The organism is Paenibacillus sp. FSL H8-0548 (assembly GCF_038630985.1).
GTDB lineage: Bacteria > Bacillota > Bacilli > Paenibacillales > Paenibacillaceae > Pristimantibacillus.
This window is the reverse complement of sequence record NZ_CP152049.1, coordinates 1,255,172-1,312,842: the sequence shown is the minus strand read 5'-3', so window position 1 is coordinate 1,312,842 and position 57,671 is coordinate 1,255,172. Positions and strand designations below refer to the sequence as shown.

Here is a 57,671-nt window from a genome sequence, read left to right as displayed (position 1 = left end):
GGCCCGTAAACGTTGCGTTGATTGCAATTCCGACCAGAATCAGCCTTAAGGGGCTGAGACCCGATTTCCATGAGAGCGCATATACAAGATAGCAGGCAAACGCCCCTCCAATAAAAGAAAATAACGGCATCCAGAAAAACAAGCCTGGAAAAATCGTAACGACCAGCAGCGACACAAGGCCTGCGCCAGAAGAAATACCGATAACACCAGCATCCGCGAGCGGATTTTTCATAACCGCCTGCAAAAGAACGCCAGACACAGCTAGCGCAGCACCAGTTAGCATAGAAACGATAATTCGTGGAAATCTTAAATCCTTAATGACCTCAACCTGATCATTTGTACCTGATAACAAGCCCTGAATGAGCTCCATGGCACCTACTTTAATGCTCCCTGTCATCGCAGACACAATAATAGCAGCAGCAAGTAGAATAACAACGATAATGAAACTTCCAATCTTTTTAATCATAACCAACTTCCTTTGTCTCTTGATCCAACGTCAATCATCTCTCTAGCCAATTAAGGGTACAGCATCCCCATCAATGCATCTATCGCATCAACCGCATACAAATTGCCCGTCGTTCCAAATAAAGCTTCCTCCAAATCATATACCCGGTCATTTTGAACCGCTTTGAAATGCTTCCATATATCGTTCGTTTGGAACTCTTTGTCGAACATTTTCACAACCTCTTCAGGCATACCGTGAGCTGCGCGCAAAATAACATCAGGATTTGATTGATGCAAATATTCTGTATTGGAAGCCAAGTACTCCACCGTCTCGCCTTCTGCGATATTGACTCCACCCGCAAGACGAACAAGATCGCCAATATAGGATTTCTCGGTTGCTACCAAATAACTGCCTGGCACTCCTAGCAAAATCAGCACTGTCGGCTTCTCCCTATTAGCGACGGTATGCTCAATTTCAGCCACCTTCGCATCAAACTTGCCTATGATGGCCTGCGCCTGCACTTGCTTATTATAGGTATCGCCGAGTTCCTTCAGCGCATTGTTCATGCTCTCAACACTCGTTAAATTCAGAAAGCTCGCTTGCATCCCTGCCGCTTCAAATACGGGCTTCAAATCATATTCCAGCGTTGTAACCGATAATACTTGCGTTGGTTTGAGTGACTTGACAAGCTCCATATCCGGGCTCATCGGATTCCCTATCTTCGTTACTGCATCATAGCGGGCAGGCAGCACCTTCGAACTTGTCGGCACTCCTACCAAATCCACCTCAAGCGCAGCCAACATCTCCGTAATCGCTACTGTCGTAGAAACAACTCGCTGCTCCGGTTCAGGAACAGGCTCCTTCGACTCCTCAGCAGTGGGGGAAGTTGCGGTGGAAACTCTATTATCCGTAGCCGCGCTTCCCACATTTGAACAGCCTGCAACAACAACAACAACAATAGCCATTAAAAGTATAAATCCATACCAATTCTTTCTAATCATAAACAGTTCTCTCCTTTCTTTCGAACGCTAATAACATGACAAGGACGCCGGGTTTCCGGCATCCTTGTTTGTCGTCATCCTGTGATGTAGAATTGCTTAATTTTCCTCAAGAAGCTTCATAATAAGTGTTAGTGCCTCTGCACGCGTTGCTTTTCCGTTTGGATCGAATGTATTGTTCCCTTTTCCTTCAATGAGTCCTGCCTCAACAGCAGCAGCGACCTCTTTCTGCGCCCATACCGGAATATCACTCGCATCCGCAAAGGTTGGAGCTGCTTCTTCATTTATTGGCAGCTTCGCCGCACGAGCAATAATAACCGCAAGCTCCGCACGTGTAATCTGATTTTTCCCACGGAAAGTTTGATCCTCATATCCGCCAATGAACCCAGCGCTTACTGCACTTGCCACATGTGCCTGAGCCCATGCAGGAATCGTGCCATCATCATTGAATGCTTGCGTTGTTGTGCTTTCTGTCAGCTTCAGCGCCCGACTAATGAGTACTGCAAATTCTGAACGAGTGATCTCACCGTTCGGACGGAAGCTTCCATCAGCGTAGCCTGCAACGACACCAAGTAATAACGCTTTGTCAATAGAAGCTTGCGCCCAGTGTCCCTGCACATCTTTAAAGGCTACTGGCGTCACTACCGGCTGCTCCTCTTCCTCTACATCTGTCTTAACATCATCCGGTATTAACACCGTATCAGAGCCTAACTTAGTGATACTGGATTCATTAAATTTAACTTGAATATCGTAATCGTGATCATAGTTAAATTCAGGCCATAAAATACTCACCCAGCCATTCATTACTTTGGACAAATCCGACACCGCAAAGGAAACAACTCTTGTGTTTTTAGACGTATCTCTGCTTTCAACGCTTACGTTCATGCCATTCATCTTAAACCCTGTTATTTCTTTATCTTGCGTCAAAGTCAAATGGATTCGTTTACTGCTTCCGGATACCACCAGCTTAGCTGTAGGAACGATATACCCCTGCATGACCGACTCTTCATTTGTACCATCCTTCAGAACAGTTACGTTAATACTGTATTGCCCATCTGCTAGGCCCGTATTTGGCGGTGTAACTCCACTTTCAACTACTTTAGATGCTTTAAACACAACTAATGCTTGCGCTAATATAGTCTTTGCTTCATCAATAGCTTGCTGTGAGGCAAGAGCAGCAGCTACAGCTTTAGCAGCAGCAATTGCATCTGACAAAATCACTTTTGAGCCTGCTTTGAAGTTGCCAACCGCACTGCCTTCAACAGCATCAGCATATGCAGCTTCAGCAGCGGCTATCTCCTCATTTAATACAGCAGCGTCAACCTGATCGGGTTCGTTTGGCTCTTCAATGTTATCGGTCGTTGCTACAATCGAGCTCAGATTAAGCTGCACTTGAACATCATGTTCACCTACATAGTTCTGAGCGGGTACTAAGACCCGCACCCAGCCAGCGATCTGCTCGGACAAGTTTGACACCTCGAAATAATATACTCTTGTTTTGCTGCTGTCGTCTTGACTTGCTACTTTTGCAGTCAAGCCGTTGAATTTCAGGCTGTCAATCGCAAAATTAGATTTTTCAGTAATGTACAATTTCTTGGAGTTGCCTGAAATCTTCAATAATGCTGGAGTTTTAAGATATCCTTCCATAGTCGATATCACTGTTGTACCATTCTTGAAAACATTAAAATCAATATAATAATTTCCGTTTGGAAGAAAGACTGCAGTCGCAGCTCGAAGTACACTTATTCCATTATCAATTTGCAATTGTGTGCTTCCCGTATCTGCATTAATCAGATTTGCTGCATCGATTGCTGCTTTATAGGCAGCCTTCGACTGCTCTGAATATTCACCTAGCAGTGAGCCTACTATAGCATTCTTATGTAGAGTCGTTGCTGCCGTAATAGCGGCAGAAAGCTCTCCCCTATTCACATTGTTAAATGTTAAACGAATAGCATGAGTCATATCATAGCCAGTCGCTAATGTCTGAACCGTCGCAGTAATCAGCGTATCGAAGCTATCTAACTTGAATTTCACAATTCTTTCGTTTGCACCGGTATTTGAACTTAAGATTATTGTATCAACCAGTGCGCCATCTTGAGTCACCTTGAATGCGCCAACGGATGCGCTTCTTGTAATTTTAAAAATAGCGTAGTTAACGCCATTATCCGTTATAACCGTAGCCGGCCTCTCAAAGTAATTCTCCATGGTGGAGAAAGCGTTATTCGTAGCATGCAGAGCAGAGAAATAGACTAAACGAGCAGCCGAGGCTGCAAATTGCTCAACCGCAAGATTAAGAGCTATCTTTGCATCCAATATCTCATCCGCGTCAGCATCCTCATCCTCAGAAACGGCTGTTGCATCAGCAATAGCTGCTAACAGCGCCGTTTTCGAGCTTTCCTCATATTCACCTGGCAGCCTTCCGACATCCGCATCATCGTGAAGCGCTTGTGCATTTGTGATCGAATCCTCTAGCGTGACCGCTGTGTCTGCTGACACTGCTCCTACATTTGCAATAGTCTCCCATGCCGCTGTACGGCACCACAAAGAATGAAAATGTTGTGAGGTTTTTGTCAAGACTAGGACTACGACTGGTGAGGAAGGTCGAGTTTCTATGGTGTCGCGAACCCATGCAATAGACTGATTCCAACGACCCGGTGCAGCACGGAATGTCACTCCTTCGGGAAGTACGTAGGGTAGATTAACCCTCTAATGGTTGTTGCGCCAGTCTCGCTTAGATAGAGTCGTAGAAAGGATCTTTTAGATCATGGATGTACTTCACGAACGTTGCTGTGGACTCGATGTGCACAAGAAGAACATTACAGCCTGCATCATTACCTCAGAAGGAAAGGAGATTCGTACGTTTCAAACACATACCGCTGAATTATTAACCTTGATTGATTGGGTCAAGGAAATGCGTTGTACTCACGTGGCAATGGAGAGTACCGGCGTGTATTGGAAACCCATTGTAAACTTATTGGAATCCGAAGAAATCACCGTCTTAGTTGTGAATGCACAACATATGAAAGCCGTACCTGGCCGGAAGACGGATGTGAAGGACTCGGAATGGATCGCTAGCTTAATGCGTCATGGTTTGTTAACCGCTAGTTACATCCCAGATCGTCCTCAGCGGGAATTACGAGAATTAGTTCGTTACCGACGCAGTATGATTGATGAACGAGCTCGTGAATACAATCGCATCCAAAAAGTGTTAGAGGGCGCAAACATTAAATTAGCTTCCGTGGTGAGCGACATTAAAGGGTTGTCTAGTCGAGATATGCTCGATTCCATCTTAGCAGGCGAAGAAGATGTTAAAGTCATCTCTTCCTTGGCTAGAGGCAAACTCAAAAAGAAAACAAGCCAGCTAGAGTTAGCCTTGCAAGGAACGATTCGGCCACATCAGCGCCTCATGCTGCGTGCCATGCTCACCCATATTGACTTTTTGGAAGAACGAATCCTCGCTTTAGATGAGGAGGTCTCTAGGCGGCTAGCCCCTTTTTCGTCAGAACTGGATCGTCTGGATGGTATACCGGGAGTCGGAACGAGAACGGCTGAACAGATTTTAGCAGAAGTCGGCCCCGATATGTCGAGGTTTCCTACCGCAGGACATTTATGTTCATGGGCTGGTTTGGTTCCAGGACACAACGAAAGCGCTGGAAAACGAAAGTCTGCGCGGACACGGAAAGGGAACAAGTATCTACGATCCTCATTAGCAGAGGCAGCCAATAGCCTGGCTCGGTCTGACAATTATTTAGGTGCACAGTTCCGGCGAATCGCAAGGCGCAGAGGCCATCAACGTGCGGTTATTGCGGTTGCTCATACGATTCTCACGATTGTATACCATGTGTTAAAAGACGGTCAGTCTTACAAAGAGCTAGGCGCGGATTATTTTGATTTACGACAACGAGAGTACATTATTAAACAAAGTATAAAGAGAATTGAAGGCTTAGGATTCCAAGTGACGATTACAGAAGCGTCCTAAAAGCAAGGAACAAGCTTATGACTATTTAAATCCTTAACCACATTAATTACTGGTGGTTTAATTTAGGTTTGCCTTTTTTAGAGTTACTACGAGTTATTTTCAGGGTAGAAAGAAATACGACCAACGTTAATAAAACCGCAAGCATTTTTTTAAACTGAATTTTCAACTCCATGACACTCCTCTATGATTGTTTTAAAAAATACAATATGCCACCTCAGGAAATGATTATCATTCTCAATATAGCGACAAAAAAAAGCTTTATTCCAATGCTTATCGTACAAATAAGGCGTAATCATTGGCTCCACTACCTGTTTCAGCGTGCTGGAACCCACCCAAATACCTGCTTTATTTGTCTTATAAACCCGCACCTCTTCCGGAAACGTTTAAATCTTTAAACTCGATTTAGATAATACTTCAAGACCCTCTCACCCGTCAACCACTATTAAATTTTTAAATAGTGCCCTTTTCTCACACTAAAGTGTGTTATTCTCAATGCAAAATATAATAACAAAAATCTCCATAAAAGTTATTGACAGATGTGTCTGCAATCTCTATCATAATGAATGATATTGATAATCACTATCAATCTTTAACTCGGCTTGGAGGCTCACATGAAAAAAACTTTGCTTATTTGCTGTGCTGCTGTTGTGCTTTCTTTGACAGCCTGCGGCATTGAAGCCGGCCAGACAGCCAACGGTTCAAACCAGCAGCAGGCCATGATTCAATTTAAAGATTTTGCTGATCGCAAGCTCTCATTTGATAAGGTTCCGCAAAACATTGTTGCGCTGAGCAACGGCGAAACCGACATTATTTATGCACTTGGCGGAACGTTAGTCGGTAGACCAGCCTCCACTACCCCGCTTGCAACCAAAGCGGCTGAGGACGTCCAGCAGATCGGCTCTGCCCATGAGGTTGATTTGGAGAAAATCGCATTGCTCCGTGCGGATGTTGTGCTCGGCAATAACCCGATGAACACGAAGGACGTTCCAATACTTGAAGGGGCCGGTACGAAGGTCATCCTAACCAGCGCAAATTCAATCAGTGAGATTGAGAAGCAAATCGAGCTGTTCGGCAAGCTTTTGCAAAAGGAAGAGCGTGCTTCTGAGCTCGTTCAAGAGATAGAAGAAAAGTTAAAGCAATTTGAAACGGCCGCAGACAGCGTTAAGCCGCGGGCATTACTCGTTTACGGCGCTCCCGGTACTTATATGGCTGCTCTGCCCAACTCGCTTAGCGGCAATATTTTGGAGATGGCTGGCGGTACGAATATCGCTTCCGATTATCCCAGTCTGCAAAGCTACCCTCAATATGCGCAGTTGAATTCTGAACGAATTGTAGAGGCAAATCCACAGCTCATTCTCATTATGACTCACGGTAATCCGGATGAAGTGAAGAAGGGCTTTCTCAAGGAAATGCAGACGAATCCCGCATGGAGCAGCTTAGAGGCCGTTCAGCAAAATAAAGTTGAAGTGCTGCCCGCGGACTTATTCGGCTCAAATCCAGGAACTCGGATTATAGAATCGCTCGAATATCTTCATGAGAAGCTAGAAGCGCTGCAGCAATGAGAGGATCGACATGAATAAACAACTGCGAGCAAGAAGAAGAAAAATCGCTCTAATCACTGCACCTATCCTGCTTCTGTTAACCGTTTTTTACGGCTTATCCTATGGCTCGGTATCGATATCCCTCAGTGAAATATGGACGATTTTCACGACAAAGGGCCATTCTGCACATGACACCATCATTATGAATTTAAGACTTCCACGAGTATTGGTGGGCTTGCTCACCGGTGCTTGTCTTGCAGCCGCCGGTGCCATATTGCAAGGAGTTATGCGCAATCCCCTTGCCGATCCCGGCATAATCGGAGTATCTGCCGGCGGCGGTCTAGCCGCTGTTATTACGATGGTTTTGCTGCCTCAGCTCAGCTATTTGCTGCCAGCGGCTGCATTTATCGGTGCATTTGCTACATCGATCATCATTTACTTGATCTCCTGGGATAAAGGTACCTCTCCCGTAAAAATCGTACTCGCCGGCGTTGCAATTAATGCTCTGCTTGGCGCCATCATGAACGGAATCATGGTCGTTTACAGCGACAGGATTCAAGCGGTTCTTCCTTGGCTATCCGGCGGATTAAATGGCCGAAGCTGGTATCATCTTTCTTTTATGGCCCCTTATGCACTTATTGGACTTGGTTTAACGATACTTGCTATCAAGCCAGCTAATCTAATGTTATTGGGAGATGATTCGGCTAAGCTGCTAGGACAGAAAGTAGAGCTGCAGCGCCTGCTGCTCATTCTGCTTTCTTCACTTCTTGCGGGAGCCGCGGTTAGCGCAGCCGGCTTGATCGGCTTTGTCGGGCTTGTTGTCCCACATGCTGTACGGCTGCTTATTGGAGAGGATTACCGCTACCTTCTCCCAGTGTCCATCATAGGCGGTGCAGCGCTTGTTGTTTTCGCGGATACGATAGCAAGAACATGGTTTGATCCGATTGAGCTTCCAGTTGGCATTCTGCTCGCGTGCGTCGGTGCGCCGTTCTTTTTAATTTTACTGAGGAAACGGAGTAATTGGAGATGACAACTAGCCATACAGCGATTGATTTAAAGGAAATTGAGCTAGAAATGGGTATGTTTCAGCTCTTTGACGTTACAACTGCTATTCCCGATGGGAAAATGACAGCGATTATCGGGCCAAATGGCTCAGGCAAGTCTACCCTGTTAAAAATCATTACGAAGCTGCTGGATGCAGATAAAGGCAAAATATCCGTTCAGGGCAAGGAAACCGGCGCTTACTCCAGAGCCGACTATGCCCGAACGATTTCGATGCTGCCGCAGGCTAAGGAAATGCTTCCCGAGCTTACGGTCCGCGAATTGGTTGCTTACGGACGATCACCGCATAAACGGATGTTCAAGCAGCGATTAACTGATGAGGATCAGAAGATCATAGATTGGGCGATGAGAACGATGAGCATCCGTCGTCATGACGATCGAATGTTCCATACTTTGTCGGGAGGTGAGCAGCAAAAAGCCCGGATTGCGATGGCGCTTGCTCAAAAAACGGATATCATTTTACTCGATGAGCCTACGACCTTCTTAGATATTTCCCATCAGCTTGAGGTTATGGGCATGCTGCGCAAAATTAATCAAGAGCATGGCATCACGATGGTTATGGTACTGCATGATCTGCAGCAGGCTGCTGCCTATTGCGATCATCTTATTGCGATGAAGGACGGTGAAATTATCGCAACAGGAACTCCGCAGGCCGTTATTACTTCTCGCTTTTTGAGGCAAGTGTACGAAATTGAAGCGAAGGTTAGCTTTGATGAAAATTATCCCGTCATTATACCTATACCTAAAAATTACGAGGAGGATGCAACGATGATTATTGTAACGAACCTGTCCCATATTACGAAGGGTAACGGTGAGAAGCTAATTGAACGCTTCGACCGAATTGGCAAAGTCGACAGCATGGAGGGTTTTCTAGGCCTGGAGGTGCTGCTGACGCAAAATACAGCGGATTATGATGAGGTATCCGTCGTTACACGCTGGAATTCCAAGGATGATTTCCAAGCCTGGACAAAAAGCGAAGCTTTCCGCGAATCCCATTCCCACCGAAAAACACCTGATTACATCATTTCTAATAAAATCATTTTCCAAGAGGTTAAAATCAAACGTAATCCACTGCCTCCCGTTGAAACGGATGCTATCGCTGAAGCACAAGCACAATAAGCAGCAGATTTTCTAAAAAGAGGCAGACGATGGAACCCCATCTTCTGCCTCTTCTTGTCTTATTTTAAAGCTGTATCAATGCCAAACGCTTGTCCCGACCACGCCTTCTTCGAGGTCCAATTGTCCGCTGCGCCGCTCCAAAACGGATGCTCAAGCGGCAAGCCAAGCGGCAAGAATACCTCCGAGCATAAATAAAGACTGCCGGTCGATATATAACGCTCGCCAATATCCTTCTGATGTCCACAAAAGCCGATCGTCAGCCAGCCGTCAGCTGTGAAATTTCCTGGTATTTCAAGTGTACGGCGTATAGCTGCTGTCAAGGCGCAGCGCACCTGTGCACCGCTTACCCCCTCTGGCAGCGCGTCAAGCCAAGCGCTCTGCGCCAAGCTTTGGAAGGCGCCGAACCGATAGGCAAGCGACCTGCCAATCGGTGGATAGGTGCCATCCGGTCCGATTAAACGCTCCAGCACCTCCGCATACCGCTGTGCGCGGCTTGCAACGGCAGGACGCATCGCCTTCCAATCCTCGTACTGCTCGCCTACTGCGGCAAGCACATCTACGAGCATTGGTTGGATGACGAAGCTATTATAATAGTCCCAGTGAAACTCGGGGCCGTCACCATAGGCTCCATCTCCTAAATACCATTGCTCATGCTGCTTCAGCGCATAATCGATTCGCATCGGGTCCCAATCGCGCTCGCCGAGCTTAAACAAGGCTGACTCAATCGTAGCTGCAAACAGCAGCCAGTTCGAGAACACCGGCTTCCGTGACCGCGTCTGCTTAAGCGCGGCAACAACGTTTGCTCGCACGCGCTGCTCCAGCTTTTCGCCAAGCTCTACAGGTGCACGCAAAATCGCCTGCGCTAGGAAAGCCGCATCGACAATTGGCTGGAAGCCATCGCTGAAATTCATATAATCCGGAGATTCCGGATCAGTCCCTGCATCGATAGCTTCCCTCGCAAGCGCGGCATAACGACTGCGCGTTTCTTCCTCAGCTTCAGCAGCTAATTGCTTATTTTCCAGCCATGGTGCCATGCCCGATAACAGGCGTCCAAGCGCCTCCAGATGGGTGTACTTCGCCCGATCTGCCAGCAGCACCGCGTTTTCTTCATCATTCGCTCCAGCAGTCTCCGCAATTTCAATCGGCATCCGCTCTTTGAGCTGTCGCTCTGAGAGTGCTGTAAGTACAGGAGTGCTTATGAATAGCATTTGCTCCAGCCAATACTCACGATCCGTGAGCTGGCTGCTGCTCTGTTGTATACTTTGCAAGGTAAACCCTCCATCCTACCAGAAGGTAGCGTCATTTCCTCTTAGTCTCGATAAGCCCTCTACGAAGAAATAATCCCCATAGATGAGCGGTACATCAATATTTCGTTGCTCTGGATAGTGGCTGGTTCCATGCAAGATCAAGCCCTCTTCTGCCTCATTGTCCCAAGCTCCGTAGTTCTCATACATCGAGCGCAGTATTCTCTCACCGGCAGCCCGGTAAAGCTCTGACTCCTCATTTGGCACCGATCTCGCGATTTCAAGCAGTCCGCAGGCTGCACATGCGCCTGCAGAAGTATCACGATAACGCTCTACGCCTGGCGGCAATCGGAAATCCCAATGCGGCACGGAGTCCTCAGGCAAATTGGCGAGAAAGAAATGTGCCACCCGCTTCGCAGCCTCCAAATATCTAGGCTCGCCAGTATAACGGTAGCAAAGCGCCATGCCATAAATCGCCCAAGATGCACCGCGCGACCAAGCTGAGTTCGGAGCAAAGCCTTGTCCACCGTTTACACTTTCACATTCTCCCGTCTGCGGGTCGAAAATGACGATGTGATTAACGGATCCATCCTCTCGAATGAAATGCTCCAGCACTGTATCCGCATGCTCCATCGCCAAATGCTTGAATCTTGGATCGCCTGTCGTCTCGCTCGCCCAGTACAACAGCGGCAGATTCATCATACAATCAATAATCGCCCAGCCTTCGTTGCGCTCCCCCTCGCTCCAAGGATTCCAAGCTCTGATGAAATTTCCTTTTACGTTAAAACGACCGCTCAGCACACTTGCAGCAAGCAGCCCGCGTTTGCGCGATTGCGCTTCTCCTAGCAGCTTATAACGAGCCACGCTCGTAAGCGACCACATAAAGCCAATGTCGTGATCAAGACGATCAAATCCAAGCAGCACCTCATCCAATTGCTGCTCACACGCTTCAGCGATTTCCTTATAGCGCTCATCCTTCGACCCTGAATCACGGTAAAGCAGCCACAGCAAGCCTGGCCAGAAGCCAGCAGTCCACCAATGAGGAGCTTCAAGCACGTAGCTTCCATCTACGCTCGCATGTGGAAATCTTGCGCCAATGCGATTGCTCGTTTTCGTTACTTTCTCATGTACCTTCTCCCAAGCCTCATTAACCCACTTATTCTGCTCCATCGCGCTTCCATCTCCCAACTATTTATTCATTAATTTCAGGATACAAATTGAAAAATAAATGACGCAATCAAAGGCACGCCTGCTGTCGCAGTGGAATGAAAATCAAGCGTGTACCAGAAGCGCTCGCCGCCGAAATGATCGATGTCACTCCGAGGAGTGGCTTCTGCCCTCCATACGATGTGATCGTAAGTTAGAACAAGCTTCCGCTTGCCTTCTATAACGATTCGGCCCTCCTCTTCCAGCACTGGAGCTAGAAATGTAATAAACCGCTCCGTAACCGTCCGTTTAGCGGACTCTTCGTTATTTGCAGCGAAGCAGATCGTATCCGTCAGCATAAGCCTTGGAAGCTCCTCTTTCTCCCAGCGGAAGGAGCGCACCAGCCGCTCGAGTGTAGACAGCTCGTAAGCCGAGCTAAGCTCAAGCACCAGCTGATCACTTTCCTTAGTCGCCTCCGCCTCAATGACCTCAGCGCGATAAGCAGTCCCATTTTGCTCATATAGACCGTCAATAATGGGAACTGAATGTCCTTGTGAGCCATTGCACCAAAGCGTATACCGCTCTGAGCCAAAGTATTGCGCCGTATACTTCCCGCTCCCCAAATCAGCTAAATACGCTTGTCCATCCGCATGCAAAATAAATTGACCGACGTCGTTATGATTATGAGGCTCCGCATTATGACCGCCCTTAGCCGCAAAGCTATAGCTTGTGCCTGCCTCGTTGACATGCCTGGACAAAAGCCACTGCACATCAGACATATAATATGATTCAGAAGGCCAGAGCGCCTTCCCTGCAGATGCCTCTAACCATGAATCCTTCACCCAAAGCAAATTACGAATGGCCGGTGACCAACGTCCACAATGATCTGCCGAATAATCCGCTCTAAGGCTAATATCAGGTACAGTCACCTCGTCGTACTCACCGTGCAAGCAGCAGCTAAGTCCCATAAAAATCCCGCTTGATGCAGGCGAATCCGAAAAATTGACAACCATACTTCCGCTTGTGAAGCATTTCTGTTGGAAGAGCGCAATTTCCTTCACCTTGCTGGAGGCAAATAAATTGATTGCTCCCGCTGTTGCCGACTTTAAGAGCTGGGCAAAATATACATAATAGCCGAAGCCGTATTGCCAGTATAAATAACCTTCCGCACATGCACCGTCGTCGCCAAACCCTTCCAAATAACAATCGAGCGCAGTAAGCACTCTCACAAGTACAGCAGACAATCTTGACGAATCATCCATGAGATGAAGCGCGGCGGCACCAAGCGAGCCGGCACATACCGCAGACCAATTGTGATCAGCCGTCTCCCAGCCATAAGGTCCCTGCTCCAGAAACGGCTGAAACAATCGCCGCTCAAGCTCAGCCTCGATGCGCCTGCGCAGCAAACTAGGCAGCCTGTCGCCCATTAGCACAACAATCTCACTAAGTGCAAAGCCTGTCTCCGCAGCAAACAAATCGATATCAAGCCGTTCTGCGCCTTCATTAAAGTGTGCAGGCAGACACCAAGTGAATTCATTGCAAATGGACCAAATGATATTGCATGCAGCTGCTTCATATTCGGTATGCTCCGGCTCCAGCAGCGACATGATTACGAAAGCGTTTAGCCGCTTACGTCTCTCGAAATATATATGCTCATAGGCAAGCCTCTCTCCCGTGTCGCTGTAAATGCGAAATAGAGCAAAGGTCAGCTCAGGATTTGGCGTCTGCAGCAAATCATCGGCAGCTGCCTTTATCTCCTGTATGAGCGATTGATTAGCTGCTGAACCACGAAGTCTGGCCGCCAGTCCTTCTACCGAACCTTCATCTGACAGCAGCTCTAGCCCTCGCAGCCTGTTTTGCTGCAATATTTTTTGAATCTGCTCTCGCTTCATATGGATACTCTCTCCTATTCTATCCGCGATTCTAAATTCGACAATTGTGATTTAGCTCCTAACGATTCATCCGGGCGGAAACGTTTTCAGTAGTACAGCTTGTTATAGAAAGTCACTACCAAATTGTACCGTTATTCCGAAAACTTTTAAAGATCCAAGTCAATTCTTCAGCAAATAACTTTACATTGCAATAGAAAAAAACCGTACACCTTTATCTCGTGTACGGTCATTAATCGATCTATTTATCCTTGTATTCCAAGGCATTCATAACAAAGGTAGTTAAATCCTCGATAACAGCTTCTAGTGATGGCTGCTCTTCCTCAAGCAATACCGCCCAATAGTCCGTATGTCTGTGAAACAGCAGGGTTCCTATAATTGACATTAGCGTTGTATCCAAAGACTGATAATGAAATAGCCCCTGCTCCTTGCCCTGCTTCAGCCATTCCCGCAGCATTTTCCACAATGGCATGACATGATGGCGTATCTTTTGAATACGGTCAGTATTCATAATAATTTCCTGCTGAATGATGCAGATCAGCTGCTTGTCGCTGTAACGAAACTTCGTCACCTCACGAATGATCAGCTTTACACCTTCCACAGCATCTAAAGAGCGTTCTATCCCCGTAATCTGTTCATTTGGAAAATAAGTTTCAAACAGCGCTCCAAACATATTTTCTTTGCCGCCAAAATGATACGACACGAGAGCGACGTTAGCGCAAGCCTCCTCGCATATTTGCCTTACGGTCGTTTTTTCATAGCCGTATTGGGCAAACAGCTTTTTGGCTGCCAACAATATTCTGTTCTTAATATCTGCGTCCCCTGTAGTCATGTCGGTCCTCCATTACAGCATATTTCTTCTATTTTGAAGCAAAAGAGGACATTCATCAAGTACCAGACCGCTTTATTATTTCTTGCTAGCTATCGCTACAACAGGCTGAGCCTGAGGTACGCCTTGTTTTTTCATTGCTACAGCAAGTGTACTAATAGCAATTGCTACTATGGCAATGATAAGGAGTATAAGGGCATCAGAGGAAACAGACGGTCCTCCGAACAAAATATTCATCGTGCCTTCTACCGCATAGGTTGCCGGCAGCACATCTCCTAGCTTGATGTAGAAGTCGGAGAGCAGCTCGCGCGGCACAATTGCTCCAGAGGTAACCAGTTGTGCCGACAATAAAATAATATTAAACAGCATGCCGCTGAGGCCAAACACATATAAAAACATTTGCGATACAAAAATAAAGGTTAGCATAAATAGTAATTGATACATCCAAATGTGTAGGAAGCCCTCAACCATTTGTCCCCCCATGGAGGCAAGCATAGTAGAACCAACAAGCGAGACAAGAACGGCTGCAACGACGTTGATCATGCTTCTTACTGCAAATCTCCTCCATCTGCTGACACTGCCGCTTAATGCCATAGAGGTTTGCTCAAAGTTCATTCCCATAATCATAGCACCGACGTAGGAAGCAAGCACCAGCATCATCGGAACCATTTGGTTATTCATACCCTTAATGACGTTGGAGGATTGGATCTCAGAGGTAACGCGCTGCGATAGCCCCTGCGCTGCTGCTGCAGCCTGCTCCGCTGGTACGCTCATATTGCCGAGCACCGTTTGGATGCCTCCTTTGATCGCTTGACTATTAATCTCTGCAGTTATTTGCGCTGCCGCTCCGCTCATTATACTTTTAATAAGTGCTGGATTTGATTCATTAATCGAATATTGGATAGAGGCTGTTCCGTCAGCTGCAGTCGCTTTCTGTGTGAAATCTGCTGGAATGACGACGACCATTTGCAGCTCACGTGCATTTAGCTGCTGTTTAGCCTCATCTACACTTGTTAGCTCTTGCATGTCAAAAGGCAAATTTTGAATCAACCCGCTTGCAATTTGTTGCCCCATTTGTTGATCTTCATTAACTACAGCAATCTTTAATTGATCTATCCGATCGGTAACACCACTATAACTCGTCATCCAAATGACAGAGAAAATAACCTGGAACATAATGGCGGTAATAAGACCAACGATAGTGCTTGGTCGTTTCATAAAAGCTTGTAATGCGTGTTTCATATTAATCACTCCCACTCTATATTTAAACACTTGTTTTAAACAACTGTTTAAATAATACTTAAATCCAAATTCTTTGTCAATAGAACAAAATCACCTACGGTGAATTTACGTACTAGCCGACGGTTACTTCTCCGCCGGCTCTTTCTTCCTCACCAAGTCTCCGTTACACTCCGGGCATACGAACACAGGACTCTCCTCAGGTCCTAATTCATAAGAACACTCTCCTACGATGAAATCAGGCACAGGATCTAAACATCCGCAATCTACGCAAACATAATCGATAAAGACTTCTTCCTCCTCATCATCAAAGGAAAATAGTTCAACAGCTTCTTCCTTTTCGCTATCCTGTTTCTTGCCTTTCCTTTCGTTCATTAGCCCGAACCCCCCATTTCTTCTTATACGCTCGTTCACTTTCCTCATCATAATAATAAATTCGCCCATAGTCTGCATGCCAAATAACCACAAGCAACATGGTTTGTTTGCAGCAGGGACAGGCGATCGGATCCCGTTCATAAGTCTCCAACATCCGCTGACGGTACGTCTTTCTTCTCTTTTCCTTCGGCGGGAACGTCATTTCAATCTGTTTATGGACCATGTACCGCCATAAGTTAACGATCTTTTGCGACTCCTTATTCTTACTTCTGCTGTACAGGCCATACCTGCCTACCATTCGAAAATGCTTCGGCGGGATATGTTGCACCAGGGCATAAATGAATTTCATGACAGGGGCTACGACATCGATCCTCTTTCCTGTCTGATGATCTTCGTACCAGTAATGTACCGTATGGTAGTCATACTTTATAATGCGATACTCTGCGATTGCCGGACGAGCCAGATAACGTCCAATATACTTGGCCGCTCCACGGGCATCCTTCATTCGTTGTTCTGCGTTGACATAAAATCCATGCTTGTACCGACTGTACAGTTGGTTTACCAACGTTTTTACCTTCGCATCGCCAGGATGCCACTTCAACATTAAATCCATAAGTAGCTTCTGCCATGACTTTCTCAAGTAGGTAAAAGAAATATACTCCACACTCTTCCACTGCTTATGGCAATCTAACGCACCTTCCGTAACCAGGGCATGAATATGCGGATTAAACTTTAGATCCCTTCCAAACGTATGAATGACCGTAATGACGCCCACGTCATACTGTTTGCTCTTATTTTTACGCCGATAGTAATATTGGATGACCTTCGCCACTTCTTTACTAAGCTCGTTCAAACGACTCCGATCCTCAAAGAAGTATTTCCTCAACTCTTTTGGTACCGTAAACACGGTATGACGATGGGGGACATTCAGGATTCGCTCCTGTTGCTTTTCTGCCCAGTCATCGGTGTATTTCTTTCCGCATCCATGACAAAACCGACTCTTACAAGTAAAACAGATAATGACCGGTTCCGGTTTTCCCTCCGTACAACCCATACATTCATATCTCGCGTAACCCATATCCTTCGTGCCGCATCGCGTTGCCTTGTTTACGGCTTCCGGTATCGCTTTCTGCAGTTCTTCCGGGAATAGATTCGCATGAAGTTCCCAAAACCCATGAAAATGATCCTTCAAGATCTGTTTCACGATCCCTCGTTTCTTCCATGTTTCTCGCTTCTCCATAACGATCCCCCCCTATTTATTTTTTCGACTCGATTATCCACATTTTTTAGCATCGCATAATTTCCTAAACAATAAAAAAAAGAAGAAGAGGAATTCCTCTTCTCCTTCTATGCCTTATTCAACGATTCACCGTATTCAGCTTCCCACTTCTCATCTGCTGCGAGTTGTTTTTTATGTACGGCACCGGATAGAAATACACTGAATTCATAAAGAATGATTAATGGGATAGCCACTAAAATATCCGATATGAAGTCTGGCGGTGTAATAAGAACACCGATAAACACCATAACGAAATAAGCAAAGCGCCGCATCTTCCGAAGCCGCTTCGGATTTACAAGCCGAATGGCAGTCAAAAACATAATAACAAGCGGAAGCTCGAAAAGAAGAGCTATCGGTATTAATAAATTGAACATAAACGTAAAGTATTGCGCAATACCGTACGTTTCCTCTAAATTCAAATGCTGTGAGACTGTTCTTGTAAAATTGAAGGCTAGTGGAAACACGACGAAATAAGAAAATGCCAGCCCCGTCAAAAACATAATAAGTGCGAACGGCACATATTTTAGCGTAGACCGCTGCTCATTTTTGCGAAGCGCAGGCTTCACGAACGCCCAAAGCTGATACGCAATAACAGGCATTGCTAAAATCAAGGCGATGACGAACGCAAATTTCATATACATGCCAATTCCGTCCCAAAGTGAAAACGTATGTAAAGAAATCGTATTCGCTGGCTTTTGACTCATCAAAAAATTATAAGCTGGCTGAGCGAAAATAATTCCAATCACTAAGCCTATGACTAATATAATTAACACGTAGAACACTCGCTTTCGCAGCTCCCCAAGATGCTCAAGAAGCGGCATAAGCCCCTCTTCGCGAAGAAGTCCCTTACGTGACATCTGCTCTGATTTGTTTTTTGCTTCCGTTCCCACCTGCATGCACCTCCTTCGCTTGCCATTTGAAGCCTTTTATTCAAGAAAAAAGCGGGCCCGATTAGTCCGGAAGCCGCTTATTGTCTTTATCACTATTTTCTGCACGATTCACTTCAACACGACTTGTTTCCTTATCCTTGCGATCGTCATCGTCCATCATATCTCTTGCTCCTGCTTTGAATTCACGAAGCGTCCGTCCAAAAGCACGTCCCAGCTCTGGCAGCTTGTTCGGTCCAAACAGCAGCAAAGCAACCAATACGAGCAATATAATTCCTGTTGCACCTATTCCTGACATCTCTTTACCTCCTCCATGCTTTACGAAATATGGATATCTCGCAAGCTTTATATCCTAACAGCTATTCAATCCACCGTATCCTAAGCTCACAATATCTTCACGAACAATCGTGTCCCCTGCCAAAATACGAGGCAATAGCACATCGAAAGACGTGTAAGGATCATGCATCACACAGCCCGGCAAGCCCATAATCGGCACGCCATTCAAATATCCAATGAGCAGCATTGAGCCTGGCAGCATTGGCGTACCATAGCTTACAATATTGGCTCCAGAATCTTTAATCGCGCCTGGTGTACGATCATCGGGATCAACCGACATTCCGCCAGTTACTAGTATCATATCATACCGTTGTTCTAGCAAATAGTATATTTCCTTGACAATTGTTTGTCTATCGTCTGGTGCAAATCTCTGCTCCCCTACCTCAGAGCCCAATGCCTCAAGCTTGCTTCTAACAGCCGGCCCGAATTTATCCGCGATTCTTCCGTTAAAAACCTCACCGCCAGTTGTTAACAGCCCCACCCGAAACTTTCGGAAGGGCCTTACGTGAAGCGGTGACGCACCGGCATGAGATTGACGGAATTCCGCAGCGAATCGTTCTACCGCTTCGACCTTAGCCTTTGGCACAACAAGTGGAATGGCTCTCGTTGCTGCAAGCTGTTGTCCTGGTATAACGACCGTATTGGTCTTGATGGTAGCTAGTGCAATTTCCCCAAGCTCATTGATTGCATCAACAAAGCTCTTATCGATCGCTGCTAAACCAAGCATGCCTGATTTAATACTCACTTTTCCCTCATGCGGCTCAGATAAGATGAGCTCATCATCATATAACGCTTTTGCCATACGAATGGCAGCATCATCCTCATGAAGCTCATTCTCGCCAAGCTCCATGACGTAGATATGCTCCTTGCCAATATCAAGCAGATTAGGAATATCCGCTTCCTGCACCACATGACCTCTTTTGAACAATCTGCCCTTAAACTCACCTGGGATAATACGCGTCAAATCATGCGCCAGCCGCAGTCCGATGGCTTCATACACGGATACTTCTCTTAGCACCGTAGTGCCGTGGTGCTCGATTCCGTCCGCTGCATGCTGTTCATTATGACTCATAAGTTATGCTCCCCCAGCTGTCCGGATAAAATGCCCAGTGCATGCGGCAATTGATCCATAATCGCCATCAAGCTCTCATGTACGCCCTTCGGGCTCCCTGGCAGGTTTACGATGAGCGAGCTCCCTCGAATGCCACAAACGCCACGGGACAGCATCGCTCGTCTTGTTTTCTGAAGTGCCCCCATCCGCATAGCCTCTGCAAGGCCTGGAACTGCTCGATCAATGACCTTCAGCGTTGCCTCCGGCGTTACATCCCGCAGGGCAAGTCCCGTTCCACCCGTTGTTAATACAAGATCCGCATGGAAATATTCCGTCATTTCGATAAGCGCAGCCATAATCTCATCCTTCTCATCCGGAACGATTCTGTAATCCACAATTTCTCCGCCGAGCTCTTCCTCAATAAGCTCGCGAATAACCTGAGCGCTCGTATCCTCACGCTCGCCGCGAGAGCCTTTATCGCTTGCCGTTAATATCGCTACCTTCCACCGCATTGACCATTCCTCCCATCCCAATTCCACTCATGGGCTTGACGAAATTTGATAATCTCCGCTCTTGCCGCCCGTTTTGGAAACCAACAGCGTTGGCCCAATAACCATATCCTTCTGCAATGCCTTGCACATGTCATAAACCGTTAGCGCAGCAGCTGATACAGCCGTAAGTGCCTCCATCTCCACGCCGGTTTTCCCAGTTGTCTTTACAGTGCCCTCTATGTAAAGCTCATCCGTCCCATTATCGCTGAAAATTATATTTATGCCTGTGAGCGGAAGAGGATGGCACATTGGAATCCAATCTGCCGTTTTCTTGGCCGCCATCACTGCAGCAACCTGAGCAACGGCGAGCACGTCGCCTTTCCCGACCTTTCCTGCCTTTATTTGTGCTAAAGTATCCGGGCTCATAATGACCTTGGTTTGAGCAACAGCCTTGCGTGAAGTGATTTCCTTATCAGAAATATCTACCATCCGTGCTCGGCCCTGCTCGTTAAAATGTGTCAGCTCCACCTGTATCTCTCCTCCTTTGCAAGTAAACGTCCTGCTCGGTAATAATGCCATCCATTACTATATCATGCGGCTCGCGAGGAGCTCCTGCAATAAGCTGTGCTTCAAACGACATTCCGAGCCATAAGGGTCTTACCGATTCAATTGTTATGCTATGGATAACCTCGGCAAATCGATCATAATAGCCCCCTCCATAGCCTAGTCGGCCGCCCTGCTGATCAAAGGCAAGCCCTGGAACTAGTACAACCTCAGGCACATAACCTGCCTCGATTGGTGGTGTTAACGCCGGATTTGGCTCCATAATGCCATATGCACCGGGCATTAGCTCCTCCCAGCTTCGCAAATAATGCAGCGTCATGGAACGATCGGCTGCTATGCATCTAGGCACAATGACATGACGACCGCTGCGCCATCCCCATTCTATTAGAGTCGATAAATCAAGCTCGCTGCGAAACGCAGCATACGCCATAAAACTATTTGAAGGCAGGCTCTCGAGCAACATTTGCGCTTTCGCGCACGCAGATGCAGACCATATTTCCCGCTGCTCTGAGGGCAGGCTGTTGCGACGAATAGCCATTTGTTTACGTATGTATGTTTTATCTTCAATTGGATTCATTTCAACCAAAAGCATTCACCTATTCTGCTTCTCAGCATTTTCTTTCATTAATAGTAGTTTACCACTGTTATGCAACTTTCGCCAATGCCAGCGCTCGTTTATGGTACACTATGGAGTAGTGAAAGCATTCGTTATTTACAATTATTTGTTGGAGGTTTCAAAATGCTGCTTCAGGTTTCCAATGTAACAAAGAGCTACGGCGTCAATGTCGTATTATCGAATATTTCCATGCAGGTTCAAGAACGAGAACGAATCGGCTTAGTCGGCGTAAATGGTGCTGGTAAATCTACACTGCTAAAAATAATCGCAGGTGAAATGTCTGCTGATTCAGGCGCAATCCATAAAGCAAAAGAAACAAAGATCGGCTATCTTGCACAGAATAGCGGATTGCAATCTAATCGAACGATCGAAGCTGAAATGCGCGCTGTATTTGCCCATTTAATTGAAGCTGAACAAGAGCTTCGCGAGCTTGAGATCAAGATCGCTGATCCTGTCCTTCATGAAGATGAGAAACGATATGCTGACACGCTCGATCGTTATGCTAAGCGTTCGGATTGGTTTCGCGAGCAGGGCGGTTTCGAAATGAATACCCGTATTAACAGCGTCCTGCATGGGATGGGCTTTGCAAGCTTCCCCCCTGACACCTTAATTTCAACCTTAAGCGGAGGTCAGAAAACACGGCTCGCTTTAGCTCGTATTTTACTGCAAGCGCCAGAATTGCTCATGCTCGATGAGCCTACCAACTATCTCGATATTGAGACATTAACCTGGTTGGAATCCTATTTGCGCGGTTATTCCGGTGCAATTCTTGTTGTTTCGCATGATCGGTATTTTCTTGATGCGCTTGCGCAAACGATTATTGAAATTGAACGTCATACCTCCAAGCGTTACACAGGCAACTATAGCCGCTATATGGAGCTTAAGTCTGCAGAATACGAGATCAATATGCGGCAATTTGAGAAGCAGCAGGACGAAATTTCAAAGATGGAGCAGTTCGTTCAGCGAAATTTGGTCCGCGCTTCAACAACTAAGCGTGCTCAAAGCAGGCGTAAGGCGCTCGACAAATTGGATCGTTTGGACAAGCCTCAAGGTGATCTAAAAAAAGCTCATTTCACATTCGAAATTGAACGCTCCACCGGTAAGGATGTCCTTGCAGTAAATGATGTTTCCGTTACCTTTGCAGGCAAGGATAGCCCCATCTTCCGCAATGTATCCTTTCAGCTTACTCGCGGGGAGACCGTAGCGTTAATTGGACCTAACGGAATCGGGAAATCAACCTTGCTTAAAGTTATTGTCGGTCAAAACGAGCCTACCTCAGGTACTGTGCGATTCGGCACGCATGTTAAGCTCGGCTACTACGATCAAGAACAAACTCGGCTTAATGGTCAAAACACGGTGCTTGAAGAAGTATGGGGCAGCTATTCCCATATGGAGGAAGCTCGCATCCGTACCGTGCTTGGCAACTTTTTATTCAGCGGCGAGGATGTATTAAAGCGTGTTTCATCGCTTAGCGGCGGCGAGAAAGCCCGTGTTTCCTTAGCCAAGCTTATGCTTGCTCAAGCGAATGTACTTATTTTGGATGAGCCTACCAACCATCTCGATCTATTTAGTAAAGAGGTACTTGAGTCTGCCTTGCTTGATTATGAAGGAACCTTGCTCTTCATTTCCCATGACCGTTACTTCCTAAACAAAATGGCAGAACGAATTGTCGAGCTGAAACCGTCAGGAACGGATCATTTCCTAGGAAATTATGACGAAATGATAGAGAAAAAAGCTGAAATCGAGGAAGCGCGGCTTGAAGCGCTGTCACAACAGACCTCCAGCTCGAAATCAGCTGCGATATCTGACAATGCATCCGTTACCTCCTATGAGGCTAGCAAGCAAGCGAAGCGTGATGAACGCACCCGGCAGCGCAAGCTTGAGCAATTGGAACAAGAAATCGCCTCTCTTGAGCAGCAAATAACGGAATGGGAAGAGCAGCTTGCCGACCCAGCCATTTTTAATGACTATATTCGCATTCAAGAAATTCAAGCTGCCATTGAGAAGCTAAAAGCTGCTTTAGCAGCATCTTATGAGGAATGGGAGCAATACATGTAATAGATGGCACTGTCGTCCTGCAGCCTCCTTGCTTGAACGAATTATAGCTTCAAATACGAAACGGCAGATTAAGGATCACTCCTTGATCTGCCGTTTATTCATCGTTTGAATCATTCATCCCTTATAAGCCTAATATTGCTCTAAACTGATTAAGCCTAAGCGCTGTGCCTCTTTAATCGCTTCTGAACGGGAGCGAACATTAAGCTTATCAAAAATACGCGTTAGCTGATATTCGACATTTCTTTGACTCACATGCAGCATAGCAGCCAGCTCCTTGTTACTCACGCCTGTAGCTACCTCATGTAATATCGTCTGCTCTTTTTCATTGATAGATACATCCTCTATAGCTACTTCAGTCCGTCCAATCGTCACTTCATGCCGTCTAAGCTGTTTTAATAGAGAAATAGGAATGACCGTATCGCCTCTCATAGCGGATCGAATCGCATTGTGCAATTGCTCTCTCGATACCGTCTTCGAAATAAACCCGGATACTCCAGATTCAATGAGCAAATTAAAATGCGAGCCAATTTCATAACCAGAATAAATAATAACTTTGCGCTCCGGATCCTGCTGAATAAGACGCTTAGTCAGTTCCAAACCACTAATGCCGGGCATATTTAAATCACATAAAATAAGATCAAATTGCTCGATTTGCACGATATCCAGCGCCTCGATTGCCGACAGAACGACAGATACCAGCATCTCGGAATCTTGTTCAATCATCGTTTTTGTCCCTTCTCCTACAGAAGGGTGATCATCAACTAATAAGATACGAATCACGCGGTATTCCCCTCTCCGATATGCCGGTTGTCATCTTCTCTGGCAGCAAAATAACAACCTCTAGGCCATTACCGTGCTGAGAATAAAATGAAATGTCTCCTTCAAGACCCGTCACCCGCTCTTTAATACCTGACAAGCCCATATGCTCAAAAGAAACATTCATTTGATTGACGTCCATACCAACACCGTCATCTTTATATCGGAAATATATAATTCCTTTGCGCAGCTCAAGCTCAAGAATAACTAATTTAGCCTGCGAATGCTTATCCGCATTACGAAGCAGCTCCTGGACGATTCGATAAATAGCGGTAATTTGCTCTTCATTAAGCGGATTAATAAACGATTTCGCACGGAATTCGACTGCAAAGTTCACTCGCATTTGAGTATGCTCGATGATCGATTCCACAGCTTCTACCACACCCATTTCTTTCAGCAGCGGCGGCCGAAGCTCATTGCAGGTTTCCCTAATTTGATGAATCACATCAAGCAGCCCTTCTTTGATTTCCTCTAGCTCATGCTCCAAGCTGGAAGAAATCGGATGGTCCATCATGATCGATTCGAGCTTTCTATACCAAAGAAGCTGATCCTGCAGCGCTGAATCATGCAGATCCGCGGCAAGCTTCCTTCTTTCGTTTTCTGATAAGCAGAAGAGAAGACGAAGCACCCAAGGAGAGGTCGTTTGCTCCTTGCGAACCTCTGACTCCAGATCCTCAATTAAACCTTCAATGAGATATAGATTTTCGAATACGATACTTGAATAATTCGACATTGTCTTAAGCCAGCGCAATTCATCCGAGTTGAAACGTGTATGGTTGGTCTTCAGTCCAATCCACAGAATATGATATCTTGAACGCTGGCGTCCAATCACTAGTCCTAATCCATATGGCAATTCCATCATTTCCCCAACCTGCAAAGAGTTTACTGTACCAAGCAAAAACTCTGCAGTAATGAGCTCTTCCGGATGGTCTCCAATTGGATATACAGTGTTCTCTGATTGCTCTACAAGCAAGAACGTAATTCGGCTTACGGGCAAAAGACTTTCTATTTCTTGTCTTAGAACCGATTCCAAATCTCCTTGCTTCATAATTTTCGCAATTTTTCGTGAGAAGCGATCAAGACTATCCTGATAACTATACATCGCCTTAAACAGCTTAGGCCTAAAGCGTTGATCGATTTGCTCCTTTGCATATAAAAACAACGTCATTCCGATGTAGATGACAAAAAACACGCCAAACCACGCCGTCCATGACGAATCTTTCTCCCCTAACAATACAAACGCCACAAGTGCCGCTACAATTACAGCGGGAATGAAAGCAAGCGCCGTATAGTATTTAAATCTCGTTAATATAAAATCAATATCAAATAATTGATTCGAAGTTGATAAGTAGAAATATACGATCGGAAGAACGAATAAGAAAAGAGCAGTAAATGCAGCGGGTACAATCTGGTTTTGCCCAAAAATTTGAGGAATCAAATTAAAGGCTGTGAATGGAGTAAATGCTACTAGATGCGAAATTAAAGTAATCGTAAATAATGAACTCAACTTAGTTTTACGATGTTTTAGAAACTTGCGAATGAGCATAATTACACATACTAAATTGCCTAAGAGCACAGTTCCGCTAAAGGCCATTTCGACGTAGCTATACATTTTAATAGAAAATAGATCAGTCCATATATAGAGCAAGCTCGCAATACCGACTAACCCGACCGCTCCAAATAGTGCTTGAAGCACTTGCTTGCTAATAAATTGGACATCAAATCTTTGCAAGTAAATATTCATGAAGCTCATGAATAGCAAGGGGATCGTTGGCAGTATAACATAAATAACTGTAATTCCTACTGGATCGCTTCGATAGGATGCAGCTGAGCTATAGTAGCTAATCCCGATAGAAATAAAAAATAAAATGAGGACAATCACTGCCTTGTCATTCCTGCGCTTTACATATAAAAACCCTGAGAACGCACAAAAAATAACTAGCGATATTCCCGGGATATACAATTGTATCAGCAGCTCCCAGAGGGAATGATCACCGGTCCAGCCTTTTGCAAAGGCTATTTCCTGTTGAACATTATTTCTATGTAATAAAAGAATATTATCTGCATTCTCAATTGAATTGTATTTGATAACATTTCTAAATTCATTGACAGGCTCACCGTTAATCGTAAGAATCTGGTCACCTACCCGAATTCCTTTTACTTCAGCCTGACCGGCTGGTTCAATTGATTTAACGATATAGCGATCATCCGATTCCTTAATTAATACTGCACCTATCGATGGAACTCTCACGATTACCGCGGTTAAATAGAAGAGAGAAGCCAAAAATACTGCTAGGAAGAGGATTGCGATGCTGCGGTTCAATAGCGTTGGTCTCATGCTGCCCTCTTCCCTCCACTCTTAATCAAAGCTTAGCTCCACATGTATGCGTAGCCGCTGTTTTTCTCGTTTTTGTTTTTCAGTTCGCCAAGAAGAGCTTTTTGTTCTGCCGCAGAAACACCTGCAACTTGCAATTGTCCACCCATAGCCATTGACATTTTCTCAGTGCTTTTTACCAATTGGCGAATCGTTTCTTTTAACATATTAACTCCTCCGCATCTCTTCTACTATTTTTTTGGAATCATGGTACTTCTCTACTATAACAGGAATGTATTCAACAGAAAACGCAAAAGTGATTCGTATTTACCGAAATGGCTTTTGCGTGGTTTGTTATTATGTAATTTCTTGATTTATTATAGATAAAAAAGTCGGTTTCCAGGGACTTATCTCATGGATAGAATTCAAGAGCTCCTCAAATCGATTATAGTGCATCCGACTCATGACTGATCCATACAATATCGTACCCGATCTCTCGCAGGTTTCGAGAAAAAGCTCTCGCTTTAATAGAATGTCTTCCATAGAAATATCGCCCTGAAAATAGGCTTTGATCCACTGATCCTCTTCTTCCTCCGACTCTATTAAATAGAGCGTCAGCATCGTACGCTTTTTCTTAAGAAGGTCGCTCTTGTCGTCCCATCTCAGTAAATCTCGGAGATCATTTTGTATTTGGGCGGCCATTCCGATCTCCATTGCATATTCGGCAACAATTGGATTCCATGGCTGGCCTGCCAGCAGCACACCAGTCATGCAAGCAAGCTGGAGCATTGTAGCTGATTTAAGTTTAACCATTTCTAAGTATGACTGCTCGTCCGTTATATCATTTGCCAAATCGAGCATTTGACCATTTGCCGCCAGCAGCAGCTGGGTATTCATCATTTCCAAAAGTGCGATTCGTATCTCATCATTCACTGTACTGCCTAGCATCGCTTGTTGAGACAGCGTCAGGAGCGCCGTAGCGACATGAATGGCAATAGGCTGAGGTATTTGCATCCAAAGCTTATCTGGAGCATCCTGGTCCTGCAGGTCATCCAATATATCTGATGCCAAAACAAACAGCTCAACCGCTGCCGCTGCCTCGTATGGCTCATCGCTCTTGCCGCCAAACATTTGATAATGGATCACTGTCAATTGTCCAAATCGAATCGTTTCTCTTAGCTTGTCTTCTATAAACAGCTCTGCATAACGTAAAAGAGGCTCAGCTGTAAAATAACGCTGAACTAGTCTTTGCATTTGCTGAGCAATGAGTGGAATACAATTATTCACTTTCAAGCCTCCGCCATTCAATATTCCACTATTATACTATGGAATCTGTAACGAATCACGTAATGACTTTATCGCTGTAATAAAAAGGGTTACTCTAAGGGCAGCTGCCTCTAGAATAACCCAAATGGGATTAGTTGCTTTGTTGTGCCAACATTTTTAATAGAAGCGTTACAGCCTCTGCACGCGTTGTAATGGCATTTGGATCGAATTTATTAGTGCCTTTACCTTCTATCAGACCAATCTTCTTAATTGCGGCTACCGCACTTTTCGCCCATGAAGGAATATCCTTGTCATCCGCGAAGTCAGTTACTGCATTTGTTTCGACAGACAAGCCCATAGCCTTCGAGATCATAGCTGCCATCTCAGCGCGCGTCATTTCTGCATTAGGACGGAAAGTACCATCACTGTATCCATTAATAATACCCGCTTGTACAGCTTGTGCTACAGCTCCCTGTGCCCATGCTCCGATCTTCGTTGTATCTGTGAAAGTCAGCTCAATTCCCGAAGTCTGAGGCTTCAGCGCATTCATCAGCATCACAGTAAATTCCGCACGCGTTACGGAATTACGCGGCTTGAATGAACCATCCGTATACCCCTTAACAATTCCCTTGCTTACCGCTTGTTTAATGCTGTCCTCTGCCCAATAACCGGAAATATCGTTGAAATCAACATCATTTGAAGTTTGGTCTACCAAAAGCACCGCAAATTTCGTGAAATGATTAACCTCCACTGTGATACGGTTTCCGTTTATCTTTCCGCCGGCAATTTCCACCCAAGTCTTCTTCACTTCATCAAAATAGAATACAGCCACTCTTTGGTTGCTATTTACATTTTTTGAATCGAAAGTAAATGTCAATGTTACCGGTTTTTTAAAGTCATCAGAAATATTTTTCAATAGTTCGAATACAGAAGAAACCAATATTTCGTTATTCGGAAGGAGAGTCTTCGTATCTGATACTCTCTCAATTGTTAATTTCAACTCATTGGATGCAGCATCACTTGGTATGAAGACTACAATTGCAGAATCCTCCAAACTAACCTCACCAGCACTGCCTTTGGGTATCGTTAATTGACCATTGGATGAGGTTACTTTAGTTTCGCTTGGTGTTGGTATCGTTGGTGTCGTTGGTGTCGACTTGATGTCCGACAGAACGACCGTTAACACTTGAACATCCGACGCTGGCTGTTGCATTGTTGCCGCGATTCGCACGTAGATTGAATCGCCTGCATTTACACTAATGTTATCAACTGAAGCTCCTGTTGTGATCAATGTGTAATCCTCACCGTCTAGCGAGTACTCCATTGTATCCGTAACACCGCTGAGCTTTGTTGTTCCACTGCTCGTACCTGGAGCCAAGCTTGCAGTTGTCGGCGCTGACGCAGCCTTTATATCTGCCAGAGCAACCGTCAATTCTTGAGCCTCTGACGCAGGCTGTTGCACCGTTGCCACGATCCGGACGTAAATCGAATCTTCTGCATTTACACTAATGTTATCAACTGAAGCTCCTGTTGTGATCAATGTGTAATCCTCACCGTCTAGCGAGTACTCCATTGTATCCGTAACACCGCTGAGCTTTGTTGTTCCACTGCTCGTTCCTGGAGCCAAGCTTACAGCTGTCGGCGCTGATGCAGCCTTTATATTCGCCAGAGCAACCGTCAATTCTTGAGCCTCTGACGCAGGCTGTTGCACCGTTGCCACGATCCGGACGTAAATCGAATCTTCTGCATTTACACTAATGTTATCAACTGAAGCTCCTGTTGTGATCAATGTGTATTCCTCACCGTCTAGCGAGTACTCCATTGTATCCGTAACACCGCTGAGCTTTGTTGTTCCACTGCTCGTTCCTGGAGCCAAGCTTGCAGTTGTCGGCGCTGTTGCTGGTTTAATAACCGCTAAACCGACCTGCAGCACTTGAACATCTGATGCAGGCTGTTGCACCGTTGCCGCGATTCGGACATAAATCGAATCTCCTGCATTTACAGCCATATTATCGATTGTGTTTCCTGTTGTGATCGATGTGTAATCCTCACCATCAAGCGAGTACTCCATTACATTTGTTACACCGCTGAGCTTTGCTGATCCACTGTTCGTCCCTTGGGCTAAGCTTGCAGATGTCGGAGCTGATGCTGGTTTAATATCAACTAGCCCAGCCGTCAGCACCTGTGCATACGATGCTAGAGCCAGCTCGGTTGCTGCTAATCGGACATAGATTTTATCTCCTGCATTGATGCTGATATCAGTAACAGCAGTATTGTCAATCTTTACATATTCGCCGCTATTGACCTTGTACTCCATTGCAGCTGTGACACCCTTCAATGTCGTTGTTCCACTGACGGTCCCCTTCTCCAAAGACCCAGTTACAGGTGCTTCCCCACGTATAATTGAATAACTATTGCTCATAACTTCACTGTCTATCTTTCCTGTATACATCGCAATCGCCTTAATCGTCAGATCGTCATCGATAATGACAGGAGAACTGGATTCATACAGCGTACTGCTCGTTGTCGGTTCATCGCCATTCGTCGTGTAATAGATCGCTGCACCTGCTGTTCCACTGCTAATTGTCACCGTTGATCCATTTACAATAGATCCGCCTGGCGGATTTGCAGCAGGGGTCTCTGCAATAACAAATATTCGTAATTGAGGATACTCATTAGCAGACATATACCAAACCCCAAAAAAGTCCCAGCCTTCGGCTTCAAAGGTGGATTTTGTTTGCATCTCAGTCGTTGTTTTAGCTATTCCTTTACCATTGTCCATCGCTATGGACTTTTTATCATAGAAGCTATGGTCGTATGTTCCCTGATTGCTCGCCCCTACTAAACCGCCCTCCATACTGTTCGTAATGAGACCTGCAGCGTAGCTATTGGATATCGAGCCCCAATCTTGATATCCTACTAAACCTCCTATGGAAGAGGCTCCACCAACTTCAGCTAAAGAATAGCTATTCATAATCGAGCTGTCACGCTGATACCCTACTAGTCCTCCTACATAGCTAATTCCTGAAACTTTCCCTGTAGTATAGCTATTCATGATTGCAGTTGAAGGATTGACTAAAGCACCTGCTAAGCCGCCTATAAACAAACCATTTCCGAATACATCCACATTTTCGAAACCAATGTTTTTTATCTCAGCACCAGAAGCTGGTTGACTGAAAAAACCGATGTAGTTACCGGTACGATTAATTTTCAAGCCGCTTACAATATAACCATTACCATCTAATTTCCCAGTAAATAAATAGATTGGGTCCCAAAAAGAGCCCCCATTGTAACCAGCGCCGCCTTCAGCAAGGAATTCCGTTAAATCAATATCATTTCCAAGCATATAATGAGCAGTAGGATAAAAACGAATTGCATTTAGCTCCTCAGGCGTGGAAATAATATAGGGATTACCTGCAATTCCCTCTCCCTTGCCAAACCCAAAAGCTGCATTAGCTACCTCGGAAGTACCTATTAATGCTCCAACTGATGTGAAAATGATTGTAAAACAAAGCATGATCATTAGACTAAACTTACCTATTCTACCGCCTAGAATTTCCCTCTTTACCATACGATTAACTCACTCCTGATTCCTATTTTAAAAATGTTACAACCGCAGCTGGTGAGATCCCGAATACCTAGTAATATCCCTACTTCTCCCCTGAATTTCTGACAATTATCGAGCGATTTTGCATTTTTTTAGATTAACCTACTATTATAAAAAAAAAAATCCCCCATTTGGGGGAGAAAAAGATTAATCCTCTTGTCAGCTATGCAAAAATATGCGCTGAAGCGCACCTACAAACTGTCCTAACCATCTAAGTGTCATTATGCCGTTACAGTCGTTTTTCCGTTTACGCTTTCCTTCTTGTTGACCTTCTTTATTACTATCCCCCTCATTTATTTGATTTAATAAATTAGCAACCATCTCCATTCTCTTTTCTAGTAATCTTCTGCGCTCGACTGACGGACTTTCGATGTGATCGCGATGATCCATTGACTTAAAAGCCCTCCTTGAGGTTTATGTATGCGATTTAAAAACCGCTATCTATCCGGTTCTTCTTATACACTCACTCTCCCCTTCATCTCTACTGCATGATGCATATAAACAGCTTCCATGGTCATCCCGCCGCCCGGCAATTGTGCAATAAGCGTCGTTGGGTTAGCGCAGGCCATTAATTCTCCCTTACGCATCACGCAAACACGACTGCAATAACGCTGTATTTCCTCCATATCATGGGAAGCAACTACAATCGTTTTTCCTTGCTGTTTAAGCAGTGCCAGCAGCGACCAATAGTCTCTTTTGGCCTGTGAGTCCAGTCCCGTCGTTGGTTCATCCAAAAATATAATTTTTGGATCATTGACTAATGCAATTGCTAATGCCGTACGCTGTCTCCAACCGCCTGACAAGCGTTTTACTAATTTATTCGAATATGGACTAAGACCGAATTGCTCAATAATTAGATCCAAGTCGTTTTTTCGTTTGTAGAAGCCTTGAAACAGCTCCATAGCTTCGCGCACATTCATCTTATCCACAAGAGATGTGCTTTGCAGATGAATTCCGATATCTTCCTTCAGACGTTCTGCATCAAGCACAACATCTTGACCATAGATCTGTATGCTCCCCTGTTCAGGCATGCGAATTCCCATTAACATTTCTAGTAGTGTTGTTTTTCCAGCACCATGCTGGCCGATAATACCAAAGATTTCTCCTTCATTCACTTTAAAGGATACTTTCTCTACTGCTCTATTCGCACCATAATACTTGCTGACCGAGCTTACCTGAATGATTGCTTCCTTATCCATTCTTTGGTTAACCTCCATTCACTCTCAACATTGCTTAATCTATACAATATAAGGTGAGATTTATGTTTTGGTATGCGTCATAGTTTCACGATAACCTATACCATTGACTTTTTCACCGAAAATCTGAGTAGTAATTCACGCAAATTTTTTGCGTGCCCGCAATACAAGCGCAATGCAAATGCAATACAAAGTGACACAAACGCCGCCCGTGCAGCCCTCCATTACTGCTCGCATATCGTCATCACTAACGTCAAGAAACGTACGCTGTACTTATTGCAATACGGCCTATATGCCAAAGGCAATCTCTAAAACATAAATAGTAAAACCGAGCAGCATCCATATTAGTCTCAAGTGTATTAAAGTACATATGGAGCCTCTAAAGACAAAAAAACAGTCTATCATCTGAGAATAAGATGCTCGACTGTTTTTGCAAATATAATGATTCATGCGGCAGCAGCGCTCTATTAAAGCCAATATCTGCTCCTTGATCTTGATTAGTCTATCCAAAAACCACCTTTTATAGTTATCCACAATGTTATCAACATCTCTGTATAAATTGTTAGTTAATTCAGTCGATAGTACATGAGTATTATAGTAGTATTTTCGCGGATTTCGTCGATTCTTAGGCACAAACTCATACTTTCCTGTTACTTTATCCACGTTATTCACATTATCCACAGCTTTATCCTCGAAAAACTATCCCCTATTCGTTCACAATGTTAAGCGAACGTAAATCCAGTGTTTTCGGGCATTTCATCATCTTATACACAATTTAACGTTGAAATGTGGATAACTTTGTGCACAACACTAAATTTGGTAAATTTATTGTATTATTTTCTTTTACCTATATAGAGTAAATGCGAGGAAGAACCGAGTAAATAATTATTTTCTGCAGTATCGTATATAAATTGCATGAATTTCGCGTAATGTTCCGCTCCAAGAGATTTCCAATAATCAAATTGTTCCTTAGTTAGAGAACCAGCTGCACTGGAGGAGCCGATGAGCTTAATCGTTTCGAAGCCATGGGTTTCCATAAACGGAGTGATGTCGTCTATATGATAATAATACGCCCCAGTAAATCTTCCCTCATCGCTATGATTAAACAGCCCTGTTTCCATAAAAGCTTGAATGTCTCCCATATTATCATTAGGACGCCAGCTTTGCGGATGAGCAAGCACTGTGAGCACATGTCTGATACGAGTCATAAATGAAACAAATACGTAACCATCCCTTCGTGTCACTCGATATAGTTCCTTAACAGCTTGTTCCCTTTCCTCCTGCAGCTGCAAATGATATAGCGGTCCCATCATTAATGAAGCATCAAAGCTATCATCCGAAAAAATGTTCAAGCTCCTTGCATCTGCGATATGAAAGCCTTTAAAGCGTTCTGTTAGCGCAAGCTCCTGCGCTTTCTCTCTAGCAATCTGCACAAGCCTTGGGGTTAAATCCGTTAATGTAACCTCATAACCGCAGCTAGCCAGCTCCATTGCATATTTTCCAGGCCCTGCACCGTTATCTAAAATATGCCCGTTCTTCGGAAGAAACCTCCTGATATAATGCCAATTAACGTTAAACTCAAGCGGTTCTCTCTCCAGACGCCCCCACTCATCAAATTGATTATAATAGCTAATGACTCGATTATTATTCATTTCAGCCACGCCTCCTTATACCATTCGAACGAGCACCTGCTGGCTTTCCCATAATAGAGAAGCTTACTTCCCTACTATGGGGAAAAACCAAAGCTTATTTCACAATCAGAGTCAGTTTACTGCTCGATTCGGAGAAGCTTCAACTATTCTGATGCCTGTCGTCATAACCGCTTGATTGCAAGCTGCCACGTAAGCCTGAGCAGCAGCGAGAACGATATCGTTATGAATAGAGGTTCCGCGGAAGCGCTGCTCCTGATGCACAATGCTGACAACCGCTTCGCCGTGCGCATCCTCGCCTGTGGATAAGGAATGAAGCTCAAGATCTTCAAATTCGGCTGCGACAGGAATCGCTTGCTTAATGGCATGGATTACAGCTTCAATCGGTCCAGCTCCCATCGCTACATAAGTTTTCTCTGCGCCAAACTCGTTCTCGCGAATCGTAACCGTTGCCGTGCGAGAGCGCTGCGTACCGGCATGAACCTGAAGGTCAACGAGCACATAAGGATCTGGCTGTGTCTGTGTCAGCTCGCCTGCTATACGAATCAGCTCATCATCGGAAACGATCTTTTGAGCATCAGCCGTCTCCTTGAATTTATCATACACACTTTGTAATTGAGCCTCTGTCATGTCTATACCATACTCGGAAAGACGATGTTTAATGGCATGACGACCAGAATGCTTGCCTAGAATAATCATATTGCGTGAAATCCCCATCGCTTCCGGGTCCATAATTTCATAGGTGCTGCGGTTTTTCAGCAGGCCATCCTGATGAATGCCTGATTCATGCTGGAAGGCATTGCGTCCAACGATCGGCTTGTTGTAAGCAATCGGGAAATTCATAGCGCGGCTCACCATCCGCGATGTTTCATAGATTTCGCCGATCTGAATGTTAGTCTCCGCCCCAATGGCATCCTTACGCGTTTCAATCGCCATAACCAGCTCTTCCAGTGAACAGTTGCCCGCCCGTTCGCCAATTCCGTTTACTGTAACTTCGATTTGCGTAGCGCCTCCATGAATGGCTGCAATACTATTGGCTACCGCCATGCCAAGATCGTTATGACAATGCGCACTATATCTTACCGTATCGCCGCCTCTTGCTTGTTTCCTGACCGCACGGAACAGCTCGCTCATTTCCTCCGGCATAGCATAGCCCAGCGTATCCGGCAGATTAATGATCGTCGCTCCTTCTGCTATAACAGCCTCTACCAGCTGAATGACAAAATCTCTTCCTGAGCGTGTAGAGTCCATCGCTGAAAACTCGATTTCATCGACGAGTTGTTTTCCGTATGCGACCATGTCGCGAGCAATTTTAACGACCTCATCACGTGATTTCCGCAGTTGATGGTTAAGATGAATGTCCGACGAGGAAATGAATATGTGCAGCCTTCTGCGAGCCGCATCCTGTGTAGCTTTGATCGCCGCATCAATATCGACCTTCACCGCTCTCGCAAATCCCGCAATCTCTACATGCTGAAGCTCACGAGAAATTTGCTGCACAGCTGCGAATTCGCCTGGACTTGAGACCGGAAAGCCCGGCTCAATGACATCGATGCCCAGCTTGCCAAGCTGCCGTGCAATAATTATTTTACGTTCGGGATCAAGAGAAGCACCAGGGGATTGCTCGCCATCGCGCAGTGTTGTATCAAAAATTTGAATTTTTTTCATTTCGTTTGTCATCGTTAATTCCTCCTAAGTTTTGGTTAGTTATCTTAGCCATTAGCGGCACCTCATTGAACAAGAAGCGATAGTACTTGCTAAAAATTTGCATAAAAAAAGCTCGCCGTCTCCTTGTAAGAGACGACGAGCTTACGCTGCCGTGGTACCACTCTAATTGACCGGAACCTGATGCAGAAGCATTGCTCAGCTGCCAATCGACAGCCTTACTGCTTGCTGCGGGATTCCATGCCCGCTTAAATGCCCGATGACGGCGGCTAACCGTAACGATGTAGGCGCATGTCAGATGACAAGCTGTTTTCCATCGTTCCGCTCCCAGGCGAGATTCAAACCTCAGCTTCGACTGCGTCGCACCACCCCGCAGCTCTCTGCACGATTTCAACGTTCCCATCTTATCGCAATGCGATAAGATAGACTGAAATTCGCTTTGCCAGCCTAATGTTCTACTACTCCTGTTCATAGCGTTTTTACTCTATGTTGTATACTTTAATTTGTTTGTATATTTGCTTTGATGGTCAGCTACTCCACTGCCTAGACAACAAGAAAAGCCTGTCGTCTCTTGAATCAAGAGACGACAGGCTATAAAAGACCCGCGCGGTACCACCCTTGTTGACTCCCATTCACTCACAAACGAGCAGGAAAGCCCAACTTAAGCATATGGCCAACTCCGGATGTTGACTCACATGCACCTGATCACGGTGGTTAACCGTAACAATGTACCTGCATGGCTTATTCGCATTTGTTCATGCCGCCATCGTTTCCATTGCTCCGCTCCCAGGTGAGCTTCAAGCATCCTTCGACTGCGTTGCACCATCCCGCAGCTCTCTGTGTCACAGCGATGTATAAATGAAGCTCATTCATATATGCGCTAATGACTTTCCCGGACAAGCTTTACTGTTCCTGTTCTTTGCGTTTGTAAGTTATGAGATTAAAGTGTGAAGTATTGTGGCTTATTATATGCCTTAAGAAATAGTCTGTCAATTCCATTTTCACAATTTCCACCAAATATTTTTTATCGGGGTTACTTTATCGTGCTCTGATTCGATCCGCCCACAGACCAGCTCTCTAGTGAAAAACCAGGATCTGCCTTCATGTCGAGGTCTGTAAATTCCGAGCGCTTCAGCTTAAGATACGCCGCTGCTCCAATCATAGCTGCATTATCCGTACAGAGAGAATTAGGCGGAATGAGCAGCGGTACCCGTTCTGATTCACAGCGAGCCGTTAAGGCAGCGCGCAAACCGCGATTGGCCGCAACACCACCGCATAGCAGCAGCTGCTTCGCACCGAACTGACGAACCGCGCGCAGCGCTTTCGTTACGAGCACCTCCGTAACCGATTCCTGAAAGCCGCGTGCTAATGCTCCCTCATTAAGCACCAGACCTTTCATTTTCGTCTGATTAATGACCGCAAGCACCGCCGATTTTAATCCGCTGAAGCTAAAGTCAAAGCTATCAGCTTCCAGCCATGCGCGAGGCAAGACGATGGATTCCTCTGCTTCTATCGCAAGCTTGTCGATATGCGGTCCACCTGGGTAGGGCAGATGCAGCGCCCTTGCCACTTTATCATAAGCCTCACCGACAGCATCGTCTCTAGTACGGCCGACCACTTGAAAGTCACCTTCACTTTCCATCAGCACAAGTTCCGTATGTCCGCCTGATACAACAAGCGCCATACATGGGTATACGATGTCATGAACAAGCTCATTGGCATAAATATGTCCTGCGATATGATGGGTACCGATCAACGGAATATCTAGCGCCATCGATAAGCTTTTGGCTGCAACGACGCCTACAAGCAGCGCGCCTACAAGACCAGGACCCTGCGTCACTGCAATCGCCGCCATATCCTTCAGCGTATAGCCTGATTCTTGAACGGCCTGCTCAATGATCAGCGTAATGGATTCTACATGCTTGCGCGAGGCAATCTCCGGCACGACGCCTCCGTAGCGCTCATGAATTTCAATTTGACTCGATACTACGTTAGATAATATATGCTTGCCGCCGCGAATAACAGCTGCCGATGTCTCGTCGCAGCTGGTTTCAATAGCCAAAATAAGGTCATTCGATAGCAGCGCATTTGCTGACTTCTGTGACTGACTCACGTTCATTGCTCCCCTGCTTTGGACTGCTCATGTTCAAGCACCGCCCACATAATAAGCGCATCTTCATTGTTGTCGGAGTAGTACCTTGGGCGAATGCCCGCCGGCTCAAAGCCGTATTTCCGATAGAGCCGCTGCGCAATTTCGTTGGAAGGCCGCACCTCGAGCGTCATTTTGACAGCACCAAAAAAAACCGCCGTTCGCTGCAGCTCACCCAGCAAGCAGTTGCCGAGCCCCTGTCCCCGGTAATCGACCTGTACTGCGATATTCGTCACATGTGCTTCGTCCATAATAATCCACATGCCGCCATAGCCGATCACTTGTCCCTCATATTCCATAATCATATAACGTGCAAATAAGTTGTTCGTCAACTCGTTCGTAAACGCCTCCGTGGTCCATGGACTCGAGAACGCTTCCTGCTCAATGGAAACAATATGAGGAATGTCGGCCATCGTCATCGAACGATAAACGAGCGTGTTTACGTCAACTTTCATACCTTAGCCCCACCCTCCTGCTTGGCCTTCCATACCACCTCAGCTTCGGTAAGCTGTGTATAGTTGGGAATTAATAGATGCGGGTCTTCTATCTGACCAGCTTCGAGCTTTATACGGCCTAGCCTTGCAATCCATTTTCCCTCTTGAACAAAAGGCTGTAGACGCACGATTACGCCTGCAGCTGCTCCAATCTGCTGCAGCTGCTCTGCTCCTTGCTCATGAAGCGATAGATCTCCCACAAGCGATATGCTCTTGACCGCACCTGACGGCTCAGCCGCCAAGCGCTGCTCCAGCTGTTCCACAAAATCCTTCATGAGCCTTACGCCATCCGGTGTCCAGCGACTCCAGCGCCCTTCGGCAGACATCGAGAAGCCAGCTGAATACACTTGTCCGCGTCTCGCATCCATAATGGGCAGCACCCAGTGCTCGCCAGCCGCAGCCTTCGCCCCCTCAGCCTGCTCTTCGAGTGCATGATGCCATGCGCCATAAGCAATGGCCTCCAGACTGGATACTGCGACAAGCGGCTTATTCCACACCCAAGCGAGTGTCTTCGCGACAGACACCGCGATACGCATCCCTGTATAGGAGCCTGGCCCGTTGCCAACGGCAATCGCATCGATGCTTTCTTCTGCAAGTCCGCTCTTGATGAGCATTTCTTTAATATGGGACACAACATGAACCGAGTGGTTTCTCTCTGCCCATGTTTGAATTTCAGCCCGCACATCTTCTCCGCTAACAATGGCAGCCGCCATCGCTGCTGTTGCTGTATCTAAAGCCAAAATCGTCACCGATTGATAGTTCTGCTCAATTCTCATTTTCCTGCTCCTATCTTATTAACGGCTTCGCACCAGCTCGCATAGATTTCGCCATAGCCAGTCAGCTGGATACGCCTCGATTCATCGCCAAGATGCTCAATATACAGCTCCAGCCGGCCTTCCGGCAGCAGCTCCTTGATCAAGCTTGCCCATTCAACAATCGTAACGCCCTCGCCATAAAAATAATCATCGAGTCCCAGCTCGTCAGCTTCCTCCAGCGAAAGTCGATATACATCCATATGATAAAAGGGGAGCTGCTCCCCTTCGTATTCCTTAATAATTGTAAAAGTCGGACTATTTACAATGCCCTTTACCCCAATTGCTGCGGCAAAGGCTTGCGAAAATCTTGTTTTGCCCGCGCCCAGGTCGCCGTCTAAAGCAAGCAGCATTCCTGGCTTTGCCCTTAACGCAAGCTCCTGAGCTAAAGCGACTGTATCCTGTTCTGTCTGTGCCAGCCATATGGCATGGCTTACCTTTTGTTCCATTCGATTCACCCGTTCATGACAAAAAATGATTGTATCCGCGTTTCTTTAGCTTCACTCGCTTCTCATCGTTTTGATCACTGCGAACAAGCTCTACTTCAGGCTCGCCAGCCTCGGTTTCCCCGATAATAAAAAAAGGAATGCCCTCTTGATGAAAAACGACTTTCATCGCTTCGGCATCCTCAGCAGCCATCGTTCCCAGCAAGACGTAATCCTCTCCGCCATATAGCATCCACTCCAGCGAATCTATGCCAACACTTGCTGCGTAAGCTGCCATGCTCCCGCTTCTAGGCATAAGCTTCTCACGAAGAACTAGGCGAAGCCCTGAAGCTTCCGCCAGCTCCCATGCCTCGCTGGCTAGGCCATCGCTTACATCATTGAGCGAGCGGCAGCTCCCCCGCTCAAGCAGCAGCCTGCCCGCTCTTACAGAGGGCGCAGGCCGCTGATGCGCCTGCACCAGCGGCGCAACCGCCTGAAGCGGTCCGGCTTCGCCCGCTTCCAAACCGCGCGCGCCTCCCCTCGTCTCCTCGGCGAGCAGCGCATGAAGACCGGCCGCCGACCTGCCTACGGCGCCGGTCACAAACACCGCATCGCCCGGCTTCGCCCCGGAGCGAAGCAGCTCACGCCCCGCCTCCACGGTTCCCGTCACCGTCACGGCAACAACCAAGTGCTGCGGCGACGACGTCGTATCGCCGCCTACAAGAGCAACCCCGTAGCGCTCGGCGCATTCGTACAGCCCGTCATACAGCCTCCGCATCCGCTCTGGCGTGTACGAGGGCGGTACGCTGACCGATACGAGCGCATGCAAGGGCACGCCCCCCATCGCGGCAATGTCGCTGATGTTGGCCGCAAGCGCCTTATAGCCGACATCCTCGTCCCGCATCGTCGACTCCTTGAAGTGGACGGTCTCCACCATCGTGTCGACCGCCAGCAGCAGCCGACTCGGCCCGGCTACGCCAACCGATGCCGAAGCAGGATCAACCACCGCAGTGTCATCACCGATACCGATGACAACCCCGCGCTTTCGCTGCCACTCATCAGCCTGTCTGCCAGCTGTCCAGTGCTGAATACTCGCAAACTCGTCCAAAGCCTGATCTCCTTCTTATCATCATTAGTGAATATCCCTTTTCTTAAACCGTCCGCCTTTCACATCATGAATATTTCCGACAGCAAGAAACGCTAGAGGGTCTAGCTCATGAACGATCGACTTCATCTTCGCTTCCTCCAGCCGCGTTATTACGCAGAAGATCACTCGTTTGCTGCCGCCGGTAAAGCCGCCTTCCCCGTGCAAATAAGTGACACCTCGGCCCAGCCGGCTCATGATGGCTGCTCCGATCTCCTTCGCTTCATCGCTAATAATCCAGACCGCCTTCGATTCGTCGAAGCCCTCTATCGTAATATCAATCAATTTGTACGCAATGTAATACGCAATAAGCGAATACATCGCACGATCCCAACCGAATACGAAACCCGCGCTGCCGAGAATAAACAGATTAAAGAACATCACCGTCTCGCCAACAGATAATGGCAGTCTTTTGTTGAATACAATCGCAATAATTTCGGTACCGTCGAGCGAGCCCCCAAATCGGATCACTATCCCTACGCCTATACCTAAAATAACACCGCCAAAAATAGCAGCTAAAAACGGTTCAACCGTGAGTGGCGGGACCGGATGAAGCAGCAACGTCCCAATCGACATCACCGTAACGCCGTACAGTGTTGAAACAGCAAAGGTCTTTCCAATTTGCTTATAGCCTAGAAACAAAAATGGAAGATTAAAAAGAAATAGAAAAATACCAAGAGGCAAGGCAGACAAATGGGAAACCATAATCGATATACCGACAATACCACCATCTACAATACGGTTGGGAACGAGGAAAATTTCCAGACCAACCGATACTAGCCCCGCACCTAGTGTAATAAAAAGCGCTCTTCGCAGCATTTCGAGCTTGGACAGTTTGTGGTGCTGTTTTGACCCCATTTGGAAACACATCCTCTATTAGCTCTATTTCTCATTATTTTACCTTAAACACTTCTAGATATAAAGCAAGACTGTCATTATTGCAAAAAAAGAAGCCGTCCCAAGTGTCGCAAAATATGCCGACAATCGAAAGGCTCCCTATAATGTGAAACTTATACTTTCTTATATTTCAAATAACGGCCTACAGCTCTTTAACAATCGTTATATGCAGCTGATCCTTTAACTCTATCTCATATGGTGATTCGGGCTGAGCACCGTTAGACTCCATAATAATGCGTACGCGAGGTCGATGAACGGCTAGCTCGTTGTTTTCCGATACGACGCCAATCTGACCAGTGCTAAGCAAAAGTGAGGTCGATACAGGATATATCGAGATGTGTCGACAAAAAAGCTTAATGAGCTCCAAATCGAAAAAGGTACCACCAGCAGCAAATAAAAACTCGATAGCCTCACTGGATGTATAACGCTTCCGATAAGGTCTTGGCGAGGTTAAAGCATCAAACGTATCTGCCAGCCCAACAATTTGGGCATACATGTGAATTTCGTTTTCCTTGAGTCCCCGAGGATAACCTGATCCATTAAACCGCTCATGATGCTGAAGCGCACAATGAGCAGAAACAATAGATATATCATGATATTTACGCAATATATCAAAGCCATCCTTTGGATGACCGTTTATAAGATTACGCTCCTCCGCTGAAAAACTGCCTGTGTGAGTGAGCAGCTTCGGGGGCAGCTTTGTCATCCCGATATCGAAGAGCAATGCGCCAATGCCAAGCTCCTCCAGTTGATTGCGATTAAAGCCCTTCGCCATTCCCATAATGCCGGCCAACACTGCCACGTTAAAGGAATGCTGAAATAAATAGGCATCCATCGCATGAATACTCGTTAAATTGACGAGCATATTAGGTCTTGATGATAAATCCTGCATAATTTGCCCGAATACGGCTCGAAAATTACGCCCCATATCTGGAGCTATTGTGCGTCCCTTTGATGAAGTTTGATCCTTAAAGGAGTTCATTGTTTTATAGATCGTATCTACAGCCTGCTTACGTGTTTCTTCTCGAATGGTATCCTCTGGCATTAGATCTATCGTCAATCCGTCTTCAATGAATAGAAAATCAATGCCTAAGTTGCGCAGCCGTTCGATATATCGATCGCTTAGCTCAACGCCTTCCCCTAAAAGCACGCTTCCATTTTCTTGAAATATGGATTTTGCCACCTTATCACCTGGCTTGACCATTCCAATTTGCACTTTTCTCATTAGATTAGTTCCCGCCTTTGATAGTTATAGCGCTTGTAAAGGGATAGCTCTATTTTATCAGATCAGAGTCTAACTGACTATGCAAAGAGTATTAAAAAGAACCTAATGCGCCTAGTATATCTTTCTATACTAGGCGAGTTTACGCTTGACGATTCGATTTCGCCCATTAAACTTGGCCTCATACAACGCAGCGTCTGCTTGTGCAAGCAGCTCGCGCATAAAGGCTTTTGGATCTGTGAGATCATACGGCTCAAAATGCTCGATCGTTATCACGCCCATACTTATCGTGACCGACACCGACTGATCTCCCTGCCCTGTGTTTACCCGATTGCATTCTACCGCCGTCATCAACCGCTCGGCAATGAGCTCCGCTTGCTCTCGGTTCGTATGTGGTAAATAAACGGTAAATTCTTCTCCTCCATAACGTGCCAATACATCTGTATAGCGAAGCGAGCTTCTTACCGCATCAACCGTACTGCACAGCACCTCGTCGCCAACTACATGGCCATACGTGTCATTGATCGATTTAAAATGATCGAGATCGAACAAAAAAATAGAAAAGGGAACGCCGAAGCGAATGTTGGTAACGACCTCTTGCTCAAGCTGATGCAGCAAATAACGTCGGTTGAAGCAGCCCGTCAATCCATCAGTAATCGCCATCTGTTCAAGCTTTTTATTCGCTTGAAACAGCTCGTCCTGCATAAGGAGGAGGTCGCGATTTCGATCCTGCAGCTGATCATTCTGATCCTTCGTTTCCTGAACCAGCAGCCTAAGCTCCGTCACATCCTGAAAGGTGAGCAGTCTGCCGACGAGCGTTTTCTTGTTGTCCAATATAGGCGCAGACTGAACGATGATATGCTGATACTTGTCAAATTGAACAGCAATTTCAGTTTCCAGCCGATCCTGCGGCCGCTTCCGATGCGCTTCTATCATTGCAGTAAACTCATCGACAGTGTCCTTCTTAAATTGGGAGACAAACAGCGAAGGATTAAACTTATCACCTATGCGAAGCCGAACAATGGACCTCATTATTTTGTTCACATCAAGAATGGTGTCATTCTCGTCAAGAACAATAATACCCATTGACATCGTATTCATAACATCCCGTTGAACGATTTGAATAATATCAAGCACTTTATTGCGTTTTATCGCATGCACTAAGTATATTGCAGTAACAGCCATCCCTACTGAAACTAAAGGAATAAATCTATTAAATTGATAAACGCTAATAACATTAACAATTAAATCTGTAAGAGCAAACACAACGAGTACAAACATGCCGTTGATTGCGGTTTTTATGAGTATGCGCTGCCGATCCGAGTTCTCTCCCCGAAGACTTTTAAACATAACAATAAAAGATGCGATTACATAAAGAACCAATTGCGAGATCATGATCCAATATAACGGACCGTGCTGCAGCTGCTTAAACGAAGGCATGCGATCGTTAATCCCAAGAAACAGCCCCTCGGGATTGATAATGACAACTGCAACCGAAATTAACGCTGGAATCGCAATCATAAATAATCTGCTCTTTCGAATCACATACGATTGGCCGGTAAGAAATATAATAAATATGAGCCAGCCTATTCCTAGCAGCGAGAGTCCAGTATACGAAATCGAAAGATAAAATAGTTTATAAAGGGTAGAATCCGTCGTCTGCGACACGAATTGAAAGAGTGTCCAAACCATAAAAACAGAATGTAAAAATAAATATATACGATGCAGCAATGTAACTGTGCTTGAGGTATACACGTAAAAAAATAAGCCGCACAGCACTAGAAACATAATAAAGTCTAGCCATATCATCCATTCCAATAGGGTTCACCCATCCATTTGTCATCCATCTTCTTCCATTGTAACAAATGTTAATATCATCGACAATTAATTAATGTTTATTGAACCTGGTCCTTGTTTATCGCCCTTATTCAGACTCGGCAGGCCATCGGTCGGCCAGCATGCGCTCCAAAGATGGAGTGATATTCAGAAACTGACGGAATTGCTTATATTGCTCCCATTTACTTGTGGAAACCACTGGTTGCTCTGTACGCACAGCCCTAATCAACAAATTTTTAGGTGTGTGCTCCGGATCAACAAATTCCAGCATCTGAACCTTATATCCAAGCACCTCCAGCAATGTGCCTCTTGCAGCATCGGTAGCCAGTGCCGAAAAACGCTCCTTTAATAGGCCTTGTGAAAGCAGTGGAGAGAGAACATCATTGCTGACCTGCTTGAACAGCTCATGCTGACAGCACGGCACAGACATAATGACCGATGCGCCCCAATTCACGGCTTTGGCCAGCGCCGCATCCGTTGCCGTATCGCATGCATGCAGCGTGACGACCATATCAGCTGCCTGCAGCTCCTCGTACTGTGCAATATCGCCAACAAGGAATGTAAGCTTATCATAACCAAGCTTCCCTGCAAGCTCCGAACAAAAGGCGATGACATCGGCTTTCAAATCAAGTCCAATGATTTTAATTTTCCGCTGCTGCTCCACCGCCAGCAAATGATACAGAGCAAACGTCAAATACGATTTTCCGCATCCAAAATCAACGATTGTAAGCTCGCGGTCCGTCGGCAAATAGGCAAGCACGTCAGTGACCATTTCTAAAAACCGATTAATTTGCCGATATTTATCCTGTTTCTTAGCATGAACGAGTCCCTCTGGCGTCATGATGCCAAGCTCCACTAGAAACGGAGCCGCCTTGCCCTCCGCCAGCACACGCTGCTTCTGCCTATTATGCAGCAAGCTTGCCGGACGTCCCCCTGCCGTAGGCGGCTTCTTAAGAACAGCCGCTTTGCCCTTCTTATTGAAGAGGAGCTGCACGTCTGCATCTGGAGTTTTCAGCAGCGCTTGGCGATAGTTTTCCTGAAGAAGCTCGATTAATCGCTCAGATGCTTGATTTTCAGTAATGTTATCATGAGTAACCTTATTGGCAAAATGATATTCAAACTGATAATGGAGTCCGTTTTTGAGCTCAATTGGACGAATAATTGTTTTTGGCGCGGCTGTGCCATCCTTGCGTCTAGGCTGGCTTAGCGTAGCCTGCGCCAGTTCACCCTTTCCGATCCAATTGATTATTTCTTGCTGCCATTGTTCCGTCATCCCTTATCTCTCACTCCTAAAAAAAATTGTGAAGCCATGATTGCCTTTTGCTTATGATTTCAGTAGTGACTCTAGTCCTTCTAAAACTTCCTCACGCGGCAAATCGCCTGCCTCTAGCCGTTCATCGCTTTGCAGCAGCAGCCGTCTATAAATCTCCTCAGCATCAGGCGAACCCAACGCACCTTCCGCAAGCAGCTCATGCATCATATTTTCCACTAAATCGAAATGCCCCTCTATCTCATGCCATTCAACCAGAAGCCGCTTCGTAGGCATAGGCAATTCATAGGGGAGGAGCTTCTCAAGCAGCTCGTTTACTTGCTCGCGCGGCTCCACAATTGTCGGTTCAGCGTCTGCCAGCGATAAACGAATAAATAAATGCAAAGCCTTCACATAGGCATGGAAGCTTTCATCTTCACGGCCTAGCTCTGCGTGCAGCTCAGCCTCCTGCTTCATCAATATTCCAATCGCCTGCATATGATCGCTTTCCAATATTCCGTTCGTTGTCATAACCTTCATTAAATCCTCGTCGGATAAGGAACGAATAAGCTTGCTGCTTAACCGAAACCGTTTATCCAGCAGCTCATCTATGAACAGAAGCGCCTCCTCCTGCTTGCGCTCACGCCTCAAATTCATAATTTGACCGACTGCCTCCGTCATCTGCTCAATCATTCTCATGAAATAATCACGCTGAAACATATGCTTCCTCCCCTCCCAGCAGCCTACTCTTTCGCCTTCATGAATTCCAAAATAGCTGCAGCCATTTCCTTCGGCTGCTCAATCATGCCCATGTGACCGGAATCTGCAAGCTCCACTTTAACCGTTACTGCATTGGTTGCAGCAAAAACATTCGCAACTGGAATCACCTTGTCATTTATCCCTGCAACAAGCAGCACAGGAAGCTCTGACTGTTCAATAACCTGCTTGCGATTGATTCTGGCTTTCATGCCCTTCGCTGTGCCGATCGCACCTTGCAGCGAGGTGCCGTATCCAATTTGTTTCCCGCGTTCAATCTCTTGCGATAAAGCCTCCGCGTTATCAGGTGCAAATAGCTTCGGCAATAGGCCGTCAACGAAGGGTGCGATTCCATTTTGCTCTAAAGCCGCAACCGCTTTGTCGCGATTCTCCTTCGCCGCATCGCTGTCCTCAAGCGCTGTAGAATGGATAAGGCCAAACCCCGACAGCTTCTTCGAATATTTCTCTGCAAATGCAAGTGTAATATATCCGCCTAGAGAATGACCAAGCAGCACAGCATTGTGAATTTGCAGCCCGATGAGCATTTGTGCAATATCATCAGCATACATTTCCATTGCATAGACTTCATCGCTTGGTGCGGAGCTTCTTCCATGCCCGCGCGCGTCCGGCGCAATAACGCGTACATAAGGCTCCAAGCCCTCGACTATATTTTCCCAATAAGCTGAACTCCCGCAATAACCGTGAAGCAGAACGACCACCTTGCTAATACCGTCCTCTGCCCCTCCATCAGGGTGCGAATCATAATAAGCCAGTTGGACACCATTATTTAAAAACAGCTTTCGCTGCGCAATTGAGTATGCTTGTTCAGTCATCATTTAAACGCTCCTTATATGAATGCGATTTGTGTTTCATGCTATCCTATCGCTGATTTGTTCACAGACCTGCTCCAAGCGGCGTCAATCGCATCGACAGCCTCTTTGGCCATCTTTATGACTTGATACAGAGAGGTCGTCTGAAGCATCCAATAGGCTTTCGGGCCATTCATGTTCACGACGCCTGCCACACTATATTGCCCAATTTCCGGCAATCTGCGTCCAATTGCTTTCCCAGGCTGAAGAGGACCCTCGGTTAAGATGAATCTGCCCACCGAAGCAGGCTTGCCAAGACACGCATCAATGGCAATAATAATCGCAGACTGATCCAGTCGCTGCATCTCTCGTTCAACGGCATGTGCATCGCAGGGCTTCGCAAGCGTACCGATTACATTTGGCCAGCCTCGCTCCTGAAGCATCGTGCCCACCAACGGTCCGAAGGAGTCGCCGGTAGAGCGATCGCTCCCAATACAAACAAATACGATACGGCAGCTATTGCTATGCAGATTTGCAATATCCTCAAAAAAATGTACGATTTCATTTCTCGCTGGCTGTTCCATTTTCCTGCACCTGCCTTGTGTTCAATTGCTTTTCTTTTCTATAATAAGTTGAACTAGAAATTTACGTTTTGGTCGCTGCGCGAGTAGATCATTCTTACGATCGCTGTTGCAGCCAGATTCTTTGATTTCCTAAGACATTTAAAGGTAAGAATCCGGCTGCAAAGGCGAACACTTCGTTTCTCCAGTACGATCTTCTCACTTCGCTATAACTTCATTTTTTAAGTTCAACTTATATAGTTTAATTGTATCCAATTTTAAGATACTGTTCAATTTATGGTCTTTCATATTTGAAACATGTTACAATGACAGCAAAGTAAATTCAGGAGGCAAACCATGACTAATTTAGAATTACAAACCCAAGAGAATGTAGAATTTATGATTGAAGTTATTAAAACGAAGCTTAAGATGGCTTCCGCAGCTGCTATGCAAGCTTCTAACTTCGACTTAGGCAAATATGAGGATATCAAGGATCTTTATGAGGTTGTCGCTTCCAAAGAAAAATTCAGCATCAGTGAAGTTGAAGCGCTCGTTACTGAGCTTGGCAAGCTGCGTTTGAAATAAAGTTCTACATTTCGTGATTTTATTCCATAATCAGACATTTCTTTTCTATTTTCTACAATAAAAGAACCGAGCTTGGCACATCCGGCCTCGCTCGGTTCTTTTATTGTAGACTCATCAGCTATTCCTGCTCTTCCGCTTCTACTTCTGCTGCTTCAATAGACAGCTTTATAGAGACATTTTTGTGCTCGCCTTTAAGGAAATGGGCGATTCTCTCCAGCTTGTCAGCAAGCTCTGGACCGCTCAGCGTCGTATTCAAATGATAGTCAAAGCTATCGGAAGGCAGCTTGCGTTCCGAGAAGGTGCTTTGTCCTGCCCAACGATCTCCGCCTGCATGCGACCTAGCAGCAAGCTGCTCCTGTACAGGATAGAACTTATCTGATTTGTTAACTACTCTTTCATAAATACGCAGCTTCTTAAGCAGCATATAATATTGCGCGGAATGCTTGAAATTCCAAGCCTCCCGAATATCTTTGAGCGTGTAATCCATCTTCCAGCGCTTTAGCTTCTCTACTTGATCATCCGTGTTCAGCTGTAAAAAATCGTCTAGCGGTAGCATTTTTTCGGGCATGTTGACCCCTCCGATAAATAGTAATAACGATTTGAAATATTAATGCAAAAAGTTCGTTTATCCTATAAAAAATACCATAAAATTCGGCTGTTTACAAATAAATATAATTTCATAATACCTATTTAATAAATCAAGTAAGAAGAAACGACTACGTCGTCCTAGTTAAAGGACAAGAAGTTTCTCACAAAAATATAGGCGGAGGATAAATGTGAAACTTATACTTTCCTATATTTCCAAAAAAACCTCCATTCACTCGCCAGCATAGCCGCGTAAATGGAGGTTTCATCTATTTATAGCTTTTGAAGCCCGATTGTCGTCAGAAAACGTTCAAATGCCGCTGTGCCCGCTGTCGTGCGCTTATACACGCCTGCATCCTTCAGCACCTCTAGAAACTTGCCGCCCGTTTCGGTTTCTATAATCGTTTTCGCTTGCTCCGAACTATTATTCGTGCCAAAACGTTCAATAAGAGATTGAAGCCAAGCGGCATGCTTATTGAGCGGATGAGAAGCAGCTTGAAGCTCTTCTGGTGCATCGGAGGATTTGCCTGACAAATAAGCTGCAAGCAGCTCCAGTTCCTCCTTCAGGCGTCCTGGCAATACAGCAAGCCCCATCACTTCGATCAAGCCGATGTTCTCTTTCTTAACATGATGCAAATGCTGATGAGGATGAAAAATGCCATCTGGGTGCTCATCGCTCGTACGGTTGTTGCGCAGCACTAGATCAACTTCATACTCACCATTATCACGCAGCCGCGCAATTGGTGTAATCGTATTGTGCGGTATCAGTGCGCCATCCGCTTGTTCGGTGAAGGCAAGCACGTCTGCTGAAGAATCACTATACGCGCGCCATTCGTCCAGAATACGACAGGCAGCACTATGCACATCAGCCTTGGAGGCTCCATTGATCCGAACGACAGACATTGGCCAATTCACGATGCCAAAGCGTACGCCTTGCAGCTTGGGATCAACAAATAGCGTATCAGTAGAAGCCGCCTCCATCGGAAATACGTGACGGCCTCCTTGGAAGTGATCGTGGCTAAGTATAGAGCCGCCCACGATTGGCAAATCGGCATTGGAGCCGATGAAATAATGTGGAAATTGCTCAACAAAGTCAAGCAGCCTTGCGAAGGACGAATGAGAAATAACCATAGGCTCATGGACGCCTTTAAAAATAATGCTGTGTTCGTTGTAATACACGTATGGCGAATATTGAAAATACCATTGCTCCGTTTGCAGCGTAAGCGGCAACACACGTAAATTTTGCCGAGCTGGATGATCAGGACGACCGGCATAACCAACATTTTCTACACATAGCAAGCATTTAGGATATTTCGCCTGCGGCATCGTTTTGAGCAAGGCAATTTCCTTCGGATCCTTCTCAGGCTTCGATAGATTGATCGTAATTTCAAGGCTGCCAAACTCAGTCTCATGGAGCCAGTATTGATTTTTGCGAATACGATCCATCCGAATATAGTTTGAATCAATGCTTAGGTTATAGAAGGCATCCGTTGCTGCCTTAAGTCCCTCTTCCTTCACCTGATGCTCAAACCGTGCGACGGCCTCAGACGGACGCGGCAATAAGAGTCCCATAATGCGAGCATCGAGCAAATCCCGATAGGTCATCGTATTGTCCGGGATAAGGCCGATTTCAAAGCCATAATCAAGCAATGGCTCCAGCAGCTCGACTGCGCTATCCAAGCTCTCTTCCGCAATTTCACCCTCGAAGGCTTCTGTGAAGCGAAATAGATCGAGCAGCTGATTTCTTGCCGCATGCACATCCAATTGATCGAGCAGCAAATTGCGCTGATTTGCGAATTGCAGCAGTCGTTCAATTAAAATAAGCGCATCGCTTGCTGATACCGCTTGTTGTTCCTTTGCCACGTGATGCAGCTCCTTTCAAAATTAGCAGTAACCTTAGTCGTTGTAGCCGTTTGGACTCGCTTCATGCCAGCTCCAAGCACTCTTAATAATGTCCTCCAGCTTATCGCGCTTCGGATTCCAGCCAAGTTCCTTGCGAGCGCGATCCGAAGATGCAACTAGAATAGCAGGGTCGCCTGCACGGCGAGCTTCAAATACGGCAGGAATTTCTCTGCCCGTAACGCTGCGCGCAATATCAATCACTTGCTTCACGGAGAAGCCTGTTCCGTTGCCTAGGTTGTACACTGCGCTTTCCGCACCACTGCGAAGACGATCCACTGCCAGCACATGCGCATCGGCAAGATCGCTTACGTGGATGTAGTCACGGATGCAAGTACCGTCAGGCGTCTCGTAATCTTCGCCAAATACGGAGATATGCGGACGCTGACCAAGCGCTGCTTGCAGCACGATAGGAATGAGATGCGTCTCAGGACTATGATCCTCACCGATCTTGCCGCTCTCATGCGCGCCTGCTGCATTGAAATAACGCAGCGAGATAAACTTGATTTGATGAGCAACATCGAACCATCTCATCATTTTTTCCATCGCTAGCTTCGTTTCTCCATAAGCATTGGTCGGAAGCGTACGATCATATTCGTCGATAGGCACACTTTCCGGCTCTCCGTAAGTAGCCGCTGTAGAAGAGAATACGATTTTGCGAACATTGTACTCATTCATCTTCTCAAGCAAGCATAACGTGCCAAACACGTTGTTATGATAGTATTTGCCTGGGTCCGTCATGCTCTCGCCTACGAGCGAGTTCGCTGCAAAGTGAATGACCGCATCAATTTCGTTTTCCTTAAAGACGGTATCCATGAACGCTGTATCACGGAGATCACCAACATAAAGCTTTCCTCCAAGCAAAGCCTCGCGATGTCCCTGCTGTAAATTGTCGACGATAACGATGTCCTCGCCGCGCTCCTGCAATGCCGCTACGGCATGCGAGCCGATATATCCTGCTCCGCCAGTTACTAATACTGCCATTGTTCATTTCCCCTCTCCATATAGGTTGAATGCTAGTTAAACTAGACGCTCTACGCCATTGCCAATCGTGCATACATAAAAATCAGCTGTCAAGCCTGTTGCTTCACTGTACTTGCGGCCTACTTCTTCCTGGAATGCTGCTACGCTGTCTTCATGCACCAGCGAAACGGTACAACCGCCAAAGCCTGCGCCCGTCATACGAGAGCCAAGCACGCCTGACACTTGACGAGCTGCTGCTACCATTGTGTCCAGTTCAACTCCCGTCACTTCATAAAGATCGCGCAGCGAATCATGCGAGCCATTCATCAGTTGACCGAATTGCGCCAAATCGTTTGCTTTGAGCGCTTTGATCGATTGCAGAACACGATCAATTTCCTCCACGACATGCTGAGCCCGCTTCCGAACGATTTCGTCCTTAATAAGATGCTTAGATGAATTGAATTGCTCGAGATTGATTTGTCCAAGCAGCGTTAGCTCAGGGAAAGCAACCTGCAAATCTTGAACTGCTTGCTCACACTGCGCACGGCGCTCATTGTAAGCTGAGTCCACTAAACCACGGCGCTTGTTCGTATTTCCGATGACCAGCTTGTAGCTGCCTGAGTCGAACGGTACAAGGTCATACTCCAGCGTATCGCACATCAATAGAATGGCATGATCCTTTTTACCGTTTGCTACTGCGAATTGATCCATGATGCCGCATTTAACTCCGTTAAACTCATTTTCGGATTTTTGCGCAAGCAGAGCAATTTTCACTGTATCTGTCGGCAATCCCTCAAGCGTTAGAAGCGCATATGCCGTTACAACCTCAATAGATGCCGATGAGGATAGCCCTGCACCATTAGGAATCTCACCGTGGAACAACAAGTCATAGCCATTCTTGAACTGTACACCATCCTGTAGAAGCTCATATACGATCCCCTTCGGATAGTTCATCCAATCGTCAGCTTCATCATATACGATTGAATCAACTGAAAAGCTTTTCGATGCTGGGAAGTTGGTCGTTGCAAGCCCTAGCTGATGGTCAGAACGTTTACGAATGAGAAGTGTAGTGCCAAATGTTAAAGCAGCCGGAAAAACGTAGCCGCCGTTGTAGTCGGTGTGCTCACCAATCAGGTTTACACGGCCCGGAGCATGAAACACTGCAATGTCACTAGCCTCTCCGCCGTATTGCTGTATAAATTGCTGTGTTAGCGTATCAATGTTTGCCATTTGCTATCACGTTCCTTTTTATTAAATTTGTTGGTTTGATTTCATTTTCAGTATAAGGCAACAAGCTGAAAAACGAAATGGCGGAAAGTGCTTTTTATATGGATTAATGTGACTTTTCACTTTAGCATGGGACATGCTATGATTAGATAAACGTTAGATTTGTTCACGAATCCACAAAATATAAAGCAGGTGTAAAGTACAATGCAGCCGGATATGTATACCGTGGCCTCCAATCCAGTTATCGCAGACGGTGAGAATGCTCCACTTACTATTTTATTCGCCGGCGAGAGCCAAACGAAGCCGCTCCATCGGCTCGGACCGAAGGTGTATGATTTCTACCTTATGCATATCGTCTTAGAGGGCAAAGGGATATTTGTTTGCGATGGCACTAGGCACGAGCTTCGTGCTGGACACACCTTCTTGATTGAGCCCGAGCAGCTCATCAGCTACGAATCCGACAGCGACGAGCCATGGCGATATCGTTGGGTCGCTTTCACAGGCACTCATTCGGCTTCACTCGTAGCTGATGCCGGCTTTAAGAGCGAGCAGCAAATCGTTTTTACCTCTGATAAGAGACGCGCAGCCATCTTGTTCCGGCGAATTTACGAGACCTTCCGCAGTGGTGGTATCGCTGCTGACTTAGAAGCACTAGGCTATTTGCATCTTCTGTTTGCTGAATACAAAGCCGCGCTGCATGCTTTGAGCGGAAGCTCGATCCGTACTGCTAAAGCCGATGGCGACCATTTGCTGCAGCAAGTGATTCACTATTTATCTACGCAGTATGCACATCCGGTGTCTATTGAGCAGATGGCTGAATCACTCGGTTACAATCGCGCCTATTTATCTCGCCTGTTCAAGCAAAGAACTGGCGTATCGCCTATCAACTTCCTGCTTACACTCCGTATTGATAAAGCGCGCCAGATGCTCCGCGAACGCTCCGAGCTGACGATTGAGCAAATTTCAGCCTCAGTAGGGCTTCAAGATGCCTTATACTTCTCCAAGCAATTTCGTCGTCTCCATGGGCAATCTCCTACCGCATATCGCGAAGCAATGCGCAGTATCAGAGGTCAGGAAAACTAAGTAAATGCAGCTGTCATCCTCCATCAGCATTATCAGCTAATACCCGCTTCGTATTTGTAAATTTGGGTAATACTAGCTAAGGGGGGATGACCATTGAAGGAGCTATATACCGGCAACCTATACTGGCCAGTTACACTAAGCAGTACTAAGGAATATCCATCGCTTCGTCAAAACAAAAAAACAAAGGTTGCTGTCATTGGAGGCGGCATGTCCGGAGTCATCAGCAGCTTAGGCTTCGTACGAAACGGACTCTCGACCATCATGCTCGAGAGAGGCTGCGTAGCCGGCGGAAGCACTTCTGCGAATACTGGTTTACTGCAGTTGTCTAATGATATAATGCTTTGTGATTTAATGGATCAAATTGGAGAAAATGATGCTAAGGTCTTCTATCGAGCATGCAAAGTTGCCGTCGATTCACTTGAGAAAATCGCCCTTTCGCTTGATGCTGACGTTGGGTTAGTTAGAAGAAGCAGCCTCTATTATGCTTCCACCGAGCAGGATTTGCCTAAGCTTAAGAGAGAATTTGAAGCGCTCAAGGCTTGTGGTCTGGACGTCGAATTCTGGTCGCCGGATGAAATCGCGAGCCATTTCCCTTTCCGCAAGCCAGGCGCCATCGTCACCCACGGCGATGCTGAAATAAATCCTTTGCAATTCGTGAATAGCATAGCAGAAGCCGCTGTTGCAGAAGGTCTTGAAATCCATGAGCAAACCGATATCGTCTCCCATGAAACGATTCCGTCCGGCCTTCATCGCTTGCGAACCTCAGACGGCTATGAAATAGAAGCCGAGCATGTCGTATATGCTGTCGGTTATGAGCCAGAGGAGCTGCGCGGCCAGCTGATCAAAGCAGATATCAACCGCTCCTATGCACTCGTGACCGGCGTTCAATCCAATCTTGAAAGCTGGCATGACCGTTATTTGATTTGGGAGACTGCTCGTCCTTATCTATACATGCGTACAACGATAGATGGACGTGTTGTCATCGGCGGCCTGGATGAAGAGATCGAACAGCCGCTTCATAGCGCCTTAGGAAGAAGGAAGCACAGCGAGAAGCTCCTTGAGCAGCTGCAAGCACTTTTTCCCGAGCTCCAGGCCAAAGTCGAATTCGAATGGAGCGCTACCTTCGGCGAATCACGTGACAGCTTGCCCTTTATCGGTGCGGACCCTGCTTGGAAAAACGTTTATTACTGCCTCGGCTATGGCGGCAACGGTACCGTATACAGCATGATCGCGGCTGAGCTGGTTAGTAATCTTATTCGCGGTGAAGGACATCCCTTAGCAGACATCGTAAAGCTGGATCGCAAATCATTATCCAAGCTTTAGAGAAAAAAAAGAAAGAAGCCTCATTCTGTCGCTCGGATGCTGCTAATTCTCGAGTGTCAAATGCGGCTTCTTATCCTCAAAGCTACACAGCGCTAAGCCCCGTCTGTAATGGAAGAAGCATTGCATGCGCGAAATACAGCTTCAGCAGCTCCAAGCCGCGATAAATCCGGACCCCCGTCCTTATCCAATAGTGATTTGCTTTCATCCGTTTCTACAATAACAATTAAAGAGCCGCTTTGCAGCTCCTGACTGCACAGCTCTGCCTTGCTATCATCAATTCCAAGCGCCCTTAAAGATTCGCTGTGCTCGTCGTCGCCAAGCAGTATTGCTGCTACAAATGGAAATCCTCCAGCATTATAAGGTGCGGAGCCGTAGCCAGCCATCCCATAAACGGCATTGACGCCCGCTCCAGCATAACCAGTTGCAGCAGCCATTCCGAAGATGCCTAAATCTTGCCGATCAGGCGTAGCCTCCAGCTCACGCAGTTCATCGACATGAACGTCGCTCTCTCTTTCGATCCTTCTGGAATGCTCCGAATCCTTGGCTAGAACCTTAAGCTCACTTTTTACAAATCCCGCTTGCTCGAGCTGCTCGATCGCTGTTATCGCTTGCTGCTCCGTTTCAAATATCGCTATTTTTGTTGCCACAGTCTATCCCTCCAGATGCTTTTGTATATACAAATGTATTTGCGATGCAGCTGCCCAAATAACATAAGCAGCATGATGTTCAATGCTAATCTTGGTATGCCCTGTTTTTGTCGGAATAAGTCGTATTTTGTTAGCATTAGGCACGAAGCCTTGTAGTATTTGTCTAATAAAGCGTTCAGGTTGTGCAACATAGTCGTTCGCGGTATGATGGAGGAATAGATATTGGAAAATCGGATAAGCAGGAGGCAAAGCGATGATCCACCGGATGCTTCGCTATCCCGCAGGATGGGAATGGCATATACTCCAGCAAGCAAGTACGCAAGCTGTGAAAAAAGATACTTTCCCCACCAGGAAGGCAGCACAAAAACAAAACGCTGCCGCGCGTGAGGAGCAAAGAGCTGTTAAAGCTATTACAAAAACCGTTCAAGATCCAGCAGAGCAGCGATCGGAGGAGCTAAAGCGATTATTTCCGGAAGCTGCTTTATGGGTGGACGAATGTGCAGGTAGACGAACCAATATCATATCTGTAGGGGAGAACCCCAGCTTGGAGAAGGTGCTTTATGGGACGCTTATGTTCCAAATCTCGGATGATCAAGCCGATGTTCAGCCCTTTCACTTCTGGTTGACTGAGCAGCTCCTTATTACGATACATGAGGATGTGCGACTGCCTCTGCGGCTTCAATCCTACGAGCATGAGACAAAGCTAAGCAGCTGCGAGACAGCTCCTGAAGCATTGTTTAATATGATCAGTATTGTTTTGGATACCTTTCAGACTGGTCTCGATGGCTTCGAGAAGCGACTTGGCGAATTAGAAACAACGATGCGCAAGGAAAATCGTACTGGCCTTATAGATGTTATTTTTGAGAGACGGTACGATTTATTGCATTGGAGCCATTTATTCATTCCGGTCCGGGAGGTGCACGGTGCAGCTACAGAAGCTTTCATGGAGGAGCTGACCGAAAAGGACAGCTTCAAGAGGATGACACATAAGCTTGAGAGAATTGATGCCCTGCTGAAGCATTACGCACTGGAAATCGACACTTTAATTTCGATGGACGACGCTATCTCTAATTTTCGGGGCAACGATATTATGAAAACGCTGACGATATTTACCGTCCTGTTCCTGCCCGCTACGATTATCGGAGGCATATGGGGCGTCAACTTTGATAATCTCCCGTTCAAAAATTATAAATGGAGCTTTGGCATCATGCTTTCCGTTATATTCATCATTACGCTGATTATGTACATTTGGTTATGGAAGAAAGGCTGGACGGGTGATTTGCTCAATGGACGCAGTCCGAAGGAAATCGTTACTGACGATGCCTCCCCGCAGCCAAGTCGTTCT

The 57,671-nt window shown here is 46.1% G+C and carries 52 protein-coding genes (2 of these 52 running past the window's edge); 9 read left to right on the top strand and 43 right to left on the bottom strand.

Annotated elements, in window-relative coordinates:
• The 3 genes from MHI37_RS05445 to MHI37_RS05435 all read right to left on the bottom strand — a co-directional run.
• Window positions 1-466 carry the beginning of an iron ABC transporter permease gene (locus MHI37_RS05445; protein WP_076338569.1) on the bottom strand. It extends 518 nt beyond the left edge of the window, so 466 of the gene's 984 nt are visible here — the first part of the coding sequence; its start codon is at window positions 464-466; the stop codon falls past the left edge of the window.
• Between the two features lie 50 nt (window positions 467-516).
• Window positions 517-1,446 (bottom strand): heme ABC transporter substrate-binding protein IsdE, encoded by a 930-nt coding sequence (gene isdE, locus MHI37_RS05440; RefSeq protein ID WP_076338568.1) that lies wholly within the window; start codon window positions 1,444-1,446, stop codon window positions 517-519.
• A 96-nt stretch (window positions 1,447-1,542) separates the two neighbouring features.
• Window positions 1,543-3,939, bottom strand: coding sequence for an NEAT domain-containing protein (locus MHI37_RS05435; RefSeq protein ID WP_076338567.1), 2,397 nt, complete (start codon window positions 3,937-3,939; stop codon window positions 1,543-1,545).
• A 268-nt stretch (window positions 3,940-4,207) separates the two neighbouring features.
• Between MHI37_RS05435 and MHI37_RS05430 the strand changes: the two genes are divergently transcribed.
• From MHI37_RS05430 to isdG, 4 genes are all read left to right on the top strand, one after another.
• Window positions 4,208-5,422, top strand: a complete 1,215-nt coding sequence (locus tag MHI37_RS05430) for an IS110 family transposase (protein ID WP_076338566.1) — start codon at window positions 4,208-4,210, stop codon at window positions 5,420-5,422.
• Window positions 5,423-6,033: 611 nt separating this feature from the next.
• Window positions 6,034-6,984 (top strand): ABC transporter substrate-binding protein, encoded by a 951-nt coding sequence (locus MHI37_RS05425; protein WP_076338564.1) that lies wholly within the window; start codon window positions 6,034-6,036, stop codon window positions 6,982-6,984.
• A gap of 10 nt (window positions 6,985-6,994) precedes the next feature.
• Window positions 6,995-7,993 carry an iron ABC transporter permease gene (locus MHI37_RS05420; protein ID WP_076338563.1) on the top strand — a complete coding sequence of 333 codons (999 nt, stop codon included), beginning with the start codon at window positions 6,995-6,997 and terminating at the stop codon, window positions 7,991-7,993.
• Window positions 7,990-9,144, top strand: coding sequence for a heme oxygenase (isdG, locus tag MHI37_RS05415; protein ID WP_076338562.1), 1,155 nt, complete (start codon window positions 7,990-7,992; stop codon window positions 9,142-9,144). The genes MHI37_RS05420 and isdG overlap by 4 nt, the downstream gene beginning before the upstream one ends.
• Window positions 9,145-9,203: 59 nt before the next feature.
• On the opposite strand, the gene MHI37_RS05410 is transcribed toward isdG, so the two are convergent.
• The 13 genes from MHI37_RS05410 to MHI37_RS05350 form a co-directional block, all read right to left on the bottom strand.
• Entirely contained in the window at window positions 9,204-10,412 is a 1,209-nt protein-coding gene (locus MHI37_RS05410) for a DUF2264 domain-containing protein (RefSeq protein WP_076338561.1), read from the bottom strand.
• Window positions 10,413-10,427: 15 nt separating this feature from the next.
• Window positions 10,428-11,558 carry a glycoside hydrolase family 88 protein gene (locus MHI37_RS05405; protein ID WP_076338560.1) on the bottom strand — a complete coding sequence of 377 codons (1,131 nt, stop codon included), beginning with the start codon at window positions 11,556-11,558 and terminating at the stop codon, window positions 10,428-10,430.
• A 35-nt stretch (window positions 11,559-11,593) separates the two neighbouring features.
• Window positions 11,594-13,426, bottom strand: coding sequence for a heparinase II/III family protein (locus tag MHI37_RS05400; protein WP_076338559.1), 1,833 nt, complete (start codon window positions 13,424-13,426; stop codon window positions 11,594-11,596).
• Window positions 13,427-13,664: 238 nt separating this feature from the next.
• A complete protein-coding gene (locus tag MHI37_RS05395; protein ID WP_076338558.1) occupies window positions 13,665-14,255 on the bottom strand; it encodes a TetR family transcriptional regulator in 591 nt (196 codons plus the stop codon).
• 75 nt (window positions 14,256-14,330) lie between these two features.
• Complete coding sequence (locus MHI37_RS05390) at window positions 14,331-15,494, bottom strand: ABC transporter permease (protein ID WP_076338557.1); 1,164 nt, start codon at window positions 15,492-15,494, stop codon at window positions 14,331-14,333.
• Between the two features lie 123 nt (window positions 15,495-15,617).
• Window positions 15,618-15,866: a hypothetical protein gene (locus MHI37_RS05385; RefSeq protein WP_076334765.1), complete on the bottom strand. Its 249-nt coding sequence runs from the start codon at window positions 15,864-15,866 to the stop codon at window positions 15,618-15,620.
• Window positions 15,835-17,106 (bottom strand): transposase, encoded by a 1,272-nt coding sequence (locus tag MHI37_RS05380; RefSeq protein WP_342556499.1) that lies wholly within the window; start codon window positions 17,104-17,106, stop codon window positions 15,835-15,837. Before MHI37_RS05380 ends, MHI37_RS05385 begins: the two co-directional genes overlap by 32 nt.
• A 107-nt stretch (window positions 17,107-17,213) precedes the next feature.
• Window positions 17,214-18,002 (bottom strand): twin-arginine translocase subunit TatC, encoded by a 789-nt coding sequence (gene tatC / locus MHI37_RS05375; RefSeq protein ID WP_076340045.1) that lies wholly within the window; start codon window positions 18,000-18,002, stop codon window positions 17,214-17,216.
• A gap of 94 nt (window positions 18,003-18,096) precedes the next feature.
• The gene (gene tatA / locus MHI37_RS05370; RefSeq protein WP_076340043.1) at window positions 18,097-18,330 is read right to left on the bottom strand and encodes a twin-arginine translocase TatA/TatE family subunit; all 234 of its coding nucleotides are present in this window, start codon (window positions 18,328-18,330) and stop codon (window positions 18,097-18,099) included.
• A gap of 54 nt (window positions 18,331-18,384) precedes the next feature.
• Complete coding sequence (locus MHI37_RS05365) at window positions 18,385-19,440, bottom strand: molybdopterin-binding protein (protein ID WP_076340042.1); 1,056 nt, start codon at window positions 19,438-19,440, stop codon at window positions 18,385-18,387.
• The gene (locus tag MHI37_RS05360; RefSeq protein ID WP_076340041.1) at window positions 19,437-19,931 is read right to left on the bottom strand and encodes a MogA/MoaB family molybdenum cofactor biosynthesis protein; all 495 of its coding nucleotides are present in this window, start codon (window positions 19,929-19,931) and stop codon (window positions 19,437-19,439) included. The genes MHI37_RS05365 and MHI37_RS05360 overlap by 4 nt, the downstream gene beginning before the upstream one ends.
• 27 nt (window positions 19,932-19,958) lie before the next feature.
• On the bottom strand, window positions 19,959-20,438 hold the full coding sequence (moaC, locus tag MHI37_RS05355; RefSeq protein WP_076340040.1) for a cyclic pyranopterin monophosphate synthase MoaC: 480 nt from the start codon (window positions 20,436-20,438) through the stop codon (window positions 19,959-19,961).
• Window positions 20,419-21,066, bottom strand: coding sequence for a 5-formyltetrahydrofolate cyclo-ligase (locus tag MHI37_RS05350; protein WP_083676593.1), 648 nt, complete (start codon window positions 21,064-21,066; stop codon window positions 20,419-20,421). The genes moaC and MHI37_RS05350 overlap by 20 nt, the downstream gene beginning before the upstream one ends.
• 147 nt (window positions 21,067-21,213) lie before the next feature.
• Here MHI37_RS05350 and MHI37_RS05345 point away from each other — a divergent pair, with 147 nt between their 5' ends.
• Window positions 21,214-23,148: an ABC-F family ATP-binding cassette domain-containing protein gene (locus MHI37_RS05345; RefSeq protein WP_076340039.1), complete on the top strand. Its 1,935-nt coding sequence runs from the start codon at window positions 21,214-21,216 to the stop codon at window positions 23,146-23,148.
• A gap of 129 nt (window positions 23,149-23,277) precedes the next feature.
• Here MHI37_RS05345 and MHI37_RS05340 read toward each other — a convergent pair whose 3' ends face one another.
• From MHI37_RS05340 to yyaC, 22 genes are all read right to left on the bottom strand, one after another.
• Complete coding sequence (locus MHI37_RS05340; RefSeq protein WP_076340038.1) at window positions 23,278-23,928, bottom strand: response regulator transcription factor; 651 nt, start codon at window positions 23,926-23,928, stop codon at window positions 23,278-23,280.
• Entirely contained in the window at window positions 23,906-26,302 is a 2,397-nt protein-coding gene (locus tag MHI37_RS05335; protein WP_076340037.1) for an ATP-binding protein, read from the bottom strand. Before MHI37_RS05335 ends, MHI37_RS05340 begins: the two co-directional genes overlap by 23 nt.
• A 32-nt stretch (window positions 26,303-26,334) precedes the next feature.
• Window positions 26,335-26,505: a competence pheromone ComX gene (gene comX, locus MHI37_RS05330; RefSeq protein WP_179090338.1), complete on the bottom strand. Its 171-nt coding sequence runs from the start codon at window positions 26,503-26,505 to the stop codon at window positions 26,335-26,337.
• 130 nt (window positions 26,506-26,635) lie between these two features.
• Window positions 26,636-27,565, bottom strand: coding sequence for a polyprenyl synthetase family protein (locus MHI37_RS05325; RefSeq protein ID WP_076340036.1), 930 nt, complete (start codon window positions 27,563-27,565; stop codon window positions 26,636-26,638).
• Window positions 27,566-27,695: 130 nt separating this feature from the next.
• The gene (locus tag MHI37_RS05320) at window positions 27,696-31,115 is read right to left on the bottom strand and encodes an S-layer homology domain-containing protein (RefSeq protein WP_342556537.1); all 3,420 of its coding nucleotides are present in this window, start codon (window positions 31,113-31,115) and stop codon (window positions 27,696-27,698) included.
• Between the two features lie 195 nt (window positions 31,116-31,310).
• Window positions 31,311-31,541, bottom strand: coding sequence for a hypothetical protein (locus MHI37_RS05315; RefSeq protein WP_076339395.1), 231 nt, complete (start codon window positions 31,539-31,541; stop codon window positions 31,311-31,313).
• A 65-nt stretch (window positions 31,542-31,606) separates the two neighbouring features.
• Window positions 31,607-32,350 (bottom strand): ABC transporter ATP-binding protein, encoded by a 744-nt coding sequence (locus MHI37_RS05310; protein WP_076339396.1) that lies wholly within the window; start codon window positions 32,348-32,350, stop codon window positions 31,607-31,609.
• A gap of 830 nt (window positions 32,351-33,180) precedes the next feature.
• Window positions 33,181-33,999 (bottom strand): class I SAM-dependent methyltransferase, encoded by an 819-nt coding sequence (locus tag MHI37_RS05305; protein WP_076339397.1) that lies wholly within the window; start codon window positions 33,997-33,999, stop codon window positions 33,181-33,183.
• A gap of 111 nt (window positions 34,000-34,110) precedes the next feature.
• On the bottom strand, window positions 34,111-35,676 hold the full coding sequence (locus tag MHI37_RS05300) for a 2-isopropylmalate synthase (RefSeq protein WP_256710687.1): 1,566 nt from the start codon (window positions 35,674-35,676) through the stop codon (window positions 34,111-34,113).
• A complete protein-coding gene (locus tag MHI37_RS05295; RefSeq protein WP_076339398.1) occupies window positions 35,642-36,133 on the bottom strand; it encodes a hypothetical protein in 492 nt (163 codons plus the stop codon). The genes MHI37_RS05300 and MHI37_RS05295 overlap by 35 nt, the downstream gene beginning before the upstream one ends.
• A 561-nt stretch (window positions 36,134-36,694) precedes the next feature.
• Entirely contained in the window at window positions 36,695-37,774 is a 1,080-nt protein-coding gene (gene tsaD, locus MHI37_RS05290; RefSeq protein ID WP_076339432.1) for a tRNA (adenosine(37)-N6)-threonylcarbamoyltransferase complex transferase subunit TsaD, read from the bottom strand.
• A 2-nt stretch (window positions 37,775-37,776) separates the two neighbouring features.
• On the bottom strand, window positions 37,777-38,265 hold the full coding sequence (rimI, locus tag MHI37_RS05285) for a ribosomal protein S18-alanine N-acetyltransferase (RefSeq protein WP_076339399.1): 489 nt from the start codon (window positions 38,263-38,265) through the stop codon (window positions 37,777-37,779).
• Window positions 38,262-39,080 carry a tRNA (adenosine(37)-N6)-threonylcarbamoyltransferase complex dimerization subunit type 1 TsaB gene (gene tsaB / locus MHI37_RS05280; RefSeq protein ID WP_076339400.1) on the bottom strand — a complete coding sequence of 273 codons (819 nt, stop codon included), beginning with the start codon at window positions 39,078-39,080 and terminating at the stop codon, window positions 38,262-38,264. The genes rimI and tsaB overlap by 4 nt, the downstream gene beginning before the upstream one ends.
• Complete coding sequence (gene tsaE, locus MHI37_RS05275; protein ID WP_076339401.1) at window positions 39,077-39,565, bottom strand: tRNA (adenosine(37)-N6)-threonylcarbamoyltransferase complex ATPase subunit type 1 TsaE; 489 nt, start codon at window positions 39,563-39,565, stop codon at window positions 39,077-39,079. The genes tsaB and tsaE overlap by 4 nt, the downstream gene beginning before the upstream one ends.
• Before the next feature lie 13 nt (window positions 39,566-39,578).
• Window positions 39,579-40,649, bottom strand: coding sequence for a thiamine-phosphate kinase (thiL, locus tag MHI37_RS05270; protein ID WP_076339402.1), 1,071 nt, complete (start codon window positions 40,647-40,649; stop codon window positions 39,579-39,581).
• A gap of 24 nt (window positions 40,650-40,673) precedes the next feature.
• Window positions 40,674-41,543: a YitT family protein gene (locus tag MHI37_RS05265; RefSeq protein WP_256710688.1), complete on the bottom strand. Its 870-nt coding sequence runs from the start codon at window positions 41,541-41,543 to the stop codon at window positions 40,674-40,676.
• 181 nt (window positions 41,544-41,724) lie between these two features.
• The gene (locus MHI37_RS05260) at window positions 41,725-42,807 is read right to left on the bottom strand and encodes an HD-GYP domain-containing protein (protein ID WP_076339404.1); all 1,083 of its coding nucleotides are present in this window, start codon (window positions 42,805-42,807) and stop codon (window positions 41,725-41,727) included.
• 129 nt (window positions 42,808-42,936) lie between these two features.
• On the bottom strand, window positions 42,937-44,613 hold the full coding sequence (locus tag MHI37_RS05255; protein WP_076339433.1) for a diguanylate cyclase: 1,677 nt from the start codon (window positions 44,611-44,613) through the stop codon (window positions 42,937-42,939).
• Window positions 44,614-44,728: 115 nt separating this feature from the next.
• Window positions 44,729-45,913 carry an SAM-dependent methyltransferase gene (locus tag MHI37_RS05250; RefSeq protein WP_076339405.1) on the bottom strand — a complete coding sequence of 395 codons (1,185 nt, stop codon included), beginning with the start codon at window positions 45,911-45,913 and terminating at the stop codon, window positions 44,729-44,731.
• Window positions 45,914-45,964: 51 nt separating this feature from the next.
• Window positions 45,965-46,609: a DUF6483 family protein gene (locus MHI37_RS05245; RefSeq protein ID WP_076339406.1), complete on the bottom strand. Its 645-nt coding sequence runs from the start codon at window positions 46,607-46,609 to the stop codon at window positions 45,965-45,967.
• A gap of 23 nt (window positions 46,610-46,632) precedes the next feature.
• Window positions 46,633-47,481: an alpha/beta hydrolase gene (locus tag MHI37_RS05240; protein WP_256710689.1), complete on the bottom strand. Its 849-nt coding sequence runs from the start codon at window positions 47,479-47,481 to the stop codon at window positions 46,633-46,635.
• A 38-nt stretch (window positions 47,482-47,519) separates the two neighbouring features.
• Window positions 47,520-48,038, bottom strand: a complete 519-nt coding sequence (yyaC, locus tag MHI37_RS05235) for a spore protease YyaC (RefSeq protein ID WP_076339408.1) — start codon at window positions 48,036-48,038, stop codon at window positions 47,520-47,522.
• A 333-nt stretch (window positions 48,039-48,371) separates the two neighbouring features.
• Between yyaC and MHI37_RS05230 the strand changes: the two genes are divergently transcribed.
• Window positions 48,372-48,599, top strand: coding sequence for a DUF1128 domain-containing protein (locus tag MHI37_RS05230; RefSeq protein ID WP_076339409.1), 228 nt, complete (start codon window positions 48,372-48,374; stop codon window positions 48,597-48,599).
• A 118-nt stretch (window positions 48,600-48,717) separates the two neighbouring features.
• On the opposite strand, the gene MHI37_RS05225 is transcribed toward MHI37_RS05230, so the two are convergent.
• The 4 genes from MHI37_RS05225 to MHI37_RS05210 all read right to left on the bottom strand — a co-directional run bounded on the left by MHI37_RS05225 (window position 48,718) and on the right by MHI37_RS05210 (window position 53,276).
• A complete protein-coding gene (locus tag MHI37_RS05225; RefSeq protein ID WP_076339410.1) occupies window positions 48,718-49,167 on the bottom strand; it encodes a hypothetical protein in 450 nt (149 codons plus the stop codon).
• Between the two features lie 290 nt (window positions 49,168-49,457).
• Window positions 49,458-51,047 carry a UDP-glucose--hexose-1-phosphate uridylyltransferase gene (locus MHI37_RS05220; RefSeq protein WP_179090316.1) on the bottom strand — a complete coding sequence of 530 codons (1,590 nt, stop codon included), beginning with the start codon at window positions 51,045-51,047 and terminating at the stop codon, window positions 49,458-49,460.
• Window positions 51,048-51,080: 33 nt separating this feature from the next.
• Window positions 51,081-52,067, bottom strand: a complete 987-nt coding sequence (gene galE, locus MHI37_RS05215; RefSeq protein WP_076339412.1) for a UDP-glucose 4-epimerase GalE — start codon at window positions 52,065-52,067, stop codon at window positions 51,081-51,083.
• Window positions 52,068-52,103: 36 nt separating this feature from the next.
• On the bottom strand, window positions 52,104-53,276 hold the full coding sequence (locus MHI37_RS05210; RefSeq protein WP_076339413.1) for a galactokinase: 1,173 nt from the start codon (window positions 53,274-53,276) through the stop codon (window positions 52,104-52,106).
• A gap of 201 nt (window positions 53,277-53,477) precedes the next feature.
• Between MHI37_RS05210 and MHI37_RS05205 the strand changes: the two genes are divergently transcribed.
• Together MHI37_RS05205 and MHI37_RS05200 are read left to right on the top strand one after the other, a co-directional pair.
• Window positions 53,478-54,356: an AraC family transcriptional regulator gene (locus tag MHI37_RS05205; RefSeq protein ID WP_076339414.1), complete on the top strand. Its 879-nt coding sequence runs from the start codon at window positions 53,478-53,480 to the stop codon at window positions 54,354-54,356.
• Between the two features lie 93 nt (window positions 54,357-54,449).
• Window positions 54,450-55,679 carry an FAD-dependent oxidoreductase gene (locus MHI37_RS05200; RefSeq protein WP_076339415.1) on the top strand — a complete coding sequence of 410 codons (1,230 nt, stop codon included), beginning with the start codon at window positions 54,450-54,452 and terminating at the stop codon, window positions 55,677-55,679.
• A 92-nt stretch (window positions 55,680-55,771) separates the two neighbouring features.
• On the opposite strand, the gene MHI37_RS05195 is transcribed toward MHI37_RS05200, so the two are convergent.
• Window positions 55,772-56,326 carry a general stress protein gene (locus MHI37_RS05195; protein ID WP_076339416.1) on the bottom strand — a complete coding sequence of 185 codons (555 nt, stop codon included), beginning with the start codon at window positions 56,324-56,326 and terminating at the stop codon, window positions 55,772-55,774.
• Between the two features lie 253 nt (window positions 56,327-56,579).
• Between MHI37_RS05195 and MHI37_RS05190 the strand changes: the two genes are divergently transcribed.
• Window positions 56,580-57,671: the 5' portion of a magnesium transporter CorA family protein gene (locus MHI37_RS05190; RefSeq protein ID WP_076339418.1), read on the top strand. The gene runs 114 nt beyond the window's last position; only the first 1,092 of its 1,206 coding nucleotides appear in the window; its start codon is at window positions 56,580-56,582; its stop codon lies beyond the right edge, outside the window.

Excerpts from the sequence above, each read along its gene's own strand:
- tsaB (WP_076339400.1), bottom strand. The coding sequence starts at position 39,080 with ATGAGAATTGAGCAGAACTATCAATCGGTGACGATTTTGGCTTTAGAT.
- MHI37_RS05310 (WP_076339396.1), bottom strand. The coding sequence starts at position 32,350 with ATGGATAAGGAAGCAATCATTCAGGTAAGCTCGGTCAGCAAGTATTAT.
- MHI37_RS05350 (WP_083676593.1), bottom strand. The coding sequence starts at position 21,066 with ATGCTTTTGGTTGAAATGAATCCAATTGAAGATAAAACATACATACGT.
- MHI37_RS05345 (WP_076340039.1), top strand. The coding sequence starts at position 21,214 with ATGCTGCTTCAGGTTTCCAATGTAACAAAGAGCTACGGCGTCAATGTC.
- MHI37_RS05390 (WP_076338557.1), bottom strand. The coding sequence starts at position 15,494 with ATGAAACACGCATTACAAGCTTTTATGAAACGACCAAGCACTATCGTT.
- MHI37_RS05400 (WP_076338559.1), bottom strand. The coding sequence starts at position 13,426 with ATGAAGCGAGAGCAGATTCAAAAAATATTGCAGCAAAACAGGCTGCGA.
- MHI37_RS05205 (WP_076339414.1), top strand. The coding sequence starts at position 53,478 with ATGCAGCCGGATATGTATACCGTGGCCTCCAATCCAGTTATCGCAGAC.
- tatC (WP_076340045.1), bottom strand. The coding sequence starts at position 18,002 with ATGTCACGTAAGGGACTTCTTCGCGAAGAGGGGCTTATGCCGCTTCTT.
- MHI37_RS05320 (WP_342556537.1), bottom strand. The coding sequence starts at position 31,115 with ATGGTAAAGAGGGAAATTCTAGGCGGTAGAATAGGTAAGTTTAGTCTA.
- MHI37_RS05300 (WP_256710687.1), bottom strand. The coding sequence starts at position 35,676 with ATGACAAACGAAATGAAAAAAATTCAAATTTTTGATACAACACTGCGC.
- MHI37_RS05260 (WP_076339404.1), bottom strand. The coding sequence starts at position 42,807 with ATGAGAAAAGTGCAAATTGGAATGGTCAAGCCAGGTGATAAGGTGGCA.
- MHI37_RS05295 (WP_076339398.1), bottom strand. The coding sequence starts at position 36,133 with ATGAACAGGAGTAGTAGAACATTAGGCTGGCAAAGCGAATTTCAGTCT.
- MHI37_RS05395 (WP_076338558.1), bottom strand. The coding sequence starts at position 14,255 with ATGACTACAGGGGACGCAGATATTAAGAACAGAATATTGTTGGCAGCC.
- MHI37_RS05315 (WP_076339395.1), bottom strand. The coding sequence starts at position 31,541 with ATGGATCATCGCGATCACATCGAAAGTCCGTCAGTCGAGCGCAGAAGA.
- isdE (WP_076338568.1), bottom strand. The coding sequence starts at position 1,446 with ATGATTAGAAAGAATTGGTATGGATTTATACTTTTAATGGCTATTGTT.
- MHI37_RS05335 (WP_076340037.1), bottom strand. The coding sequence starts at position 26,302 with ATGAGACCAACGCTATTGAACCGCAGCATCGCAATCCTCTTCCTAGCA.
- isdG (WP_076338562.1), top strand. The coding sequence starts at position 7,990 with ATGACAACTAGCCATACAGCGATTGATTTAAAGGAAATTGAGCTAGAA.
- MHI37_RS05385 (WP_076334765.1), bottom strand. The coding sequence starts at position 15,866 with ATGAACGAAAGGAAAGGCAAGAAACAGGATAGCGAAAAGGAAGAAGCT.
- MHI37_RS05420 (WP_076338563.1), top strand. The coding sequence starts at position 6,995 with ATGAATAAACAACTGCGAGCAAGAAGAAGAAAAATCGCTCTAATCACT.
- MHI37_RS05225 (WP_076339410.1), bottom strand. The coding sequence starts at position 49,167 with ATGCCCGAAAAAATGCTACCGCTAGACGATTTTTTACAGCTGAACACG.
- MHI37_RS05250 (WP_076339405.1), bottom strand. The coding sequence starts at position 45,913 with ATGACGGAACAATGGCAGCAAGAAATAATCAATTGGATCGGAAAGGGT.
- MHI37_RS05430 (WP_076338566.1), top strand. The coding sequence starts at position 4,208 with ATGGATGTACTTCACGAACGTTGCTGTGGACTCGATGTGCACAAGAAG.
- comX (WP_179090338.1), bottom strand. The coding sequence starts at position 26,505 with ATGTTAAAAGAAACGATTCGCCAATTGGTAAAAAGCACTGAGAAAATG.
- MHI37_RS05240 (WP_256710689.1), bottom strand. The coding sequence starts at position 47,481 with ATGATGACTGAACAAGCATACTCAATTGCGCAGCGAAAGCTGTTTTTA.
- MHI37_RS05380 (WP_342556499.1), bottom strand. The coding sequence starts at position 17,106 with ATGGAGAAGCGAGAAACATGGAAGAAACGAGGGATCGTGAAACAGATC.
- MHI37_RS05230 (WP_076339409.1), top strand. The coding sequence starts at position 48,372 with ATGACTAATTTAGAATTACAAACCCAAGAGAATGTAGAATTTATGATT.
- tsaE (WP_076339401.1), bottom strand. The coding sequence starts at position 39,565 with ATGGAACAAAAGGTAAGCCATGCCATATGGCTGGCACAGACAGAACAG.
- galE (WP_076339412.1), bottom strand. The coding sequence starts at position 52,067 with ATGGCAGTATTAGTAACTGGCGGAGCAGGATATATCGGCTCGCATGCC.
- MHI37_RS05305 (WP_076339397.1), bottom strand. The coding sequence starts at position 33,999 with ATGAATAATAATCGAGTCATTAGCTATTATAATCAATTTGATGAGTGG.
- MHI37_RS05265 (WP_256710688.1), bottom strand. The coding sequence starts at position 41,543 with ATGGGGTCAAAACAGCACCACAAACTGTCCAAGCTCGAAATGCTGCGA.
- MHI37_RS05425 (WP_076338564.1), top strand. The coding sequence starts at position 6,034 with ATGAAAAAAACTTTGCTTATTTGCTGTGCTGCTGTTGTGCTTTCTTTG.
- MHI37_RS05360 (WP_076340041.1), bottom strand. The coding sequence starts at position 19,931 with ATGCGGTGGAAGGTAGCGATATTAACGGCAAGCGATAAAGGCTCTCGC.
- MHI37_RS05405 (WP_076338560.1), bottom strand. The coding sequence starts at position 11,558 with ATGGAGCAGAATAAGTGGGTTAATGAGGCTTGGGAGAAGGTACATGAG.
- tatA (WP_076340043.1), bottom strand. The coding sequence starts at position 18,330 with ATGTCAGGAATAGGTGCAACAGGAATTATATTGCTCGTATTGGTTGCT.
- yyaC (WP_076339408.1), bottom strand. The coding sequence starts at position 48,038 with ATGGAACAGCCAGCGAGAAATGAAATCGTACATTTTTTTGAGGATATT.
- MHI37_RS05255 (WP_076339433.1), bottom strand. The coding sequence starts at position 44,613 with ATGATATGGCTAGACTTTATTATGTTTCTAGTGCTGTGCGGCTTATTT.
- rimI (WP_076339399.1), bottom strand. The coding sequence starts at position 38,265 with ATGAAAGTTGACGTAAACACGCTCGTTTATCGTTCGATGACGATGGCC.
- MHI37_RS05245 (WP_076339406.1), bottom strand. The coding sequence starts at position 46,609 with ATGTTTCAGCGTGATTATTTCATGAGAATGATTGAGCAGATGACGGAG.
- MHI37_RS05365 (WP_076340042.1), bottom strand. The coding sequence starts at position 19,440 with ATGAGTCATAATGAACAGCATGCAGCGGACGGAATCGAGCACCACGGC.
- MHI37_RS05210 (WP_076339413.1), bottom strand. The coding sequence starts at position 53,276 with ATGGCAAACATTGATACGCTAACACAGCAATTTATACAGCAATACGGC.